Source organism: Formosa algae, assembly GCF_001439665.1.
Lineage (GTDB): Bacteria > Bacteroidota > Bacteroidia > Flavobacteriales > Flavobacteriaceae > Formosa > Formosa algae.
This window is the reverse complement of the sequence record NZ_LMAK01000011.1, coordinates 173,015-230,685: the sequence shown is the minus strand read 5'-3', so window position 1 is coordinate 230,685 and position 57,671 is coordinate 173,015. Positions and strand designations below refer to the sequence as shown.

The following is a 57,671-nucleotide window of genomic DNA, read 5'->3' as shown; positions in this document are numbered from 1 at the left end:
GTGTTTCTATTTTTTGTTCCACTTTTTTCATTCAGTTACTTCTTTGACTTGTTTTTTAAGTCTTCAATTCCATTAAACTTTCTAAAATTCAAATCCTTTCCTAGTGATTTTAATTCGGCTGTCAATTCTATGATTAATTCCAATGGTTCAGTTTCAAAACCAAACAGGTTCTGGTCAAACTGCGTTCCGATTAATAGTCCGTCATTTGCCATTCCAATACACCAGTTCTCCATAAATTCAGAAAGTGAAATTTCAGTCACTTTATATTTTTTCCATTCGTCTTTAGCACAAGATTTAGCTCTTACCTTTTCTGCCCAAAAGCATATCATTCCAATTGGATTTCCATCGTTGTCCTCAATTTGAGTTGAATTAGATGTGGCGAATCCATTTTCACTTTTCAAACCGTAAACTAATTCCGTTTCGGATACAGTTTTTATGAATTTTAGATGTCGGTTTTTCAGTGTTGTTGAATCTTGGAACATAGTTTGTTTAGCTTGCAGGTAACTAGTTATATACTAAACAATGGTTACGTATATCATATAAATACACGGGATAAACCAATGTTTGTATTGTCTTTATAAATTTACAGATTATAAATTAATGAGACCGTTTTTATTTAAAAATTCTGACTTAATAATCCGTTAGAGTTTGTGTGGCTTGTAGTAATCTGCTTTAATGCAATATCCAAAGGGCTTTTTATATGTAATAAATCCTTTTTAGTGACATGAGTGTAAATCATGGTGGTTTCTGGTCGGCTGTGGCCTAACAATTCTTGTATGTATCTTATATCTATACCTTGTTCTAACAAATGTGTGGCATAACTGTGGCGTAACGTATGTGGTGTTACGCGTTTTGTGATTTTTGCTTTAGCACAGCTGCGTTTTAAAAACGCTCTTATACTTTCAGCTCTGTATTGTGGTAAATTCTGGCCTTCAAAGAGGTATTGTTTAGGCTGGTAAGTAAATATATAGTTAAGTAATAACGGCACACAAGATTCTGCTAAAATAATATACCTGTCTTTTCTACCTTTTCCTTGTTTAACTACTAATTGTCTGCGATCAATATCTATTGCATTTCGTTGTAAATTTATAAGCTCGCCTATACGTAATCCACAGGAATAAATAAGCGCTATTATAGTTCGGTGTTTTAAGTTCTCAGTACATCTTATTAGATCTAATATCTGAGATTGAGATAATACATTAGGTAATAACCGGTCTTTTTTAGGGCTAAATAAATTCAATTCATTAATCTGGCAATTAGGATAGAAATTCTTAAAATGTTTAATGCCGCTTACCAATTGCCTATGGGTACTTATAGCATAATTTTTAGGAGCCATAACTTGTTCTATAAATAGCTCTATAACCCGATTATTTAATTCTTCTATAGGTTTGCCATCATGAAATTCTATTACATCGGCAAGTAAAATGAGATAACTATTAACTGTGCTTTCACTATACCGTTTGCCCCTTAAGTAATTCCTGTAATCTTTTAAAATTGTACGGTGGGCTTCACAAATATGGCGTACGCGTTTTATGTGTTTTGTTCTGTGTACAATACTAAAATCTACTGCACTATCATTAATTATAGCATAACCATCTAAAGTGTCATGAATTAATGTTAAAGCATCGCTATCATAGTCCATGTACCAGCATCTTAGCGAGACACTCCAACGTGTTTTTGGTAATAATTTTACGCGCTGTATTAGCACGTCATTATATCCGAATCTAATGAGTAATCGATGTGCATTTTTATAGAATTTTGTCGAGATTATAACTTTAGGTAGTGCCATTCTAATATGATTTAATAATTGGTAAAACATTGTAAATTAATGTTTTATTTTGTCAATTAAAATAAAATGGAAAGTAAAGTTGTAAATTAAATAAAGCTTAGATAACTACATCACCATCAAAATAGAAGTGGGGTTTAGAGTGATTTATGAAGCCCTATTTTAGATGAATATGAAAATCCGAATTAATAGAATGATGCTTTATCTTTTGTAGTAAAAAACTCAAAAGCCCGAACTTCTGCATAAGAATGTTTAGAATCTTTTAACGGAAAAGCACAGTGTCCGCCATATTCAGGAGTTTCTAAATATACATATTTGCTGTGTTTAGATCGAGAAATAGGATAACAACGTTCGCCTAAAAACGGATCGTTTAAAGCATTAAGTATTAAAACAGGAGTGGTTATATGTTTTAAGCTGAATTCTGGAGATACGCGCTTATAATAGTCTTCTTTATCTAAAAAACCATGCATTGGCGCTGTAAAATAATCGTCTATTTCATCAAAACTATAGAGCACGTTTATTTTATCGGTATTGGCGAGTTCTGGAAACTGAACTACTTTTTGTTTCAACTTATTTACAATCTCTTTTTTAAAATTATTTAAATAGATTTTGTTAAATCCTACATTTAAAGCATTAGAACATGTTTTTATATGTGTAGGAGCAGATACGGCTACAGCTGCTTTAATACGCGGATCCGGTGTAAGTTTTCCTAAATAATTTAAAACCTGTGCGCCACCCATAGAATAGCCAATAAGATATAGGGTTTCTATGCCTTGTGTAAAGGCGAATTGAATCACCGCATCTAAGTCGTCTATAGAGGCATGATGATACATTTTTGGTAAACGATTCATGTGTCCGCCGCAGGTTCTATTATTCCAAGCAAACACAGAAAAATGACGTTCCGTAAAATAATTAGCACAACTATTGTTGTAGGTGCGTCTGGAATCGCCTTCTAAACCATGACATAAAATCACGCCTTTTTTTCTGTCTTTCAAGATATAATCTACATTTAAGAAATCGCCATCACTTAATTCTAAATTCTCTGAAAGATAATCGGGCGGCGATACATGCTTGATTTTTGCTGCATAAATGGTAGAAAAATGTGGGTTTTTATGGATTAAACTCGGGGCTTGATATTTGGATTTTGGTATTAAAGGCATGTGTTACGCTCTGGGCAAATTATTCTAATTTTAATCAAATAGGTTGTAATGATACTGCTTATTTACCAAATAATTCGGTTAAAACAACATGTCGATATTCAAATATTTCTTCTAATTTCTTTTCAATCATTATACCGTTTGCAATATTTCCAAGAATGCCAAAAGGTGGTTGGTATGTCACAATATCTTTCATTAACGTTCCGTTTGGTGTCGCTTCTAAAAAATGCTGGTGATGCCAAATATTATACGGACCAACACGTTGCTCATCTACAAAATAATGTCGGTCTTTAACATGTGTAATCTCTGTAACCCAAGTGGTTTTTATACCCAAAACAGGGGAGACTTTGTAGTGAATAATCATACCTTCATACATGGCATCGGGTAAATCTTCAGACACAATATCAAAACCCATATAATCAGGAGTTATGGTTTTAAGATTTTTCGGATTGGAAATAAAATCCCAAAGGGTTTCTATAGGTTGATTAAAAGATTGTTCTCGTTTAAATTGATATACTCCCATGTATAAATTGTTTAAAAAAGCACAGTATATGTCTTGTCGTTTACATACACTGTGCTTTACTGTGTCTAAATTAAATTATTATAGATATGAAAATTACTAAATTTTTAGACATTTAAGTATAGCTTTAACTTGAATTTGACACAAAAGGTTTTTTAACGTGAAGTTTCTTTTAGATACTCGGAATTTTATAGCGGACTCCAAAATAGAATTCTCGCCCTCGTGTTGGCCCCCAATCCGAACTGGTATCAAAATAAGGTCCGAAGGAATCTTCCTAACTTATAATTGGCTGATCTTGTCTAAAATTAAATATGTTTTCGCAACCCGTATACAATTCAACAGATTTTAAATTGTAGGTAAATTGAGTGTTTACAATGGCATAATCTTTAGAATAATCTGGTCGCTGATAAGCTACTGGATTACTTTGAGTATCTGGTAAGCGTTGCTCGCCATACCAATGAAAACTAAGGTCTAATCTAAACAAGTTAGAAAGCGGTTTATAGCCTAAATTACTCACAATTTTATGTTTCGGATTAAAGGGTAAAACGTCTTTTTTGCCATCAATTTCTCGATATACATCTAAATGACTATAACCTGTTTTAAACTCTAATTGCGACCAAAAATTTAAATACTACAGTTTTATTTTGAAAGGTCTAAAACACAAATTTAGTTATATCAGAAAACAGCAATTTGCTAGATTATTATAGATTTTAAAACGTATTTAAGGTGTTTATAAGTTCAGAAAATAAAGGACGAGCGTTTACCTGAGGATAGAAACAATCTGAGATTAAACTTTCCCATGTTTCTTTCAACCTCTTATCTATGCTGTTTTCAGGAACAAGATTTAAAATGTCTTCTAACAAACATCCAAAAGCACGCACTTCTATAAGTTCAATATTATGTGTTTTATGGGATTGTTTGTTATAAAAGGTAGCCGCTCCAAAATCTCCTAATAGACATTGTGCAGTATTATTAATCAGAATATTATGTGCATATAAATCGCCATGATTAATGCCTTTACTATGTAATTGCGCACTTACAGAGGCCATTTGTTTGGCTATATTTAGTAAGTTTGCAGTACTAAAAGTCACGCCTTCGTTAAATACATCTCGCGTACAAGATTGCATGCTTGGCGGGTTTCCTAAATTAATAAAAGACGGATCTATAAGCTTCATTATTAATCCGCTTTTAGATTCCGGATGATTTTTAATTTTTCCTAACACAGGAATTAAACTATCGTGAGCTCCAGCAGCTATAGAAACAGCCATTTCATCGTCTGGTAATCCATCACTAGTTACATCGCCTTTAAAAATTTTAAGTGCGATATCGGTTTGTTTTAGTTTCCAATTCGCTTTATAAATTAGTCCAGAAGCCCCTTCGCCTAAGAGCTCATTTATATTAAAATCGTTCCAAGTATACGATTCTATATCGGTGTTTATGTTTGCCTGATGCGAACATGGATTTCCGCCAAAAGCCACCCAAGATAATTTTGGTAATTCAAATAACCAGTCAGGAATAGACGTGAAGCGATTTGCAGAAATTCTTAAAAGTTCTAAGTTTTTGCAATTAGACATCTCGACGGGCAAAGCTTCAATATGGTTTCCTGCTAAAGCACATTTTTGTAGTAAGTTACATTGCCCTAAACTTTTTGGTAAAGTATTAATTTTATTATCGGTTAAAATCAGCCAATTTAATTTTGGTGGAAAGTTGTGTTCTGCAACGGTATGAATCTGATTAGATTTAAACCCAATCATGTTTAAATTTGGACAGTGTCCTAAAACGGTAGGATATTCGGTAAATGCATTACGTGCAAAAAATATAATTTTTAACTGTTTAAGTTGCGCAATACTTTCTGGTAAAGACGATAGTTGATTGTCTGATAAATCTAAAACCTCTAAAGTATCTGCTAATGCTAATATTTCTTCAGGAAAAGTTGTTAATCCACAAGCTAATTTTAGGCGTTTACTTCCTATTAAGGCTCCCGATTTTAAATCTTCTAAAGTATGCGTCATGTTAAAAATATTAAGCTGCAAACTTAACTTTTATTATGGGTTTACTATAACGAAAAAAGGAAAGTTTATGTGGTTAAGCATAAGACGTAGAATTGAATTATTAGATGGGGATTTCGTTTATAGATATTTTCAACAGCGGATAAATCATCTCAGTTTAGTAAGTTTTCTCAAATAATTTGTAAGGTTTTCTTTATAAATTCTACTATTCCATTTAATTTCACTTCCAAATAAAAACAACAATGAGAAAAATTTTAGCAGTAAGTTTAATTTCAATTTCCACTTTGATATCTTGTAAAGACGAAAAGAAAACGGTGTCTTCAGCAGTAAAACAAGAGACCTCAGAGCAAATAGTTCCGGAAAAAACACCAGAATTTAAAAACAAAGCTCATGAGTTGGTGTATAACATGACTCAGAAAGTTGGAGATTATGGTGAACTCATGCGTAAAAAAGATGTGGTGTATACATATACCTATCAAACTCCCGATGGAAAAACAGATATTACAACAGAAAAATATATGTTTAATGGCGAGTTATCTTACGGGATGTATACCAAGCATGAAAGATCGTTGGCAGATATGGAAGGTACGTTAGAACAAGGATACGACGGGACCGAATATTGGTTAAAACATGAGAGTAAAGTGGTAAACGATTCTGCAGCTTTAAAACGTGTGGCGTTTAACAGACCAACAAATTTTTATTGGTTTACAATGATGCAGAAATTAATGGATCCGGGATTAAACTACGATTATATTAAAGCACAAACAGTAGGTGATGCAAACTATGATGTGGTAAAAGTAACTTTCGATTCTGAAGATGGGAAACCTAAAGATATTTATCAATTATACATCAATACAGATACAAAATTAGTCGACCAGTTTTTGTTTACAGTAATGGATTTTGGAAAGTCAGATCCGTTGTTAATGGAGTTAGAATATGAAGAAATTGACGGATTATTAATTCCAACAAAAAGAAGATATAAAGCGTCTAATTGGGATGCAGAAGTGACAGATAAACCATGGATTAATGTGACTTGGACGGACATAAAGTTTAATAATGGTTTAGAAAAAGCAGACTTCGTTAAATAAAATCTTAATTTTAATTCACTTCCTTATTAAAACCAGAATGATATGAAAAAAGCAGTATTTTTCGATATGAATGAAACCTTATTAAACCTTAGCTTATTGAAGTCTGAGTTTGATAAATATTTTGATGATGCTTATGTGGTTAAATATTGGTTTACAAAATTATTGCATAGTTCTACAGTGATGGGCACTATGGATACATATAAAAATTTCGGTGAATTGGCCGATGCAGGTTTAGAGAATCTGTTTTTTGAAAACGATAAACCTTTAACGTCAGAAACTAAAGCTCAGATTTTAGGTGCTTTTAAAAAGCTACCTGCTTATAATGATGTAATTCCGGCAGTAGAACTCTTAAAAGCACATGATATTCGGGTCATTGCTGTTTCTAATTCTTCTTTAGAGATGATTAAAGAGCAGTTAACGAATGCAGAAATTATAGATTATTTTGATTCGTATTATTCTGTAGATGCGGTTAAAAAATATAAGCCTTTTAAAGATATTTATCATTATGTTGCTCAACAAGAAGGGCTTCAGGTTCATGAAATTGCTATGGTTGCCACGCACGATTGGGATTTATTCGGCGCTAAAAAAGCAGGATTAAGCACGGCTTATATCAAAAGAAAGACAGAAATTTATAATCCGTATTACTTACAACCCGATCTTATAAGTTCCGATTTAAAAGATCTTATACAGCAGTTAATTCAGGCTAATTAAGGACGGTATAATAATTAGTTTAAATAAATTTATATAAAAAAAGAACAGTATGGTAAAAGCATGCTGTTCTTTTTCTATTTTTAGACATTAGGTTTTAATGTAAATAAGATGAAAATGATTGAGTATCTATATATCGGAATGTTGTGCGTTGCAACACTGCTATTGTTTTTTGCTTTTAAACATTATAACGCTACCAAAACTTTACAATTAGATGGTGTTCGAACTAAAGCAACCGTAGTCGATTTAATAGAAATACGAGGCGATGATAGCTATACTTATAAACCGGTTTTCGAATACACTAACCGTAATAATGCTGTCGTTCGGTTTAATAGCAGTGTAAGTTCTAGTCCGCCAGCCTATAAGGTGGGAGAATCTGTAATGATAATCTACGAAAAACATGGGGACGAGAGAAAAATAGTCTCGTTTTGGGGCTTATACAGATGGACCATTATTCTAATGTGTATTGCTGTACCCTTATTAATTATTGGAGGTGGTTATATGCTATATTCCAAAGGTTAAGTTTGTAAACCGTAGTTAAATTCATCTTTAAAAACCAGTTATAATTTTCTTTATTTTATTCGCTTTGATTTTACGTAAAAAATAAATAATAAAATACGGTTTTATATTTTTTTTTTTGATTGATATGAATTTTTAATTCGCTACTTTTATTTTAAGGAACAGATTCTGTTTGAGTAAGATAAACGTAAAATTGTAAGTGTTAATGACTGTAGAAAAAAAATTAAATTGGGCCATATTAGTCACCGGTTGGGGACGTAATGCCAAAGATACTATTGAAGCTTTTAAGAACAATAAATTAAAGCAATCTAACATTAGTTTAGTTGTGTACGAGGAAGAACCTTGTGGCGCAAAAGACCTTGCAGAATCTTACCAAATTGAAACGATTAAAATTCTTAAATCAGATTTTAAAAATATAGTAGCATATCAGGCTTTTGTAATCCAAGAAATTAAGAAACGAGATATCGATTATATCTTTATGCTTAATTATAAATACATTATAAAAGATGAGATGCTTAAAGCGTTTCCAAACAGGATACTAAATATACATCCGTCTTTATTTCCTAGTTTTTTAGGCACTAAAACAGCGATTCAAGACGCTTTAGATTATGGTGTAAAAGTGACAGGGATAACCACTCATATTATCGATGAAAAGATAGATGAAGGTACCATATTAAGACAACACCCAATTAAAGTAAAAGCAAATGATACTTTTGATTCGTTATACCCAAAATTCGCTAAAGCAGGACAGAAAATAATTTTAAAAACGATTAAAACAATTGAAAACAAACACTTTAAAAACTAAATGAAACACCAAAACTTTTGGTGTCTAATCTATAGTCTACATATTTTAGAAGAATCCAAGTCACTCACAAGGTATTATTATCCTTTTTATAATTAACGATATGGTCTTTAATTCATTAGAGTTTTTTATTTTTTTACCTGTGGTTTTTATCTTGTATTGGTTTGTGTTTAAAAACCATTTAAAAGCACAGAATGTACTTCTTTTAATCGCTAGCTACGTGTTTTATGGTATGTGGGATTGGAGGTTTTTGTCGTTAATTCTATTAAGTACTTGTGTAGATTATGGTGTTGGATTAAAAATAGATGCGACCACTGTAGCAAAGCAACGTAAACGCTGGTTATGGGTAAGTGTTATTTTTAATATTGGTCTTTTAGGATGTTTTAAATATTACAACTTTTTTGTAGACTCCTGGATCGATATGTTTAGCGTATTCGGGTACGAATTAAAAAGTACCTGGATGTTACATGTTGTGTTACCTGTTGGTATTTCTTTTTACACGTTTCAGACCATGTCGTATTCGTTTGACGTGTATTATAAAAAATTAAAACCGACTTCAGATTTTTTGTCCTTTGCAGCTTTTGTAAGCTTTTTTCCGCAGTTAGTAGCAGGACCTATAGAACGGGCTTCAAATTTAATGTCTCAAATTTTTAATAAGAGAACCTTTAACTACAATCAAATGGTTTCAGGGTTAAAGTTAATACTTTGGGGCTTGTTTAAAAAGATTGTAATCGCAGATGCAATCGGACCCATTGTCGATGATATTTTTGCTAATTATAATTCACATTCTGCATCAACGTTAATCTTAGGTGTTACCTTGTTTAGTTTCCAAGTGTATGGTGATTTTAGTGGCTATTCAGATATTGCGATAGGTACTTCAAAGCTTTTCGGTATTGAACTAATGTCGAATTTTAAATTCCCGAATTTTTCTAGAAATGTAGCCGAATATTGGCAACGTTGGCACATTTCACTTTCCACTTGGTTTAGACATTATATATATATTCCGTTAGGAGGTTCTAGAGGCAGTACACTTAAATCGATAAGAAATATCTGCATCATCTTTCTAGTCAGTGGATTTTGGCATGGTGCTAATTGGACGTTTATTTTTTGGGGCGGTTTTCATGCCTTGGCATTTATTCCGGTGTTTTTATTAGGGCGAAACGCAGTATATAAAGACACTGTAATTGCACAGAATAGCATATTCCCATCATTTACTGAACTGGGGCAGGTGCTATTAACATTTGTTATAGTCACGTTTTCTAGAATATTTTTTAGATCAGCATCCATTACCGAAGCCTTTGGTTTTATACATAGATTATGCACTAATTTCACCTACGAAACCTATTTGCATCCTTTGGGATATAGAATGATGGATTACTATATTCTCATCATATTATTTGTGGTTTACGAGTATATTATTAGAAAAGACGAGCGGTCTCCGTTCTTGTTTACATCTAAAGTGGTACGCTTTATTATGTATACGATTGTTGTTTTGGCGATGCTATTGTTTTACGATAGTAATGTAGATAGATCCTTTATTTATTTTCAATTTTAAGACAATGAAAAAGTTATTTATAAATATGTTGCTTTACGCCGTCCTAATTGCATTGTGCTTAGAAGTTGTGATTAGGTTGTTGCATTTAACTAAAGATTATCCTGTGCGCTATGTCGATGAATTTGGCGTAGAAAAATGGGTGCCTAATCAGCGTGGTTTTGCGGTGACAGGAATAAGACGACAGCATTTTTCTGAATATCATATTAATAATTCAGGCTACAATTCGTATCGTGAATTTCATCCAACTCCAGATCAAGTAGAAATAGCATTGGTTGGAGATTCTTTTATTGAAGGCTTTCATCAGCAGTATACAAATTCAATAGGAAAGAAAATAGAACAGCGTTTAAAAGATGTCGAAGTGTACGAATATGGCTATGCAGGTTACGATTTTGCAGACCAATTGCATATGATTAATACCTACAAAGAGACATTCGATTTAGTAGACTATGTGGTTTTAGGTTTAAAATTTGAAAACGATTTAACTAGAAGCTCATATACCGTTGTTCAAGACAGAATGAAATTAGAGACACCCTTGTATAAAACCTTGCGACAAAGTAAGTTGTTGGTGTATTTGCAAAACGTTGGTACTTTTGATGCGGCTAAAAGTTTACTGTCTAAAATTACGTCTGTAAACAATAATAATAAGGCTATTTCAAAACGTAGTTCAGAAACAGAATTACAAGATCAATATATTATAAATTTTAAAAGGTTAGTCCATACTTATGGGTACGATAAACAACGCTTTACTCTATTGTTAGATGCAGCACAAACACCACCAATTTTTCTTAAATATTTAGAAGATAATGGATTTAGATATTTAGATTTTTCTGAACCATTACAAGCTTCTAAAACCCCAACAAACTTAATTTATGATATGCATTGGAACAATCATGGGAGAACGTTAATTGCTGAGTTGGTAGCAGATTTTGTCGCTGAAAATATAGAAAAATAAAAAAAGTACATATCAATTAATTTATTATGTTTAGTCGCTAAAAACAAACACTTTAAAATGTTTATTTGTGAATGAATTTAGAGCATAACTACAGGTTTAAATAATACAAATATGAAACTAACGGCTTCTGAAATTAAAAATGATTTTGATTTCGATGAATATTTAAAAATAGTAAATAGCTTCGATTTTGTAAATCCGTTTTATAGAATTTGGGCGGGTAATATTGATGACGTTATAGACGAAAGATTATTTTACTTTACTCTAAAAGATGAGCATAATAAAACACTAATGGTGATGCCGTTTCTATTTATTAAAATTCCAAGTGTAGTGGATGGTGTAACGTATTATGATGTAAAATCGCCTTATGGTTATAGCGGACCTATTTTTAATGACGATGTTACAGATGATGTATTTATTAGTTTTTGGACTTTAGTTGACGCTTGGTATAAAGAACATCATGTGGTGTCTGAATTTTTGAGATTCAGTTTAAACGGAAATTATAAATGCTATTCTGGACATTTAATTCCAACATTAACCAATGTTAAAGGCGAGATTGTTTCTGAAGATTTACAATGGAATAATTTTAAGTCTAAAGTAAGAAACAACTACAGAAAAGGAGTCTCAGAAAACTTAAATATAGTGTTTGTTCAAGACGCTTCCGATCAAGAAAGTATTGCAGTTTTTCACAATATTTATATCCGTACCATGCAACGTATTAACGCGAGTATAGAATACCATTACGCGTTAAGTTATTTTCAAAACATCATTGAACTCAGTAAAAACGATTTCTTATTAGCAATTGTGTATAAAGATGATGTGGCTATTTCTGCAGAATTAATATTAATTTCGGGTGATACACTTTTTTCATATTTAGGCGGTACTTTGTCAGAATATTTTAATTTAAGACCTAACGATTTCTTGAAAATTGCCGTAATACAATGGGCCAGAGCTCACGAGTATAAATATTACATTTTAGGAGGAGGACGTAAAGACGGTGATGATTTATATCATTATAAAAAAACATTCTTTCCTAAAGATCCAGATGAGATGTATTTTACCGGTAGAAAAATTACAAATCATCAGATTTATCAAAAATTAAATGTGCTGTTAGGTACTGCAGATAGCGGAGAAAATTACTTTCCGAGTTATAGACATGGTATGAAATAGTGCAAGACTAATAAACATTTATAGCATTAGTTTCAGCTGTAAACTTGTCTTTACATTAATGTCTCATATCTATATGAAAACCTTGTGTCATAAAATTAAAAATGCTCTCTGGATCTATAACAGACCATATGAGAGGTATAAAAAAGAGTAGAGCTAATCCAAATGTATAGGCTTGATTGCTTTTAGTACCAATTAATTTAGTAGCTAAAAAGATAAGACCATAATAGCCCATTAAAATCCCAAAAATGAAACTGAAAAGTATCATTAATCCACCCATAATCAGTGAAATAATTAATAATATAAACAATACTATACATAGAATTTTAGACGCTTGTTTTATATAATTCATATGTCAGTTGCACTAATTTTTTAGATGTCTTTTCGTTATTAAGAAGGGATACGTATTGGGCTTAAATGTAGTTAAGTTTTAAATGTAAAACGTAATGTGTTCTAAGCTTTATTGCAGCGTTTAAATTGTATTTTTTGAATGCCTTCTGCTGAATTAAATTGTTTTTCCTCCATAAAACCTAAAGATTTATATAAGTGCGTCGCTGGTGTATTTAATAGGGCAGTTTCTACAATTGTACAAGCAGATGGATGTGTCTCTAGTACATGGTTTACTAATTGCTTAGCAATACCGCATCTAAAGTATTTTGGATTAACCACTAAACTATGTATGTCTGTAAGTTCTTCAGAAACTTGAATTTCTATAATTCCAGCCAAAGCATTATTTTCAAAAAAACCATAAAAAAGAGAGGAACTATTATTATAGTCATCAATGGTGCGTTTTAATGGTGGAAAATCTTTACAGCCTATGCGCTCGGCTTCCACGGTATACGACAATTGAAAAAGGATATGTATTTTTATAGATTCTTCTAATTGTTTACAATCTAGTTGTTTTATCATTATGTTATTAATTGATGTGTTTTATCTAGAAAAATAATTTTCTATGACTTCTAATTTAACCTTAGATACGCCTTGATCTATTAAATCTATTTCTTCTGCTGCGGCACGAGATAAATCTATAATTCTACGTTTAGTATATGGTCCGCGATCATTAATTACAACAACTACAGACTTGTCGTTACTCAGATTAGTGACTCTAACTAAGGTGTTAAAAGGAAGGGTAAGATGGGCTGCTGTTAATGCTTCTTTATTATAAAGAGAGCCACTTGCTGTAGGTGCACCTTGTAATGAATCACTATAATAAGAGGCTTTCCCTGTACTGGTAGTTTGCGCCATGCTTATATGGCTAACAACTACAATACAAAATATAGTAAGTATATTGGAAAACGCATTCATAGGTTTAGAGTTTTATGTGCATCTCGATAATTAATGGTCACCTTTATCTTTAATTTTTAAAGGTTCAACTTTCCCATCAAAGGTAATGCTATTTCTGTTACTACTATACACCACTAAAGATGCTGAATCTGGACTATAAACGGTTAGTGTAATTTTAAAATTTTCAGAATCATTTGTAATCGCATATTTTACAATGCCTCTGTGTTTTTTTTCGTTGTAGGTTAAAGAATATTCTTTATAAGGTCCGTTAAATGTTATACCACCATCGCCACCATAAGAAGCCATCTGAGCAACACCAAAGTATGGCATGTCTGCTTCTGTAATAGAATCGTTCACTTTTAAAAAGTTAGGATTTCCAATTAAACTAATACGTTTACCACCTTGTGTTGTAGCCCAATCGGCATCAAAAGTGAATTTAGAAGATTCTAGTAGTTTCTTTATGGCAATAAACTCTTGTTCTTGTTTTTCTTTTTTTAGAGCTTTCTTTTCAGCTTTAGTTTGAGAGAATGTTAAATTAATACTGAAAACTAAAACTATTAATAATATAACATGCTTTTTCATGATCTATAAGATTTTAGATGAATATAACAAATTATATACCAAACTGAAAATCACACATTCAGACTTCATGTTGAAGGCTATTTATTATCGTTTTCTTAAAAAGGATTTAAGCCATAATCCAGACTTTTTAAGGGTGCGCTTTTGAGTTTTAAAATCGTTATAAATAATTCCAAATCTAGGCTTTGTGCCTTCTGCCCATTCAAAATTATCGATAAGCGTCCAAATAAAATAACCTTTTATAGGCATTTTATTTTCTATAGCTTTAAGTGTATATTTAAAGGTCTTTTTAAAATAATTTATACGTGCTTTATCTTGAATTTTTCCATCGATTAATTCATCTTCAAAGCACTGACCAGACTCGGTGATATATATATCTTTTACGCCTGAATATTGATTGAATTGCTCTAACATCTTATATAACCCTTTCGGATATATTTCCAAATTCATAGCATTTGTCTTAACATCTCGTTTTTCGGCAGGAACTTCGGCGGCGAAAAGAATAGGAGGGAGCAAGCTGAATTTTGCTACAATTTTAAAATAATATTGTACGCCAATAAAATCGAAATCGAATGCTAGTAAATCTTCATCGCCAGGCTGATAATATTTTTCAATACGATTTAAACCCGGAATTGCAGCTGTAGGATAACCTAAGCCTAAACTGGGTTCTATAAAAAAACGATTTAATAAGGCGTCTATTCTTTGGGCGGCATTTTTATGCATCACCCGACGGTTTAAGGGGCGCACATACGAGCACGAAAAAGTAGTGCCAATATTAGCGTGTTCTACATTTTGTCTTACTATTCGGCCTCCTAATGACTGGCATAAAGCTGCGTTATGAGCTGCTGGTAAAAAGTTTTTCAAACCTTTTTTTCTTGGCGCATGCATGCCCATAAAATAGCCAAGACCAATAAAACTCATGGGTTCGTTTAAAATAATCCATGTTTTAACTTTTAGACCGTATGTTTTTGTACAAAAGTCAACATAAGTCTCAAACCATGTTAAGATGTCTCGATTTGTCCATCCGCCTAGATCTTGTAATGCCTGTGGTAAATCCCAATGGTATAAAGTCACCCAAGGTTCTATTCCTACGTCTAAAGCATAATTTATAACATCGTGATAAAAAGCAACACCTTCAGGATTTATCTCTCCGGTACCTTGTGGAAAAATGCGAGACCAAGATAAAGAGAACCGAAAGCAATCTAAATGCAATGCTTTGACTTGGTCAATATCTGCTTTGTAATTGGTGTAAAAGTCTGTGGCTGTATTCCCTGTTCCTTTTTTAAATGCTGGTCTGTTAGTAAACGTGTCCCAAATTGAAGGCCCTTTACCGTGGGTATTATAGGCGCCTTCATTCTGGTAAGAAGATATGGTAACGCCCCATTTAAAATGCTTAGGAAATTGTTTTGATTTCACGAGTTATAGAGTCCTTTTATTAAACTATGAGATGGCAAATTTTTATGTTTAAAAATAGACTTTAATGTGTCGATCTACACACCTTAAACTTTAAGAATAGATTAAGTTTTACACTATTGGTCTTCGGTATTATATTCATAAATTTGAATAATCTAACTCATAATTTTAAACTTATATGAGTTAAATCTCAATGCAATTTTCAGACATAACTTTTAAAATACACTGTGCAGATAATGAGTAATGTAGATTTAAAAACAATAAAATTTTCGGTATTAGATTTAGTGCCGATTACACAAGGTCATACCCAACAAAAAGCGATGCAGAATGCTTTAAATTTAGCACAACATGTTGAAGCTTTAGGGTATACACGGTATTGGATATCTGAACACCATAACATGGATAGTTTAGTGAGTTCTGCAACTGTTATTTTATTGGGTTATGTAGCTCAGGGAACTTCAAGCATACGTGTTGGCTCAGGTGGAATTATGCTTCCTAATCACGCTCCTTTAGTGGTCGCAGAACAATTTGGTACGTTGGACACATTATATCCAGGTCGTATAGATTTAGGATTAGGGCGCGCACCAGGTACAGATCAGCGTACAGCTATGGCATTAAGACGTGATAGACAAGAGAGTGTTCAGGATTTCCCGAATAATATACAAGAATTACAAGCGTATTTTACCAATGAGGATTTGGGTGAGCCTGTTAGAGCTATTCCTGGAGAAGGTTTAGAAATACCAATATATTTACTAGGTTCTAGTACGTTTAGTGCAGATTTGGCAGCTAAAAAAGGATTACCTTATGCTTTTGCCAGTCATTTTGCACCGGCTCAATTGTTTGATGCACTTCATATTTATAATAATACGTTTCAGCCTTCAACAACTAATAGCAAACCTTATAGTATGGCTTGTATTAATGTGATTGCTGCAGAAACCGATGACGACGCCCAAGAGTTAGCAACAAGTTTGTTTCAGTTAGCTTTAGGAATTATAACCAACGTACGCCGACCTTTACAACCGCCAGTAAAATCTATGAACGGTGTATGGAATGAGCAACAACAAGCCATGATCATGAATATGTTACATTATACTTTTATAGGATCTAAGGCGACTATTGAAAAAGAAATTTCTGAATTTGTTGCAAAAACACAAGTGCAAGAACTCATTGTGGTGTCTCATATCTATGATCATGAAGCGCGTAAAAAATCTTATGAAATATTAAGTGACGTGTTTAAGTCCTAATTTTATAATACGGCATGTTCTATTGTGCTGTATATTGAAGATGCTTTAGTGTTTTTCCAACCAACGTTTTTATACCAACACATTTAAAACTGAGGTTTAAATACAAGCGCTCAGCTTTAAGATTGTGCGTTTCAACCAATAGGCCTAACGTTTTATGTTCATCATGTGCAAAAATCTCTATAATGTGTTTTAAAAGCTTAATGCCAATACCTTGTCCGCGATGACTCTCTAATACGGCAAAAGAATCAATATATAGTTCTCCTGCATTAGTCTCATCCTCAGGATTAAATTTTTTATTATAATGCGTAAGTATATAGTTTTGAATAGGTAAACGATACGTGTGTAATAGTGATCCATCATAACAATTTATAGCGGCAACTATTTGATTCTGATCTTCTATTACCATACAGTTCTGATAGGAGTATTGATTATCTTCTAAAGCTGTAAAGTGTTCTAAAAACGCCAAAGCTTGAACCGAATCAGTGACTCCTATACATTCAAAAATAAAGTCTTCCATAGCTAATAATAGAAGTGAAGCGATGGCTTTAGTATCAGATAAAGTAGCAGGTCTCGTATACATGCGATTAATCTATACGTGTAAGGTTTAAATCGTGAAAATCGAAACTAAAATCGATATTAGGCGAGATGCCTTTCATTTTTATTTGCATGGCTTTACCTTCTTCATTTAAGTTAAACGTCGCGAAAGCATCGCAAGGCATTCCCGTAAATTCCCATTTCACAGCAAAAGTAGTGGCTTTATAAAAATACATTTGTCCGTTCAATTTAGGCGAACGTTTACAGGTAAACCAAAGTGCTCCATCCTTTTCAGTTATGCTTATATCTCCAAACCAAGGATCGTTGTAGGTGCCGATGTAATTTTTGAAATCAATTTTGGTCTTTTTATTGGCTTCTACAGTGTCCCAAACCGCTTTAGTAACTGCATCTCCATCTTTTTCCTGACTTTTACTATAGGCTGTAAGTTCTGTTACCCAATCTTTTTTATCGATGTCTAAATACATATCTAGAATGGTTTCTGGAACGGCATAAAACGCATAACCTCCAGGATCTGTATTGGTTAATACCACAATACCTAAATTAAGTTCCGGCACTAATATGGTGCGTGATAACATACCTGTTAAACCGCCTGTATGCTGCACAATAATTTTACCTTTTACATCAGAGATTTCCCAACCTAAACCATATGCTGAAAAATGATTTCCTGTACGTTCGTCTGCATATAAATTATAACCGGTTATGGTTAGTGGCGACCACATTTGCTTTTGCACCTTTTCAGAAAATAAAGTTTTAGATAAACTATCGCCATATTTTCCTTTATAAAGTTGTAGTAGCATCCATTTACTTAAATCGTTAACACCTGCATTAATTCCGCCAGCAGCACCAACTAAATTGCCACCATCATAAGCAGGAACTTCTACAATTTTGTTATTATAAGAACTATGTGGTAGGGCAACATTTCCATGTGCAGGAATACGGTTAATAAGTGGTTTAGCCGTTTTCATACCTAAAGGATCGAAAATTCGTGTCTGAATAAAGTCGGCCCAAGTCGAGCCACTTATTCTGTAAATAACTTCCCCAGCAACGATATACAAAAGGTTGTCGTAATCGTAATGTGTACGGAATGCAGATGTTGGAGTTTGGTGTTGAAAGCTTTTTAAAACATCGTCTATAGTAAAATCGCCTCCATCTGGAAAAATCATTAAATCGCCAGCGCCTAATCCCAATCCGCTACGGTGTGTTAGTAAATCGGTAATAGTAAAATTAGCAGTTACATAATCATCGTACATTTTAAACTCCGGAATATAATCAACAACTTTGTCATCCCAGGATAATTTACCTTCATCGACTAAAATAGCCAATGCAGCACTTGTAAATGCTTTAGAGTTCGACGCAATAGAAAATAAAGTATTCTCATCTACTTTGTCTTTAGAATTAATAGATTTTAAACCATAACCTTTAGAATGGATCACCTTTCCGTCTTTAACAATGGCAATAGCCATCCCTACAGAGTTATTTAATCCCATAGTTTTTGCAACTAGAGCGTCGATTTCTGCAGAACTTACGTCTTGTGAAAATCCAGAAACCTGAATTAGTAATACAAGAACAAAAATATAAATGTGTTTAAATTGTATCATATAAAATAAGTGTGACGAATAGAATTAATGGTTCAGAATTTAAATGTAAGCAAAAATATTTCAGTAGTAATTTTACTGAATTTGGCAACCAATACATTTAGAAGATGTGTAAATATGATATTCTTAGTAAAAAATGATAGAAGACATTTTTTTTAATAATCGTGATAATGAAACTTAAAATAAGTGATAATTGTGTAAAGAAAATTGACATTTCTGCGTTTTTCTAAAATGACTAAAAATTTTCAAACGTTTGAAAAATAGACCGTATAAGTTCTTGTTAAACAATCAATTATGAGTTTAGTACTAAAAGGTCTTTTTTATTAACGAAAATTCACGAAAACTACCTTTTTAATATGTATTAACAACGGTTTAATGCTTTTTATTAGATTGTTTTGAATTCGATTAAAACCTAGCAATTGTCATGTTTTAACTCTTGCTTTGTGGTGAACTTTGGGATATAGAATAAATTATATACATAAATAAATTAATTCAGTATGAAAGTAGCAGAGTTAAAAAACACAGACCTTCAAGCAGAAGGATTTCAAAATGGAGATTGGAATACATCAATAAATGTACGTGATTTTGTGTACAAAAATATTACACCATACCATGGTACGCACGAGTTCCTTATTGGACCAAGCGAACGTACTAAAAAACTTTGGGATGTATGTAAAGATGCAACAAAAATAGAACGCGCTAACAACGGTGTACATTCTGTAGATACGGATATTGTTTCTGGTATTGCAAACTTTGAAGCAGGATATATAGATAAAGAAAACGAAACTATTGTAGGGTTACAAACAGATGGTTTGTTAAAACGTGCAATGAAACCTTTTGGAGGATATAAAGTAGTTCAAAAAGCATTAGAAGAAATAGGTTTAAAACCAGCTAATGCCGTAAACGAATTATTCTCTAAATATGTAAAAACACATAACGATGGTGTGTTTGATGCGTATAACGCAGAAATTAGAAAATTTAGATCTTTAGGGTTTTTAACAGGGTTACCAGACAACTATGCACGTGGAAGAATTATAGGAGATTACAGAAGAATTGCATTGTATGGTATTAACAGTTTAATTGATGCTAAAAAACAAGATTTAGCACACATTAAAGGCCCAATGACAGATGCTGTTATTCGCTTAAGAGAAGAAGTGTCTGAGCAACTTAAAGCTTTAAAAGATATGATTGCTATGGGTAATGCTTATGGTCTTGACTTAAGCCGCCCAGCACAAAATGCACAAGAAGCAGTACAATGGACATACATGGCTTACTTAGCTGCAGTAAAAGAACAAGATGGTGCTGCAATGTCTTTAGGTAATGTGTCTACATTCTTAGATATTTTTATTCAAAGAGATCTAGACAATGAAGTTATTGGAGAAATTGAAGCTCAAGAATATATCGACCAATTCGTAATGAAATTACGTATGGTACGTCACTTAAGAATGTCTGCTTACGACGAAATTTTTGCAGGAGATCCAACATGGGTTACAGAAGCAATTGGTGGTATGTTTAAAGACGGACGTACTAAAGTAACTAAAACGGCTTTCCGTTTCTTACATACGTTGTACAACCTAGGACCATCACCAGAACCAAATATTACTGTATTATGGTCACCTTCATTACCAGAAAATTTCAGAAAATATTGTGCTAAAGTTGCTATTGATACATCTTCAATTCAATTCGAAAACGATGATTTAATGCGTGAGTTAAGAGGATCTGACGATTACGGAATCGCTTGTTGTGTATCTTACCAAGAAATCGGAAAACAAATCCAATTCTTCGGTGCACGTACTAACTTAGCAAAAACATTACTTTTAGCTGTAAATGCTGGGCGTTGCGAAATTACTGGTAAACAAATGGTAAAAGGTATTGAAGCAGATAACGATGAGTATTTAGACTTCGATAAAGTGATGGCTAATTTTAAATTGGCAATGACAGAAGTTGCACGAGTGTATAACGACTCTATGAATATTATTCACTACATGCACGATAAATATTACTACGAAAAAGGTCAGATGGCTTTAATAGATACTAATCCAGCTATTAATATCGCTTATGGTATTGCAGGTTTATCTATCGTAGCAGATTCATTATCAGCAATTAAATATGCTAAAGTTAAACCAATTAGAAATGAAGAAGGATTAACTGTAAGTTTCGAAATTGAAGGTGAATTCCCTAAATATGGAAACGATGATGATCGTGTAGATATTTTTGCTCACAATGCTGTTGAAGACTTTAACAATGAATTAAAAAAATTAGCAGTTTACAAAAATGCAGAACCAACAATGTCTGTGTTAACCATTACGTCTAACGTAGTATATGGTAAAAAGACTGGAGCAACTCCAGACGGAAGAGCTAAAGGTGTACCATTTGCACCAGGAGCAAATCCAATGCACGGACGTGATACTAACGGGGCAATAGCTTCATTAAATTCTGTTGCTAAAATAGACTATAAAGATTCACAAGATGGTGTATCTAATACCTTCTCTATCGTACCTAAATCTCTTGGTGCAACAAACGAAGAACGTATAGATAACTTAGTGGCTACTTTAACAGGATATTTTCAACATGGTGCACAACATTTAAATGTAAATGTTTTAGATAAAGACACTTTATTAGATGCTATGGAACACCCAGAAAATCACCCACAATTAACAATACGTGTTTCTGGATACGCTGTTAACTTTATAAGATTAACAAGAGAACAACAATTAGAAGTTATTTCTCGTTCGTTCCACGAATCTATGTAATAGAACTCTGTTTATTTAACTTGAAGAGGTATTCAAAATATAACACACTAGTTTTTACTATTTCCATATCGTAATCTCCTTATTTATTTAGTGTTACTTTTATTTTTGAATGCCTCTTATTTTTTTAATTAAAAATTGAATAATTATTAAAACAACAGACAACATATTAAACGTACATTCTATAGAATCTTTTGGGACACATGATGGTCCAGGCATCCGTATGGTTGTGTTTTTACAAGGCTGTAAATTAAGATGTCAGTATTGCCATAATCCAGATACTATAGATACTCAAGGTGGTACAGAGTATAATATTGAAGATTTAGTACAACGCGCTCTTAGAATGAAATCTTATTTTGGAGATAAAGGCGGTGTAACTGTTTCTGGCGGCGAACCCCTTTTGCAAGCGAAGAGCTTAATTCCTTTTTTTAAACGCTTAAAAGAAGAAGGTATACATACTAATATTGATACCAACGGACGATTATTGAATCATCCTACAACAGAATTATTAGATAAGTATGCCGATTTAGTAATGCTAGATATTAAGCACATGAATGAAGAAGGGTTCCAGAAATTGGCTGGAGCAAAAAATAAAGAAACCACATTTAACTTTGCGAAATACAGAGAAGATTCTGGAAAAAAAATGTGGCTACGTTATGTACTAATACCAGAAATAACCAATACCCCTGAGTTACTTCATCAATTGGGAAACTATTTTAAAGATTACAAAACTATCGAAAAAATAGAACTTCAACCTTACCATAAATTAGGCATCCATAAATGGGAAGCGTTAGGTTGGGACTATGAGTTAAAAGATGCTCGAGAAAATACCCAAGAAGAAATTGATGCTGCAGTAGCCATTTTAAATCAATATTTTAAAGACGTAAAAGCGAATTAAACCTCGTTTTTAATTCAGATTTCCCAAGTATTATGAATTCACCTAAAGAAGGTATAAAAATAGTAAATGAAATTGCTCTTAATAAAGAAGGGTATAAAGTTAGTAAAACATTAATACTCGCTTTTTTAGCCGGTGCTTATGTTGCTTTTGGCGGATTATTAGCCATTATAATCTCTGGAGGTTCTCCAGGTTTAGCAGCTCATAATCCGGGTTTAGCCCGATTTTTATTTGGTGCTGCATTTCCACTAGGACTTATTTTAGTGGTTTTAGTAGGGGCGGAGTTGTTTACTGGTAATAATGCCTATTTTATACCAAACATTTTAACAAAAAGGCAGAAAGCATATGCCATGTTTAAAAACTGGGGCTTGGTGTATATTGGTAATTTTATAGGCGCTATTTTTATAGCGTATGTAATTACTCATTTAACACATCTTGTACATAGCGAACCTTATATTAATATGGTGCATAGTATTGCCAATGGTAAGACCAGTCATACTTTCTTAGTTACTTTTATAAAAGGAATAGGAGCCAACTGGTTAGTTTGCTTAGCGCTTTGGCAAGGTATTGCAGCTAAGAATACTATTGGAAAAATTGTTGCTATTTGGTTACCTGTTATGGCTTTTGTTACTATGGGATTTGAGCACAGTATTGCAAATATGTATTTTATACCATTGTCTATTTTTGAAGGCGCAGATATTACTTGGAGCACATTTATATTTAAAAATCTAATTCCTGCAACATTGGGAAACATTGTTGGTGGTGCTTTATTTGTTGGTTTACCATACGGATATTTGTTTGGTAAAACAGAAGGTTAATACTGTCTAAAATTATACAAATACTAATGTACATAAATGAGTTTTAAAATTTGTATTAAAACCTTTACAATAGCATAGTAATTTTGTTTTTTATTATAATTAAGCCTTCTAAATTACGATAACCTAATATTTAGGGTTTTATTTTAATAAATAGTTAAAATTTTATCAAAAAAAACATTAATAAACTAAAAATTAATCTTAACTTTGTAAATACTTAGATAATAAGCTCTTACAAACAAACAACTAAAAATTTAGCCAAGCCTCGATATCTCTATATTGAGGTTTATTTTTTACTAGAATTTTGGTCGTATTAGTCTTTAAATTATACTTATTGTAAGAGTTTGACTAAAAAAACAAACCCCAAGGTCTAAGCTTAGGGTTTATTTATATATTATAATGCTGCAATACGCTGTTGAAGTAGCGGTTGCCATGTGTTTATGAGTTCTAGCTCTCCACTTAATTGAATATTAGTATCCTCATCATAGAATTCGAATTGAGATTCTGTTGTTGTTTTATCCTTTGGGATAAACTCTAACTTTAATGTTTCAATAATTTGTGAATTACTTTTAGCATTAGTGTTTTTACAAAATTTTAAAATTCTACAAGCTTTATAATCCGATAAGTCTAAACAGTTTTCTGTAATCTTATCATTTGTTTTTTTATAGAATAGCACCATGTTTTTGGTCTCGTCTAAACCAATAATAAAATCGGCTCCAACTTCGTGTTTAGTAATTGTAGCATTATGTGTTTCAGCTATAGTTTTTAAAGCCTTTAACATTGCGTTCTTTTTCTTTCTACTATTTTGAGTTGTAATTATAAATGGTGAAGCGCAGATAATTATAAAAACTACGCTAAGAATTAGTGTTCCGGTATTCATTGTATTGTATTTAAATTATATCATAATAAATGTAGATTATGTACTTAAACATAATCTTAGTGTTGTTAATCGGACGCGTGAAGTCACACGAAATTAAAACATGATATTACCAGAAATAATGAAACGGAAAAATAGAATCGTGCTTACGATAATTAACCAAAGTATTGGTTTGATACGCTGTGTATTGCGATATTTGTGCACTTACAAGGCGTTCGTTTAATTTTGGAAACCAACCGTGATTAAATACAGGAGTTTTAGAGAACTCTGCAGCAGGAGGTCCAAATGAGATACCAATATTTTCAGGTTCTGATGTTAAACTGAATAGGGATTTGGTTACCGAAGATATATCCTGATGTTTTTCAGAAGGATCTGTTAGCGGTGTGAAAGTTTTAGGCAGCGGTTGTGCTACACCGTAAAGTGCAATACAATATATAAGCGTTAATAATATACCGCTAGAATATGTAACTAATTTTTTCACAAGACAAATGTACTTTTTTCACCTAGATGAAAAATGGCTTTAACATTATATTATATAAAATGGTTTGATAGAGTTACTGTCTTAAATAACGATTACGTTTTTAGTTAAGCGAATCAACTCAAAAAGCATCAGATTGCTATTATTTTGCTGTATAATTCAGAATATAATAATTATTGATATACGATAGATTAAGCCTATTAGTTTAAAACCCTTTTCTAAGGGGAATAGTTTAATTTTGTGGTTTTAGTAATAGTAACATTTTTATATGAATTTTACCACTTTCAATTCCTTTAAAAGTAGAAATTTTAGATTGTTCTTTATGGGGCAATCGGTATCACTCTTAGGGACTTGGATGCAAAAAACGGCTGTGAGTTGGGTAATTTATAGTTTAACGCAGTCAAAATTTATGTTAGGTGTTGCTGTTTTTGCTACGCTATTTCCTACGGCATTAGTGTCTCTTTATGGCGGCGTGGTTGCAGATCGTTATAACAGACACAAAGTGTTATTAATCACTCAAGTGGTATCTTTAATCCAAGCTGTGCTATTAACGGTTTCAATTATTTTCTTTAAAGATCATGCGGTTTGGACTATCATTATTTTGAGCGCTGTTTTAGGTGTGATTAATGGTTTTGATGTGCCAGCACGACAATCTCTAGTTCGGGAAATGGTAGATAATAAAGACGACCTTCCCAATGCATTGGCCTTAAATTCGTCTATGGTGAATTTATCAAAATTAATAGGGCCAGCATTAGCCGGATTTATCTTAGAATCTTTTGGAGACGATGTGTGTTTTGGTTTAAATGCTGTGAGTTTTATACCTGTAATTGGATCGTTATTATTAATGAAATTGCCAAAAAGTGAAATTACACCTAATGCAGATCGGAATATCAAATCGGAGTTTAAAGATGCTTTTTCTTATATCTTAAAAACACCAGAAATTCATTCCATTCTTATTTTTACAGGATTAATGAGTTTGTTTGTCTTATCGTACACCACTTTAACACCCGCTTTTGCAAAAGATGTTTTTAATGGCTCGGCGTCTACTTTAGGTGTGATTGATGGAGTTATTGGTTTCGGAGCTTTCATTGGAGCCATTTTCTTAGCATCATTAAAAACGGGAACAGATTTAAGTAAAATATTAGCCATTAATTCTCTAATTTTCGGAGTAGGATTAGTGTTGTTTGCTGAAACAAATGTGTATTATTTAGCCTTAATATTTGCTGCCATTGGTGCCTTTGGAATGATGTCTATACGTACCATAACCAATACCATTATTCAAGTTAATGTACCCAATCATTTTAGAGGTCGTGTTATTAGTATTTACATTATGTCATTAACCGGATTGTTACCAATAGGGAGTTTAGCTATTGGTAGTATATCGCATTATATAGGTGTACAATCTACAGTGCTAATACAAGGTGTTTTAGCTATAATTATTACTTTATTCTATGGCAGATATCTGAAAAAAGTAAAACTGAAAAAGAAAGCTTTAGCCATTTTAGAACAACAACCGGAACAAGGTTATGGTGTGAAATAATATAATTATGGTTTTATGGCTTTTAAGGCATAAAGCATAGGGATGTTAGCTTCTAAATGTTGTATTCTGTATTGTTTCGGACTCACCTCAACAGTATGATTAAAACAATCGTAAGGCGAGTAATCAAATTCTTCAAACGCACGCAATTGTAAATTATTCCTAAGTAGTGAACCAAGAACTTCTCCTAAACTATGGTTCCAAGTAATTGACTGATTTGTGATATTGGCCGTTCTATCTGCATAGGTGCCAGCTTCTGTTTCAACAATAGCATCCGACTTGAAATAGCGGTAGATTATGTTGTTAAAATCGTCATCGAACATCCAAACCACAGGATGAAATTCAACAAATACAAACTCGCCCTTTGGTTTTAAATATTTAGAAATCAATTGTGCCCATTGCTCTAAATCGGGTAACCAACCAATGGTACCGTAACTGGTATATACGATATCAAAAGTATCATCTAAATGATTGGGTAAATCGTACAAATCGCAACACAAAAATGAAGCATCTAATTGAAGTTGCTCCGCTAATTGGTTGGCGTTTTTAATCGCGACATCAGATATGTCAACTCCAGTGACTTGTGCTCCTAAACGTGCTAAAGACAGGGAATCTTGTCCAAAATGACATTGTAAATGCAATATCTTTTTGCCTTTAACATCGCCTAATAAATCCAACTCTATAGCATTTAAAGAGGAGTTTCCGTTTACAAAGCTTTCAACATCGTAGAAATCTGAAGTTAAATGTGCTTCCGTTTTGGCATTCCAGGTGGCTTTGTTTACAGCTTTATAATCGTGTTCAGAATTCATAGTCAGGTTGTGTATCTAATTGATAGCATGAACAAAATACATATAATTTTTTAACTGCAGTTTATTTGAATGAGAATGAATGCTTTATTTTGAAATTTCAGATTTAAATCCTTCAATTAAACTTCGGGAGACAAATACATTATCTTTGCTGAAATTTTTGCACTATTTTGAAAGATATATTACTGATAACTCCACCATTTACCCAATTAAATACACCATATCCAGCAACGGCATATTTAAAAGGATTTCTAAATACAAAAGCCATTTCTTCATATCAAATGGACTTGGGGATTGAAGTGATTATAGAATTATTTTCAAAAAATGCATTTACCATGTTATTCGATTTCGCTTACGAGAATGACACCATTCAGAGTGAAAACGGTCAGCGTATATATGCCCTAAAAGACGATTATATAAAGGTATTAGAACCTGTAGTCCGTTTTTTACAAGGAAAAAACACAACATTAGCGCGACAAATTTGTACCGATAATTTTCTACCACGAGCTTCCAGATTCGATAATTTAGAAGATTTAAATTGGGCGTTCGGAAATATGGGCATGCAAGACAAAGCCAAACATTTGGCAACTTTGTTTCTTGAAGATTTATCTGATTTTATTATTGAATGTATCGACGATAATTTTGGATTTAGTCGCTATGCAGAACGTTTAGGGATGAGTGCCAATTCGTTTGATGAATTGTATGAAAACCTGCAACAAGACCTCACGTTTATAGACGATATTAGCTTACAAATTCTAGAAAACAAGTTAGAAGACGTGCAACCAAAAATTGTGTGTCTATCTGTGCCATTTCCAGGGAATTTATATAGTGCGTTTCGTTGTGCACAGTTTATCAAGCGTAATTATCCAGATATTGTTGTGGAAATGGGAGGCGGATTCCCAAACACAGAATTACGTTCGTTAAAAGATGTTCGTGTGTTTGAGTTTTTTGATTTTATAACCTTAGACGATGGCGAATTACCTGTAGAATTATTGCACGATTTAGTGGTCAATAATAAAGATATAGAAACCTTCAAATTTAAACGTACGCTGTTGTTAGAACACGATGCAGTCGTGTATAAGAATGATAGTCCGCTTTCAGATTACAAACAGAGTGCAGTGGGAACACCAGATTATTCAGATTTACTGTTGAGTGATTATATTTCAGTGATTGAAATAGCAAATCCCATGCATAGTTTATGGAGTGATGGACGTTGGAACAAACTCACCATGGCACATGGATGCTATTGGGGAAAATGCACGTTTTGCGATATTTCTTTAGATTATATAAAAATTTACGAACCCATTGCAGCTAAGACTTTAGTCGATCGCATGGAGGAACTTATTGAACAAACCGGCGACACCGGATTTCATTTTGTAGATGAAGCCGCACCGCCTTCATTAATGAAAGCCTTAGCTTTAGAAATATTAAAACGAGATTTAACCCTAACATGGTGGGCAAATATTAGGTTCGAAAAAAACTTTACTCAAGATTTATGTGTGCTTTTAAAAGCATCGGGGTGTATTGCAGTGTCTGGCGGATTAGAAGTGGCTTCAGATCGGTTATTGAAACTTATCGATAAAGGCGTAACTGTGGAACAGGTGGCACAAGTGACTCGTAATCTTACCGAAAGTAACATTATGGTGCATTCATATTTAATGTATGGGTATCCGACACAAACCGAGCAGGAAACAGTAGATAGTTTAGAGATGGTTCGTCAGTTATTCGAAGTAGGCGTGTTACAGTCAGGATTTTGGCATCAGTTTGCATTAACAGCGCATAGTCCAATTGGATTAAATCCCGCAGAGTTTGGAGTTACACCACATTATAACGACATTACCTTTGCCAATAACGATGTCGCGTTTTCGGATGTAACAGGCATCGATCATTCCAAATTTAGTAACGGACTAAAAACCTCATTATTCAATTATATGCACGGTATTGGTTTTGATTTACCGCTTCAGGATTGGTTCGATTTTAAGGTTCCCGATACGACGATAGATTCAGAATGTATTTATAATGCGTTACAAATCGAACCGAATTTTAGTGTAAAACCTACGGCAAAAATTGTTTGGTTAGGAAAAACACCATTTGTAGAAGAAGTCTATAAAACTAAAAAAGGAACTACGTATACCAGTTTAAAAATGACATTTTACGATAAAACAGCTGCGTTCCAAATTACAACACCTTTAGAAGAAGGTGAGTGGCTATTGCAAACTTTAGAAAAACTGTCTCCTAGAAGCGCATCTATAAAATCGTTTAATATGCTGAAAAAAGATTTTGAATCTCAATTTGAAAATTTTGAATTGTTTTGGTTTTCAAAACCCATAAATACATTAAAAGAACATGGTTTATTGGTATTGTAGTTCTTTAAAGTTTAGACGTTGCATTTTGCAATCCTATTGCATACAATAATTTGTATATTTGAATCAATGAAATATTTAGCCGTCATATTATCTGTTTACTTTTTAGCATTAAACTTTGCGCCTTGCGAAGATGATGCTTCTGTGTGCGATAATGATACAACCGAAATTTCACAACATTCAGATTCAGATCACAATCATGGCACTTCAGACGATTGTTCGCCATTTTGTCAATGTCACTGTTGCCATATTCACGTAACTCAGTTTACACCTGTAGAGATTAGTTTTTTAGTACCTGATATTTCTACAGAATTGTTTCTTCATTTCGATAGTCTAGGTCAAGACGTTAATCAAACCATTTTACAACCGCCTCGGGCATAATGTGTCCTGTTTTTACAGGGTATAACACCAATTCTCATTTGAAATTACTATAAAATAAAATAATGATTTTTTTCTATAAATGAAGAAGAAAAAAAACATAGCCTTAGTTACGGTTTCTTTTTATTCTGGTTCTTTTCAATAAGAAATGGTATTAGTACATAATTCTTAAATAATTTTAAGAATACGTTTTAATTTATAATCACATTATAACCCATTTTCTATGATTAATAAAATCATTGATTTCTCAATCCATAATAAATTTATTATTGGTTTGCTCACGCTTACCATAATTGGAGCAGGGATTTGGAGCTTGACAAAAGTGCCCATAGATGCCGTTCCCGATATTACAAATAATCAAGTTCAAGTCATTACGCAAGCGCCCAATTTAGGGACAGAAGACATTGAACAATTTGTAACCTATCCCGTAGAAGTTGCCATGAGTAACTTGCCTAATGTTCATGAAATTCGATCCGTATCACGTTTTGGTTTATCGGTCGTGACTATTGTTTTCGACGATGATATGGGCACGTATTTACCAAGACAACTAGTCTCTGAAAAACTCTCTGAAGTTAAAGACGATATTCCCGAAGGTTTTGGCACACCAACCATGGGACCAATTACTACTGGTCTCGGTGAAATCTATCAATATACCTTAAAGGTAAAACCAGATTTTAAAGATCAATATTCTATTTCCGATTTGCGAACCATGCAAGATTGGATTGTTCAACGTCAAATGGCTATGGTACCCGGCGTTGTAGAAGTAAATGCCATTGGCGGAAAAATTAAACAGTATGAAGTGGCTGTAAATCCGTCAGAATTAAATGCCATTGGATTATCTATTACCGATATTTTTGAAGCTTTAGAAGCCAATAATCAGAATACAGGTGGTGCATATATCGAGAAAAATCATCAAGCTAATTTTATTAGAGGTGAAGGTTTAATCCGCAGTTTAGATGATATTAAAAATATTGTGGTGTCTCATGAACAAGGGATGCCGGTCACTATTGGTTCTATAGCTGAAGTAAAATTTGGTTCAGCCATTCGTTACGGTGCACTTACGCAAGATGGCGAAGGCGAAGTGGTTGGCGGATTAGTAATGATGTTAAAAGGAGCAAGTTCTAATGAAGTCATTCGAGACGTTAAAGCCCGTATGCAACTCATTCAGAAATCGCTTCCTGAAGGCGTCGAAATCCAACCACTATTAGACCGTAGTGTATTGATAGAGAAAACAACATCTACTGTGAGTTTTAATTTAGTTGAAGGTGCGTTAATTGTCATTTTTGTACTGATTTTCTTATTAGGAAACTGGAGAGGCGGCATTATAGTGGCGTCCACCATTCCGTTATCATTATTATTTGCTTTTATACTTATGTATGTCTTCGATGTTTGGGCAAATCTTATGAGTTTAGGCGCAATAGACTTCGGAATTATAGTTGATGGAGCGGTGATTATTGTAGAAGCCGCTGTATTTATATTTGCCTCTCAAGTACTAAAGAAAGGAAAAGACACGCAGGAAAATCGAAATCAGATTGCTTCTAAAGCCTCTAAGAAAATGATGAATGCGGCGTTCTTCGGTCAGCTTATTATTCTTATTGTATTTCTACCCATTCTTGCTTTAGAAGGCATTGAAGGGAAGATGTTTAAACCTATGGCGTTGACGTTCATTTTTGCCATGATCGGTGCCATGATTTTGTGTTTAACCTATGTGCCTATGATGTCGGCTTTAGTGCTTCGTGCACCAAAATATGATAAATTATCTTATGGCGATAAATTTGTGCATTGGGTAGAACGTAAATACCAACCGCTATTAGATTCAGCCTTGCGAAAAGGTAAATGGATAGTAGGTGTAAGTGTGTTACTTTTTGCTGTCACGGTGTTTATGTTTACCAAAATGGGAGGTGAATTTATTCCGCAGTTAGATGAAGGCGATATTGCCTTTCATGCCATTTTAAAACCAGGAAGTTCATTAACAGAAACTGTAGAAACCACCACTAAAATTGAACAAATTGTAAAAGCAAAATTTCCGGAAGTCGATAAAGTAGTGAGTCGTATTGGTGTGGCCGAAATTCCTACGGATCCGATGCCAATGGACTTGGCCGATGTTATTGTTATTCTTAAACCTAAAAGCGAATGGGTTTCGGCAAGTTCTAAAGACGAATTGATAGAAAAAATGAAGGAAGCAGTGCAAATACTTCCCGGTGTAAATTATGAATTTACGCAACCTATGGAAATGCGTTTTAATGAATTGTTAGAAGGTGTTCGCGAAGATATCGCCATTAAGTTATACGGAGAAGACATTTATGTGCTTGCCGAAAAAGCTGAAGAAGTTACTCAGCTCATAAAAGGGATTGAAGGTATTGGTGATATGAAAGCTGAAGCTACAACCGGTTTACCACAAATGACGATTACCTATAACCGACAAAAATTGGCACAATACGGATTACAAATAAATAACCTGAATCAGATGGTGCAATCGGCCTTTGCAGGTGGTAAAGCTGGAGTGATTTTTGAAGGTGAAAAGCGCTTTGATGTTGTGGTGCGTTTACAAGAACAAAACCGAACAGATATTACAGATGTTCAGAATCTGTTTATCAAATTACCCGATGGTTCACAAATACCGTTAAAGGAAGTGGCAGAGGTATCGTATAAATCGGGACCAATGCAAATTAGTCGAGATAATACCAATCGTAGAACGTATGTTGGTGTCAATGTCCGCGGACGTGATGTAAAATCTTTGGTGACAGAAATTCAGGCGAAGTTGGATGCCGATTTAAAATTACCACCAGGATATTTTATTCGTTATGGTGGAGCGTTCGAGAATTTAGAACGTGCCAGTTCCCGATTACAAACTGTAGTTCCAATCGCATTATTATTGATTTTTGTGCTCATATATTTTGCATTAAAATCATTTCCGCAAACGCTCATGATTTACATCGCCATTCCCATGGCAACTATTGGAGGCGTATTTGCGCTTTGGATACGAGATATCCCATTTAGTATTTCGGCTGGTGTCGGATTTATAGTACTCTTTGGTGTCGCCGTTTTAAACGGATTGGTCATGATTAGTGGCTTAAACGAGCTGAAAGACGAAGGCGTTGTCAATCTTAAAGACCGGATTTTTGAGGGGACAAAACGAAGAATCCGTCCAATCATGCTTACTGCTTTTACAGATGTTCTAGGGTTTTTACCTATGGCCATTTCTTCATCTGCTGGAGCAGAAGTACAGCGTCCCTTAGCAACCGTAGTTATTGGTGGTTTATTGACTTCAACTTTATTAACGTTATTCATATTGCCAATTCTATATCATTGGGTAGAAACACGTCAGGATAAAATTACGTTAAAGCGCGCCATGGGACCTTCAATTGCATTTTTTGTGTTGTGTTTCGGGATACCGCAATTCGGATTTTCACAACAGTTACCACATCAAGGGCAAGAGATTTCATTAGAAGATGCTGTACACTTGTCTAAAACACAATATCCGTTATTAAAGCAAAAGGCCTTAGCTATAGATAAAGAAGAGGCAATTAAGCAATCGGCTTTCGATTTAGGAACCACAAAACTTTATACGGGAGGAGAAGAGCTTCGGAATGGAGAAGGTGTGTACACCACAATTAATATGTCTCAGAATGAAATTGATGTATTTGGTATCGGACCTAAAAAGCAGTTACAACAACAGCGAATATTGTTAGCCGAAAGTGCCTATCAATTGTCAGAACTACAGCTGACTCTAGAGGTCAAGAAAGCGTGGGCTAAAGCGTATCAGACTAAAATGGAACTTAATTTGTATTCAGAATTAGATTCTATTTATACCAAGTTTGAACAAGCCGTTGCTTTAAATTATGAAGTAGAAGCGATTTCTAGATTAGAATATGCCGCGGCTAAAAATCAGTTTTACCAGATTCAGAATCATAAAGCAAAAGCATTAAGTGCTTATCGTATTGCATTACAACAATTGAATATATGGTTCGCATCGGATGTGTTTTATACAGTTCCCGATACATTTGATAGGCCAAACGATTTACTGTCGGAATTAGATATTGAAAATCATCCAGCATATCAAGTTGCAGAATTATATGTTAAAGAGTCTGAAGCGCAATTAAAGGCCGCGAAAGCCAATAGTTTACCAAAATTTAATCTGCAAGGTGGTTTGCAAACGGTTGATGGAAACTCGGGGTTTTACAGTTTTCAAGGAGGAATATCGATTCCCTTTTTATCCGGTAGCAATCGCGCCGATATTAAAACAGCTAAAATAGATAAGGACATTGCAGAATCTAATGTGTTATTAAGACAAGCGCAAGTGAAATCTGAATATGCTCAAGCGTTAGAACAGTATCAGCAATGGTCCAAATCGTGGCTGTTTTACAAGTCTAAAGTGTTGCCTTTGGCCAAACAACAACGTCAAGGTGCATTATTAGCTTATAAAGAAGGCGCTGTAGATTATAGTGGATTTTCTCAACTCATAAAAGAAGCGATTCAATCGGAATTAGATGCCCAAGAGGCGCTTTTAAATTACTTCAATAGTTTATTTGAATTACAATATTTTAATCAGAATTAAGATGAAAAAAATTATATATATCAGTGTCATTACACTTTTTACCAGTCTGTTAAGTTGCGGATCTAAAGATTCTAATACATCCAATACACAAGATACTCACGAGGCTTCAGAAACCCAACACGACGATCATGGGGAACATGAAGAGGAAGAAGGTGTGCATTTAAAAGCATCACAATTTAAAGCCCTACAGATGAAAGTCGATACGTTGTCGCATCGGTTAATGAGTGGTTATGTGGAAGCGAACGGAACTTTAGATGTGCCACCACAAAACGAAGCTTCAATTACAACTATTGTTGGCGCGAATATTGCAACTATTGAAGTTATAGAAGGAGACGAGGTAAGCAAAGGACAAGTAGTTGCTTATTTAACACATCCCAATATTATCAAAATGCAAACCGATTATTTAAATGCGTTTAGTAACAGTAACTATTTGAAAAAGGATTTTGAACGTCAACAAAAATTATACGATGCAGGCGTTGGATCTGGAGCTAATTTTCAAAAAGCTGAAGCTGAATACGAAGCGTCTAAAGCCTTGGTAAACGGCTTAGGTGCACAGTTACAATTATTACATTTAAATCCGAAGAGCATTCAGAATGGTACCATTTTTCAACGTGTGGGCTTACGGACACCAATCGCTGGTTTCGTTCAGAAAGTGAATGTGAAAACAGGACAATATGTAGCTCCAGAAACAGAAGTTTTCGAAATTGTAAATACACATCATGTGCATGCCGATTTAATGGTTTTTGAAAAAGATGTGCATCAGGTTAAAACGGGGCAACAAGTAAGATTTACGGTACAATCATTTCCTGAAGACGAATTAATTGCCGAAATTTATTCCGTAAGTAAAACCTTTGAATCCAATCCGAAAGCCGTTCATATACACGCCGAAATTAAGAATGAAAAAGGGCATTTAATTCCAGGAATGTACATTAAAGGTAAAATTCAGATAGATGAAACAGAATCTTTAGCGATTCCAGAACAAGCTATTTATAAGGAAGGTGATCGCTTTTATGTGTTTAGAGCCACACAAGAAGCAGAAGAATGGACATTTGAACCTTTAGAAGTTATTCCTGGAGCTAAAGATGGCGATTGGCAAGCCATTACCTTTTTAGAAACGCAGAATCAAACCGTACAATTTGCTTTTAATAATGCTTATTATTTAAGTGCAGAATTAAAGAAAGCGAGTGCAGGACATCATCATTAACATATGCAAGGAGTAGAAACATTTTTAGAATCTAAAAGTATTCGTGTCACCGCGATGCGCATACTTATTTATAATTTTTTATCAGATAAAGACGTTGCTGTTACCCTGAGTGATATCGAGAATGCATTCGATAAAGCAGACAGAACAACGCTTTATCGCACCATAAAGACGTTTGAAGATAAAGAGATTGTCCATCAAATAGACGATGGAACAGGAGTCACTAAATATGCCTTATGCGAACCCAACTGCCATTGCGATTTAGAAACCGATTTACATCTTCATTTTCATTGTACCGAATGTGGTGCTACAATTTGTTTAACCGATCATAAAATTCCGAAAATTAAAGTCCCAAAGGGATTTGTTGCCGAACATGTTAATTTAGTGGTTAAAGGAACTTGTGATAAATGTAATTGCGATTAATGCACTTCCATTGCATGGATATAATGGTCACCTTTGAAGTATTATTAGTTCATATTAAAACAATTTAAAGATGAGTGACGTACATACAGAAACAGAACAAGGACATTGTTGTGGTAGCGCACACTGTCATACCCAAGAAGAGTCTTCTTCAAATAATATATACTTGCCCGCTATAATTAGTTTTGCTTTATTAATTATCGGGCTTGCGCTGGATTATTACGAGCTTCCATTTTTTAAGGACTATATTCGATTAATTTGGTTTTTAGGAGCGTATATTCCAGTTGGTTTACCTGTATTGAAGGCGAGCTGGAGCAGTATAAGAGCGGGCGAATTTTTCACTGAATTCTTTTTAATGAGTATTGCCACATTAGGTGCATTTGCTTTGGGTGAGTATCCAGAAGGTGTCACTGTGATGTTGTTTTACACTATTGGTGAATTATTTCAGGATGTCGCGGTGACTAAAGCCAGAGGGAATATTAAAGCCTTGTTAGATGTGCGTCCTAAAGAAGCGTTTGTATATCGGGACTCAAAGTATATTTCAGCTAATCCTGAACAAGTTGGCATAGGAGAAAGGATACAAGTCCGCGTAGGCGAAAAAATCCCTTTGGATGGTATCTTGCTTTCTAATAATGCATCCTTAAATACAGCCGCACTAACGGGAGAAAGTAAACCAGATCGCATGGCTAAAGGTGATCATGTTTATGCAGGTAGCATTAATTTAGAAGGCGTTATTGAAGTTGAGGTGACTAAAATTTTCAAAGACAGTTCTATTGCTAGAATTCTAGAATTGGTTCAGAATGCAACGGCTAGAAAGTCTAAAACGGAATTATTCATCCGGAAATTTGCTAAAGTGTATACGCCAATCGTGGTGTACTTGGCGATAGGAATTACGGTATTGCCATACTTCTTTGTATCGGATTATGTGTTTGGCGATTGGCTCTATCGTGCGTTAATTTTCTTGGTAATTTCTTGTCCGTGTGCGTTGGTGATTTCTATTCCACTAGGGTATTTTGGCGGGCTAGGAGCCGCGTCTAAACACGGGATTTTATTTAAAGGTGCTTCATTTCTCGATACGATTAGTAAGGTGAATGCTGTGGTTATGGATAAAACGGGAACATTAACTCAAGGCGTTTTTCAAATTAAAACCATTAAAACGTTTCAAATAGAAGAACATGAATTTATGAGCTATGTGATGGCAATAGAAACCAAATCGACGCATCCCATAGCAAAAGCCATTTTAGATTATAAAATTGAACAGGTTCAGGAGGCTGTAGATGTTAAAGAAATTGCAGGACAAGGTTTAAGCGGTACTGTTCATGGAACACCTGTTTTGGTAGGAAATGCTAAATTGATGCAAGCTCATAATATTCAAATTCCATCAGAAACGCAAGTTATTGTTGAAACGGTGGTGTTTGTAGCTATTAATGCACAGTTTTCAGGGTATATTGTGATTGCTGATGCTTTAAAAGAAGATGCAAAAGATGCCATAACTAAATTACATGAGGCTGGTATTCGGGATATTGTAATGCTGTCGGGAGATAAAGAAAGTATCACACAACAGGTGGCATCAGAATTAAATATTAAAACCGCTAAAGGTGGTTTATTACCAGAGGACAAACTAAATGAAGTCGAAAATATGAAGCAGAATCCCAAATATAAAGTGGCTTTTGTGGGAGATGGGATTAATGATGCTCCTGTTTTAGCGACTAGTGATGTTGGGATTGCGATGGGCGGATTGGGAAGTGATGTGGCTATAGAAACTGCTGATGTGATTATTCAAACTGATCAGCCTTCAAAAATTGCACAAGCGATAAAAATAGGACGTTCTACGCGAGCCATCGTTTGGCAAAATATAGTTTTAGCTTTTGGTATTAAAATCGTTGTATTGATTCTTGGCGCAGGCGGATTAGCAACCATGTGGGAAGCGGTATTTGCAGATGTTGGAGTGGCTTTACTCGCTATTTTAAATGCGGTAAGGTTGCAACATATGCATTGGGATTAATTATTTTCATCATATAAATCATTATACGCTCCAGAATCTCTTTTTGGAGCGTTTTTTCTTTTAAACCAAGTATCAAAAACGATCTCTTAAAAGTCAGATTTGGAGTTATAAGCATCATAAATCTATAATAAAATTATGCATGCATAATAAAATTCAATTATATTTGTTAGAACCGATGTTCTAATATTATGCAAACAAAACTAACAGAGTTACTTCAGATTACACATCCTATAATTCAGGCACCCATGTTTTTAGTTTCAAATGTGGCCATGGTTAAAGCAGGCATGGAAAGTGGTGTCGCAGGTTGTATTCCGGCATTAAACTACAGAACTTTAGATGAATTAAAACAAGCCATACAAGAGTTAAAAGTAGCTAAAGTTAAGGGTGGTGCCTTCGGTTTTAATTTGATAGTCAATAAATCGAACATCAAATATAAAGATCAGTTAAACGTGCTTTGTGAAGCCGGTTGCGATTTTATAATTACCTCTTTAGGAAGTCCAGAGGAAACCATTAAAAAAGCGCACGACGTAGGTATTAAAGTATTCTGTGATGTAACCGATTTAAAGTTTGCTAATAAAGTGGAAGATCTTGGTGCAGATGCCATAATTGCGGTTAACAATCAAGCTGGTGGACATCGCGGTGGGTTATCGCCAGAAACCTTACTAGCAGAGTTAACTAAGCATTGTAATATTCCAGTAATTTCGGCAGGAGGTGTGGGACGAAAAGCAGATGTAGATCGTATGCTTCAATTAGGTGCCGAAGGCGTATCTGTAGGGAGTCCGTTTATCGCCTCTATAGAAGCAGGTGTCACAGACGAATATAAACAAGCTTGTGTAGATTACGGTGCCAAAGATATCGTAATGACGGAACGTATTTCAGGAACACCATGTACGGTAATTAATACACCATACGTTCAGAAAACAGGAACGAGTCAGCCTTGGTACGAAAAGCTTCTAAACAAAAACAAAAGCCTAAAAAAATGGGTGAAGATGATGCGGTTTGCTATAGGTATGAAAGCGACAGAAAAAGCGGCCAAAGAAGTAACGTATAAAACGGTTTGGGTAGCTGGACCAAGTATAGAGTATACAACGTCGGTGCTACCAGTAAAAGATATTGTTTCTAAACTCGTACATTAGTTTATTCAGCTTCAAAATCTTTAAAAACGGTAGCTTTCAAAGCATCCCATTCTGTGTTTAAAATACCATAAATGCATGTGTTTCGTTTGTATCCGTTTAGTAAATAGATATTCTGTCTTAGAATACCTTCTAAAGAACCACCAACATACTCAATGGCTTTTCTAGACCGTATATTGCGTTCATCTGCTTTAAATTCTACTTTTTCGAACTTTAAATTTTCAAAAGCATACTTCAGCATCAAATATTTCATGTGTTTATTTAGTCCAGTGCCTTGGAATTCGTATCCAATCCATGTTGCGCCAATATCTAATACTTTATTTTTACTATCTATATTCATAAAACGCGTACAACCGGCATATGCATTTTTAGATTTGTCGAATACCAGAAAAGGAATACAGGTTTTATGGTAATAGCCATCGACAGCAGTTTGTACATAAGCTCTTAATGCTTCTGGATTAGATATATGAGAAGGCGAATATTGAACCAAATCTTTCTGACTTGCAATGTCGGTAACATACTTATAATTACTTAATCCTAAAAGGGTGAGTTTTACACGACTATCTTCTAATTGTTGAATGTTCATAAGCGGGATGAATTTATCTGCAACACGTTTTGTACTTTTGTAGTTCTAAATATACGTTTTATATGAAACCAACAAAAGAAGATGTGCTAAAACGAGCCAATGCCGCTTGTAAAAACACACTAATGGAAACGTTGCAAATTGAAATTGTTGATTATACAGAGGACACATTGGTCGCTAAGATGCCAGTAAATTCCAGAGTATATCAGCCAGATGGTGTGTTACATGGTGGTGCAACGGCTGCTTTAGCAGAAAGTGTTGGTAGTTTTGCATCTCATATATTTTTAGATACGAATGCATTTTTTGTCCGTGGTATTGAAATTACGGCCAATCATTTAAAAAGTGTGACGTCCGGATATGTCTATGCTAAAGCTTCATTTATCCATAAAGGCAGAACCACACAGCTTATTGATATTCGAGTAACAGACGACGATGATAATTTAATTTCACTTTGTAAATTATCAACTATTACCTTACCTAAAAAGTAGTCCATGCATCAAGATGATTTTTTTGAAAGTCTAAACGCTCAGTTTCAAGACGCTTTACCTTTTGTCGCGTATAGGAAACCTAATGAAGATCGTGTAAATGCAGTGTTTCAAAATGACGATGTGTTATATGAAACAAAAGATTTGTCTGAAGCAGGATTTGTTTTTGCGCCTTTCGATGATTCTTCAAAAATGATTTTAATGCCTTTAGATCAGGCAGAGGTTGGATATTGTGATCATTTTGAAGGAGAAGAGCTATTAACAGATACTTCTAAATTTTCATCTTCTTCAGATCAGAAAGTAGAATATATAAATACGATAGAACAAGCGATAGCTACGATAAAAGATTCTGATTTAAAAAAAGTGGTGCTATCCAGACCAGATTATATGACGAATGAAAATTTTCAGGTTTTCGAGGTGTTTAAACGCTTACTATCTACCTATAAAACCGCTTTTGTGTATTGTTGGTATCATCCTAAAATCGGACTTTGGTTAGGGGCAACACCTGAAACCCTTTTGAAAATTGAAGGACAACGCTTGTCGACCATGGCATTGGCAGGAACGCAAGTCTATAAGGGAACCACAGATGTAAGTTGGGGAACCAAAGAAGAACAGGAACAGCAATTTGTAACCGATTATATTGTGTCTAATTTAGAAGCTGAGGTAGAACAAATTTCTACTTCTGAACGACGGACGGTAAGAGCTGGGGGTTTATTGCATTTGCAAACTCAAATTTCGGCACGCTTAGGGAAGGAGCATTCAGGCTTATTAAAAATTGTACGGGCATTACATCCAACCCCTGCGGTTTGCGGTTTACCAAAAGCAGAAGCGAAAGCATTTATTTTGAATCATGAAACGTATAACCGTGAGTTTTATTCCGGATTTATGGGTGAGTTGCATTTTAAAAAGCGACAGACACGAAATACAAATCGAAGAAATGTTGAAAATAACGTCTATGCAACGGTAAAATCGGTTACCAATTTATACGTGAATTTGCGTTGTATGCAAGTGTTACCAAATAAAGTGGCGTTGTATGTTGGTGGTGGCATTACAAAAGATTCTAATCCCGAAGCAGAATGGGAGGAAACAGTTAGTAAAACATCAACCATGAAAAACATACTCTAATCATTTTATTTGAGTTCGGCTTTTCGTATTTTTGAAGTGCTAAGTTTTTAGAATGATATACCCTAAGATTCCGCTTGCCCAAACAGTGATTCAGCTGTGCAAAGCCAAAAATATAAAACATATAGTGCTTTCTCCAGGGAGTAGAAATGCGCCATTAACTATTGGATTTACACACGATCCGTTTTTTAAATGCTATAGTGTTGTAGACGAGCGTTGTGCTGCATTCTTTGCTTTAGGAATTGCCCAGCAAATACAAGCGCCTGTAGCTGTGGCTTGTACCTCTGGTAGTGCAGTATTAAATTATTATCCAGCCATTTCTGAAGCCTTTTACAGTAATATTCCGTTAGTGGTTTTATCTGCAGATCGTCCAGAGCATATGATTGGCATAGGAGATGGGCAAACCATCAATCAGCCCAATGTATTTAAAAACCATATTCTGTATTCGGCTAATTTAAAATTAGATAAAACGATTAAAGAAGATCGTGTGTTAGCGGGTGTGTTAAAAACCATAGAACATAAGTTAGAAGATATGTTGCATCTTCAGAAAGATGTTCAGCAAATTAATGAAACAGAAATAAATACAGCTTTAAATATAGCCTTGACTGAATCGGGGCCTGTACATATTAATATTCCGTTTAACGAACCCTTATACGACCGCGTAGAGACTTTAACAGTCTCACCAAAGGTTATTGAACCTGAAGAGAAAACTTTAGAATTAGATTTTGAAACTATTGAATTTTGTGCAAACGATTGGGACATTGCAGAACGCAAATTGATTCTTGTTGGGGTAAACGGACCCAATGACATTGAACAAAAATTTTTAGATGTTTTAGCTGAAGATGATAGTGTGGTGGTATTTACAGAAACAACATCTAATTTACATCATGAGCGTTTTTTTCCAGGCATAGATAAAATGATTACGCCTTTAACAGCAGATGAATTTAAAGCATTGCAGCCAGATATTTTATTAACCTTTGGTGGCCTTATTGTATCTAAACGCATAAAAGCTTTTTTAAGACAATACAAACCAAAACAGCATTGGCATGTAGGTTTACAAAAAGCAAACAACACCTTTTTTAGTTTAAGTAAAGCGATTAAAATAACTCCAAATCAGTTTTTTAGACAATTATTAAATCGCACTACAGTTATAGATAGTGGTTATAATGCCTATTGGGATAAAATACAGTTATTACGAAATGTAAGACACGAAGCTTATGTTAAAGATAGTGTGTATAGTGATTTTAAAGTTTTCGATATCTTGCTGAAAACATTACGAAAAGACTCCGTTTTACAATTAGGAAACAGTTCTACAATTCGCTATGCTCAGTTGTTTCATTTACCAAATGATGTTGAGGTGTTTTGCAATCGTGGGACTAGCGGTATTGACGGAAGTACATCTACAGCTATTGGTTGTGCAGTGGCAAATAGCAAACCTACAACACTTATTTCTGGAGATTTAAGTTTCTTCTATGATAGTAATGCGTTGTGGAATAATTATATTCCATCAAGTTTTAGAATTATTGTTATAAATAACGAAGGTGGTGGTATTTTTAGAATTTTACCTGGACATAAAAACACTGAAAATTTTGATTATTATTTTGAAACAAAACACCTTTTAACAGCTAAGCAATTATCTGAAATGTATGGGTTTAAATATCAATCAGCATCAAATGAAAATGAATTAATATCAGAATTAAGTGCGTTTTATGAAAACTCTACATCACCTAAAGTATTGGAGATTTTTACGCCTTCAACGATAAATGATACTGTTTTAATTGATTATTTTAAGGCTTTAAAATAATTGCAATCGGCAACTTTAACTTTTAGTAAATACAACAACTAATATTATTACCTTTGCGGCATGATACAATTAGGAGAATACAACACATTAACCATTTTACGCGATACCGAACCGGGATTGTTTTTAGGAGACGACGAGAATAACGACGTTTTATTACCAAACCGTTATGTTCCTGAATCTTTTGAGATAGGGGACGATATTGAAGTTTTTGTGTATTTAGATAATGAAGAACGCATTATTGCGACTACCGATAAACCTTATATTAAAAAAGGTGATTTTGCCTTATTACGATGTAATCAAACTAACGATTATGGAGCTTTCTTAGACTGGGGATTAGTAAAAGAATTATTTTGCCCGTTTAAAGAACAAGCTTTTAAAATGAAAAAAGGTGGCTGGTATTTAGTGTATTGTTACGAGGATGAGGTCAGTAATCGTTTGGTGGCATCAAGTAAAACCAATCATTTCTTAAGCAATAAAGAATTAACTGTTGCTCCTTTTGATGAAGTTGACTTAATTGTGTCACATCCTTCAGACATTGGAATGAATGTTATCGTTAATAAAGTACACACAGGACTTATTTTTAAAGACGATATTTTCCAAGATTTAAGTGTTGGCGATAGACTTAAAGGTATAGTTAAAAAAGTGCGCCCAGATAATAAGTTAGATATTATGTTGGGGAAAATTGGGTATAGAAGTATTGAGCCTAATGCCGATTTAATTATGAAAGAATTAGAAGATAATAGTGGTTACCTTAATTTAACCGATAAATCTGCTCCTGAAGCTATTAAAGAGACGTTACAAATGAGTAAGAAGAACTTTAAAAAAGCTGTTGGAACACTTTATAAAAAGCGCTTAATCGAAATTAAAGACGATGGTATTTATCTTGTTTAGATATTACAATACATAAAATAAAAAAGCCTCAAACTATATAGTTTGAGGCTTTTTTATGGATTTAAGTCTTAAATTATAGACTCAAATCCTTTTTTATAGATCTAGATAAGGCATCTTTGTGCACCATGATAGAAATGGTTTTAAGCTTAAAATAGGCTTCACTCATGTAGATATATCCATCGTTAGATACTTTGTCTGAATTTCCTCCCCAAGAGTTTTTTACTTTATAATAAGAATTTCCTTTTTGGTCTTCAACCAAACCTACAATATGCATTAAGTGATCGTCTGTAGTGTCAAAGTTTTCAAATTCTTTTTGGCGGTATTCTGGAGTTACTTTTAATTCTTTTTCAATTGATTTTAAAGCAGCATCGTAATCTTTTTCATCTTTTGGCATTACAGCAACCCCGTATTTAGAAGAGAATGTTTTTTCACTAACATCGCAATCTAATTCAACAGTAAATCCTTTTTTTAGTGCATCATTCGTAATATCTACTAAATCATCTAATTCAACATTATAAAAACGTCCATTAGAAAAATTATCAGGAATGTCTAAAATAAAGGATGTATTGTAAGGTTGGTGTGTAAAAGATGTAATGGTTACATAATTGCTCGCTTTTAATCCTGTCATGGCAAGAAAAGATTGTGGTGTATACGACACGCCTTCGTAAGTAAAGTTTGTTTTTACCTCTCCTAATTCTTTGTCTAATACTTTAGAAACGTCAGCTTTCCAATCACCATCATATGTTTTCGGATTTTTAATATAAGCATCTAAAATGGTTTTTAATTCGTCTACAATTTCAGAGTGATCATGTTTAGTTTCGCGTTTTAATAAACCTGTATAAGCTTCATTTGGGACTAATCCGTAAGCTTCCATACTGTTTATAACGTCATGTGCTAATCCACCTTCACTAAATTGTGCTTTACCTTGACGCATCACATAGTTCCACGATTTTAAAGGGTAGGTTTGTCTTACATTATACATTTCAGACAAATCTATATGCTTACTTGTTGTTCTTAAAATTTCACTTTCTAAAAATGAAGAGGTTGAGAAACTCCAACAAGTTCCGGTATTACCTTGACTTAAAACATCTAAAGCACCTAAATCTATTTTGGTTTCAAATTTGTAAGCCTGAGCAAACGATACAGACGTAAATGCAACGAGTAATAAGAAAATACTATATTTTTTCATTATGAAGTATGGGTTTATTTAAAATGATTTATTTTTGGCTAAAATAAGAAAAATGGAACAAGCAAATTGGGTAACTGTCAAAGAATACGAAGACATTACTTATAAAAAATGTAATGGTGTTGCTCGTATAGCATTTAACAGACCAGATATTAGAAATGCGTTTAGACCAAAAACGACGAGTGAATTATATGAAGCATTCTACGATGCTAATGAAGATGTAAACATTGGAGTCGTATTATTATCGGCAGAAGGCCCATCGTCTAAAGATGGTGTCTATTCGTTTTGCAGTGGTGGCGATCAGAACGCTAGAGGAAAACAAGGCTATGTTGGAGAAGATGGTTATCACCGTTTAAATATATTAGAAGTACAACGATTAATTCGCTTTATGCCTAAAGTGGTTATTGCTGTGGTTCCTGGTTGGGCTGTTGGTGGCGGACATTCGTTACACGTGATTTGTGATTTAACGTTAGCGAGTAAAGAACACGCTATTTTTAAACAAACCGATGCCGATGTTACCAGTTTTGATGCTGGTTATGGTTCTGCCTATTTAGCTAAAATGGTGGGACAGAAAAAAGCAAGAGAAATTTTCTTTTTAGGACGTAATTATAACGCTCAAGAAGCTTACGAAATGGGTATGGTAAACGCTGTTATTCCACATGCAGAATTAGAAGCAACGGCTTACGAATGGGCACAAGAAATTTTAGCAAAGTCGCCTACATCTATCAAAATGTTGAAATTCGCTATGAATTTAACAGATGATGGTATGGTTGGACAACAAGTATTTGCGGGTGAAGTGACGCGTTTAGCTTATATGACAGATGAGGCTAAAGAAGGTAGAAATGCATTTTTAGAAAAACGTGCGCCTAACTTCGAGAAAAAATGGATTCCATAATAGATACATATGAGTAATTTTTCAAAATGGATTTCGGCCATGCGTTTAAGAACCTTGCCGTTATCTATTTCAGGTATTATTGTGGGTGGATGTTTAGCTGCTTACGATGGATTTTTTAATGGGCTAATTTTTGCTTTGGCAATCCTGACTACACTGAGTTTACAAATTCTATCTAATCTGGCAAACGATTATGGAGATGGTGTAAAAGGAACCGATAACGCAGATCGTATTGGGCCTATGCGAGCTTTACAAAGTGGTGATATTACTGCCTCACAAATGCTTTTGGCAATTAAGATAAATGTTCTAATTACTCTGGTGTTTGCGATTTCTTTAATTGGGGTGTCTTTCGGAGCAGAAAATTTTTTAATGTCTATTTTTTTCCTTGTTTTGGGAGTGGCTTGTGTAGTCGCAGCGATAAAATATACCGTTGGAAATTCTGCCTATGGTTATAGAGGTTTAGGTGATATATTTGTATTTTTGTTTTTTGGATTAGTCAGTGTTATAGGGTCTTATGTGTTGTTTGTCAAGCAAATAGATTATATTACATTTTTACCAGCAATCGCTATTGGAATGTTAAGTTCTGGAGTCTTGAACTTAAATAATATGCGGGATATTTTATCGGATGCTAAATCTAATAAAAATACACTTGTTGTAAAACTAGGCGCAGAAAAAGCTAAACATTATCATTATGCTTTGGTTGGAGGCGCTATGTTAATTACAGCAATTTTTGCTATAATATATTATACATCACCTAAAAATTTAATTTTTGTAATCGTATATATTCCGCTAATAAAACATCTAATAACAGTGTACAAAAATGATGTGCCAAGAGATTTAGATCCAGAATTAAAGAAACTAGCACTGAGTACTTTTTTTCTTTCGGTATTGTTAGGATTAGGTTTTATTATATAAAAAAAACACCTCCATATACTGTTAAATATAGTTAAGTTGAAAACTTATAAGATATGTGCATTATAATATTTTGTATCTTTATATAAGTTGATATTTTATCAATAGTAAGCTTAAATTAGCTTTATTTTTGGGGACTGAGAAACTCAGACATATTATTTAATCTGTCTGAGTTTTTTTTGTAAATTAATTTAGAAATTATTGACATATGAAAATTACATTTTACGGACATGCAAGTTTAGGAATAGAAGTAAATGATATATCAATTTTGGTAGATCCGTTTATTTCGCCTAACGAAAAAGCATCTCACATTAACATTGAAACACTTAATGCAGATTATATTTTATTAACACATGCACATGAAGATCACGTTGCAGATGTAGAGGCCATTGCCAAGCGTACTAACGCTGTAATTGTATCGAATGCAGAAATTGTTACCTACTACGCAAACAAAGGTTTTGAAGGTCACCCGATGAATCACGGTGGAAAATGGGATTTTGAATTTGGTACCGTTAAATACGTCAATGCAATTCATTCGTCAAGTTTTGCAGATGGTTCTTATGGAGGTAATCCTGGTGGTTTTGTTATAGAAGGCGAACGTAAAAATATTTATATAGCCGGAGATACTGCTTTAACTTTTGATATGAAGTTAATTCCGATGCAAACCAAATTAGATTTAGCCATTTTTCCTATTGGAGATAATTTTACAATGAATGTAGACGATGCTATTATTGCTAGCGATTTTGTAGGTTGCGATAAAGTTATGGGTTATCATTTCGATACGTTTGGATATATTGAAATAGATCATGAAGAAGCAAAACGCAAGTTTTTCGATAAAGACAAAGATCTCATGCTACTTGATATAGGAGAAAGTATAGAACTTTAAGTTTTAAACCATATACCGTAAAGCCTTAAATTATATAGTTAAGTATATTTTAAGGCTTTTTTATGAGTTTTTCACACGCTTTGGTTACCCGATTTGAAAAAATAATTGAGTATTTTTGATCTTATGATTGTAGCAACTTATCACAAGTACATTTTAGAATTTAAAAACCCTAGCGGAACCTCTAGAGGAGTACTTACTACCAAAGAAACTTGGTTTATTCATTTAGAAGTAGATGGAAAGAAAGGCATTGGAGAAACAGGCGTGTTCAGAGGCTTGTCTATAGATGATAGACCAGATTACGAAGAGAAACTACAATGGGCTTGCCATAATATAAACTTGGGCTTAGAGGTGTTATTAAAAGAATTGATTGCATTTCCTAGTATCCAATTCGGATTAGAAATGGCATTTAAATCCTTGGCAGGAGTAACACCATTTACTTTATTTCCCTCAAAATTTACTTCAGGAGAAGAAGCCATTCCTATAAATGGATTGATTTGGATGGGAAGTGAAAGCTTCATGAAAGCTCAAATAAAAGATAAGCTTAAAGGCGGTTTTAATTGTATTAAAATGAAAATTGGAGCTATAGATTTTCAGACAGAAGTAGACTTATTAAAATCGATTAGGAATGAATTCTCTGCTTCAGAAATAGAATTACGTGTCGATGCCAATGGTGCATTTCATCCAGATGAAGCTTTAGAAAAATTAAAAGTATTATCAGATTTCGATTTACATTCTATAGAACAACCTATTAAAGCTGGTCAAATAGAAGCAATGTCGGGTTTATGCGAGGTTACGCCTTTACCAATAGCTTTAGACGAAGAGTTAATAGGTGTTTTTAAAGACGAAGATAAAAAAGCACTTTTAGAACAAATTAATCCGCAATACATCATATTAAAACCCAGTTTAGTAGGTGGATTTCAAGGCAGTGATTCTTGGATTTCATTAGCAACACATCAAAATATTGGCTGGTGGATAACGAGTGCTTTAGAAAGTAATATAGGTTTAAATGCTATTGCCCAGTATACATATACATTACAAAGCACATTGCCGCAAGGATTAGGTACTGGAGGGCTTTTTACTAACAATTTTGATTCGCCTTTAGAAGTGAAAAATGGAATTTTACAATATGATATTAACACCAATTGGAATTATAATTTATAAATAAAACATGTATATAAGTCAAGCATATAAAGGATTAACAGATTGGTGGAGATATATAATTGGAGTTATACTAGCCTTGGTGGGGGTTATGGTGTTTTCTTTGCCACACATTATTGCTATTAGCCTAAAAACACTGCAAGGAGCTGTTGATTTAACAAGAATGCAAGACACCAATTATGTCATGGGCTTATTCGATTCTAATTTGAATTTAATATTTATCATGTTGCCATTTTTAGGCGGTCTATTGTGTTTGTTTCTAGCGGTAAAACTCATTCATAAATTACCATTAATTACTTTTACAACTACACGAAAATCAATAGATTGGAAGCGTGTTGGGTTTTCGTTTTTACTTTGGGGATGTATTTCCTCTCTATTCATTATTATCGATTACAACATGTCTCCAGAAAATTATATTATTAATTTTCAATTGAATAATTTCCTAATTCTTTTAGTCATTGCCATCATATTAATTCCTATTCAAACTAGTTTTGAAGAATATATGTTTAGAGGTTATTTAATGCAGGGGATAGGAGTTATTTCTAAAACGAGATTATTACCTTTAATACTTACATCTTTAATTTTTGGAGGTTTGCACATAGCAAATCCTGAGGTAGAACAGTTGGGCTATACCATAATGGTATATTATATTGGAACAGGTCTGTTTTTAGGGATACTGACTTTAATGGACGATGGGATGGAATTATCTTTAGGGTTTCATGCCGCTAATAATTTCTTCACCGCTTTATTGGTGACATCAGATTGGAGTGCGCTTCAAACCTATTCGGTTTTTAAAGATATTTCAGAACCCGGAAAAGCAAGTTTTATAGAAATTTTTCTTCCCGTGTTTGTCGTTTTTCCAATTTTACTTTTTATCTTTTCAAAGAAATACAAATGGACAGATTGGAAAGCGAAATTAACAGGACAAGTTAATATGCCCATTCCAGAACCTGTTCTTGAAGGTGTCTTTAAAGAAGACCAAAAATAAAATTTAAAAACAATAATTAATTTACTATATAATACTATTTATCATGATAACAGAAGTAAAGACCAAGATACCAACATATGATAAAATTCATCTAAAATTTAAACTAAACGGACGTTATTACGATTCTGAATCTTTAGGGGAAGTTGCTTATTGTTTCATTAAAGAAGGGGAACCTCACCAAAAGACGTTAGGCGATTTTTTACAGGCTTGGTTAGATAATAATGATTATGTAGAAGTGCAAACTTCAGGATCTATTGGTATACCTAAAAAGATTAAGATAAAGAAACAAGCCATGGTAAATTCTGCTATCGCGACAGGTAATGCGTTTAATTTACGTCCAGGAGATAGTTTGTTACATTGTTTACCATTTAATTTTATTGCAGGACGAATGATGTTGGTTCGTGCTATGATTTTAGGTTTAGAATTAGATGTTGTGCCGCCCAAAATAACTCCGGTTTTTGATTTAGATAAAACGTATGATTTCGCTGCGATGATTCCGTTGCAAGCCCAGAATTCACTTTCAAAACTACAACATTTTAAGGCTTTAATTATTGGTGGAGCAGCATCGCCTCATCAATTATTGGAAGATATTCAAGATATAGACACCCAATGTTACTCAACATATGGAATGACAGAAACGGTAAGCCATATTGCTTATAGAGCTTTAAATGGTCCTAATAAATCAGATTTTTATAAAGCCATGCCTAATGTAAAGGTCTCTACTAATGCACAAGATTGTTTAGTGCTAGAAGCCGATTATTTATTTGATGGTGCTTTAGAAACTAATGATGTTGCAGTGATGCATTCTGAAAATGAATTTAAATTAATTGGTAGAATTGATAATGTGATTAACTCTGGAGGTTTAAAGTTATTTGCTGAACAAATTGAAAAGCATTTAACAGGCGGAATCTCTGAACGCTTCTTTGTGGCTGGACAAGCAGATGAAAAGCTTGGAGAACGCTTAGTTTTAGTGATTGAAGGTGAAGAGAAAACCATTGATCCAATTATATTTAAAGATCTTAAAAAGAACGAAATTCCTAAAGACATTCTTTTTGTAAAGAAATTTATTGAAACTCCTAACAGAAAAATACAACGTAAAAAAACATTAGAATTACTTAAATAAGCTATTATTTTATAAAAGTTAAAGCCGCTAATTCACAAACGTTATGTGTGAATTAGCGGCTTTTTTAATGCGTTGTTGTTCTGCTTATTTTTTGACAAAAGCTACACGTCTATTATTAGCTTTTTCTTCTGGAGTTCTATTAGTATTTAAAGGCTGAGATTCTCCTTTACCAATAACATTTAATCTATCTGCAGCGATACCTTGACTTACAATTGCTTCTTTAACCGCATTGGCTCTGTTTTTAGATAAGGTTAAGTTACTGGCATCTGTACCATCGCTATCTGTATGTCCAATAATATCAAATTCCCAATCTGTATTTTCTTGTAAAATATTCACTATTTGATTGATAATTCCTTGAGAGCTCCCTTTTATTGTAGATTTACCACTATCAAAAATAATTCCATTTGTTACATATTCTCCATCTGCAACAATTCTATTGTACATTTCTCCGCCACCATGTGCAATTCTAATGTTTTTTACGGCTAAATAAGGGTGTTGGGTTTTGTTCTTAGAGTAACACATTAAACCAATAGCAAGTATGCTAGGTTTAAGATCAAATTTAGGAATATTAGATACACGCTTAGAATCGTAATACATTTTAAATTTTCCTTTATAATAAGATATCGAAATGTGGTGCCACGCACTTTGAGTCCCTATAGAAATACTTTCCATTTTAAAATTGGTACTAGCTGCCCAACCTTCTATTCTTGCTGCTTTTTTTATTTCAATTTCGGCATCATGTACCCTAAAATTATCAGTAAAATGTAAATCATGTCTCATGTACCAAATTTGTTCTTCTTCAAGATTTGGGATCATAATATCGTATTCAATAGTGAATTCTTCACCCAAATACTCTTCAGAGTTAAATAGTGGTGTAATGATATTAGAATTTTCGGCAACTAATATTATGGCCTTTTCACCATTAATTTTTACCACTTCGGCACCACCTTTAACTAAGTCCCAACGCGATGGAAATTCACCAATTTGCTCAGAGCTTAAGTCGTCGTAAAATATTACATCTTCACCAGGGACATAGCGAAAGTTTCTCCAAACTTCAGGGCTATCCATACTCGTGTTTTCATTACTATCATTTTCAACTGTAGTTTCTTGTTCAGTGTCACTTTGTTCTACGTTTCCATCATCTTCATCCTCAGAAGGTGTATCACCATTAATTGTTTTATCAACCTCTTTTACAATAGCATCTTCTGCTTTTTGTTTCAGTTTTTTCCATAATTGGGCGTGACTTGTTTCTGTAAAAGCAAAAATCATTAGAACCGCAAGCAATAAGTTCGTAGTTTTTTTCATAATAAATTTATAATAGTTGTTGTTGAATTCGTGTAGGTTTTGATGTTGTATATTAGTTTAAACCTGAATGACACCTAAATTAAAAGGCTTTTCTATAGGTGCATGGTTGGCTGCTTCAATTCCCATAGAAATCCAAGTTCTTGTATCTAACGGATCAATAATACCATCTGTCCACAGTCTAGAAGCTGCATAATACGGAGATACCTGATTGTCGTATCTCGATTTTATTTGATTAAATAATTCCGCTTCCTTTTCAGGGGTTATGGTTTCTCCTTTAGCTTTTAAAGATGCTGTTTCTATTTGTAGTAGTACTTTAGCGGCAGAATTCCCACTCATTACAGCAAGTTCTGCACTTGGCCAAGAGACAATTAATCTCGGGTCGTATGCCTTACCACACATGGCATAATTTCCTGCGCCATAACTGTTTCCAATTATAATGGTAAATTTAGGCACCACAGAATTACTTACTGCATTTACCATTTTTGCACCGTCTTTTATAATGCCACCATGTTCAGATTTAGAACCTACCATAAATCCGGTAACATCTTGTAAGAATACAAGTGGTATTTTTTTCTGATTACAATTGGCTATAAAACGCGTAGCTTTATCTGCGCTGTCGTTATAAATAACACCGCCAAATTGCATTTCGCCTTGTTTTGTTTTCACTAATTGCCTTTGATTTGCAACGATACCAACGGCCCAACCATCAATTCTGGCATAGGCTGTTATAATGGTTTTTCCGTAGCCTTCTTTATATTCTTCAAAAACAGAATCGTCTACCAAACGCGAAATGATCGCTTTCATGTCGTATTGATCTGATCGGCTTTTTGGAAGAATGCCATATATATCTTTTGGATTGTCTTTTGGTTTTAAAGCTTCAGCACGATTAAAACCAGCTGTGTCGTAATCTCCAATTTTATCGATTATAAACTTAATTTTATCTAAAGCATCTTTGTCGTCTTTAGCCTTATAATCGGTTACACCACTTATTTCGCAATGCGTTGAAGCGCCTCCTAAGGTTTCATTATCTATAGATTCTCCAATGGCAGCTTTGACCAAATAACTACCTGCAAGAAAAATGCTTGCTGTTTTATCTACAATTAAGGCTTCATCACTCATAATTGGTAAGTAAGCACCTCCAGCAACACAACTTCCCATAACTGCTGAAATTTGAGTAATACCCATACTACTCATAATGGCGTTATTTCTAAAAATACGTCCGAAGTGTTCTTTGTCTGGAAATATTTCATCTTGAAGTGGTAAATACACTCCTGCGCTATCTACTAAATATATAATAGGTAATTTGTTTTCTATAGAAATCTCTTGAGCACGTAAGTTCTTTTTCCCTGTAATTGGAAACCAAGCTCCGGCTTTAACTGTCGCATCATTAGCCACAACTATGCATTGTTTTCCGCTAACGTATCCTATTTTTACAACTACACCACCAGAAGGACATCCGCCATGTTCTGCGTACATATCTTCTCCTGCAAAATTTCCGATTTCAATACTCTTAGATTTAGAATCTAATAAATAATCTATACGTTCTCTAGCTGTAAGTTTGCCTTTACTATGTAATTTTTCAATACGTTTTAAGCCGCCTCCAAGACTGACTTTGGCAAAGCGCCTTTTTAATTCTGATACTAAAAGTTTATTGTGATCTTCGTTTTTATTGAAGTTGATATCCATGTAAAAATCAATTTGCAGCTAAAGTACGAAAGTTTAAAATTATCTGCTAAAATTAATTATTTCGTTATTATATAACATGGAAATATATACCTAGGAAAATATATGTAATTTATTGTATATTTGTATTCAATTTAAATCTAACACGATGAAGAGACTTAAAACCATTTATTACGTTGCGACAGGGTTATTAACCATAATACTCTTGTTTTCTGTAAACATGTATATATTTAAACATGACGATGTTGCAAAAATGTTTACCAATTTTGGTTATCCAAGCTATATTATTTATCCGTATGCAACAGCTAAACTAATAGGGCTATTTGTGATCTGGTATCCTGGTTTTAAAACCTTAAAAGAGTGGGCATATGCTGGTTTTTTCTTTGCATTTGTCTTAGCTTTTTTTGCTCATGTTATGATTAATGATGGCGGACAAATGACGGCTTTAATAGCTTTAATTTTACTAGGTATATCTTATATTTTTAATAAAAAAACACAATTATAAATGAAACATATTATTGCTTTTGCCGGAAGTAACAGTAAACAATCTATAAATAAACAATTGGCAGCTTATGCTGCTGGTTTAGTTTTAGACACAGAATATACTGTTTTAGATTTAAATGATTTTGAAGTTCCTCTTTATAGTGTAGATGCGGAATTAGAAAATGGTTTACCAGATCAGGCCGTAAGATTGGTTGAAATGATTAAGAAAGCAGATGGACTTATTATATCGTTAGCAGAACATAACGGCGCATATACAGCTGTATTTAAAAATATGTTTGATTGGATGTCTAGAATAGAACCTAAAACATTTCAAAACAAACCCATGCTTTTAATGGCAACATCGCCTGGGGCTAGGGGTGGTCTTTCTGTGTTAGATATGGCTAAGGATAGATTTCCGCGTCATGATGCTCAGATTGTTTCTACATTTTCTTTACCCTCTTTTTATGAAAATTTTTCTGAAGGAAAACTATCCAACCCAGAATTAGAGGCTCAATTATTAGAAGACATAAAGCTTTTTAAAACTGCTCTATAAAATCAATAGGATATTAAATATTAATTATGGGAGATTTTTCTAAAGATATAAACTCTACGTTTCCAAATAATAAAGTGAAAGCTATGCTGAATGTGATTTACACAGCAAATTGGATTAGCAGTCGGCAGAATACATTTTTTAAACCTTTTAATATTTCATCGCAACAATATAATGTCTTAAGAATATTAAAAGGAGCAAAAGCACCATTAAAAGTACAAACCATTAAAGAGCGTATGGTAGAACGGTCTCCTAACGCAACCCGTTTAATGGATAAGTTATATGCTAAAGGCTTAATAGATCGTATTCCATGTCCGACAGATAGACGTGTTGTATTTATAAAAATTACGACCAATGGATTACAATTATTAGACAATGTAAATAAAGCCAATAGAGCCGATATATTTAAAAACCTAACAGAAGAAGAAGCCGTTCAGCTGAGTGATTTGTTAGACAAGATCCGTTGAATTACTAATGTTAATAATTTTGAAAAGATAGTCTTATGAAAACGATATTACATAGAGCAGATACACGCGGTTTTGCAAATCATGGCTGGTTACAAGCTAATCATTCATTTAGTTTTGCAAATTGGTATGATAAAGACCGCATGAATTTTGGAGCTTTACGTGTATTAAATGACGATGTTATTGCTCCAAAAATGGGGTTTGGTACACATCCACATAAAAACATGGAAATTATAACCATTCCTTTAAGTGGTGAATTAAAACATAGAGACTCTATGGGCAACCAATGGGAATCTGTACAGGCAGGAGAAGTACAAGTTATGAGTGCTGGACATGGTGTAGAACATTCAGAAATTAACGGATCGCAAGAATCGCATTTAAATTTGTTTCAAATCTGGATTATTCCTAATGCAGAAAATGTAGAACCACGTTACGATCAGAAAACATTTGAGGCATCTAAACGGAGAAACTTTTTACAGCCTTTAGTATCTTCTATAACTAATGGAATAGAGAGCACGTTAAAAATTCATCAAGATGCCATTATCTCGAGAGTAGATTTAGATGCAAACACACCGTTTCAATACACTTTAAAGCATAAAGATTATGGTGTATATGTAATGGTTATTCAGGGCGAACTAAAAATAGAAACACTAACATTACATACTCGAGATGCTATAGGAATTAGTAATGTTAAGCACTTTTATATGTCATCTTTAAGTGAAACGAGTCTATTATTCATCGAAGTTCCCATGGAAATATAATATTTGAGGTGTAAAAACTTGGTTTTTAGTGGTTGTATATCTCCTTTATATATACGTTAATCTAATTATCGAATATTTGGACGTTTCAAAGTTTAAATTTTAAGGGGATTATGTCTTTGTATAAATTTGATCTACTAATATCCCCATGTTATGAAATTACTTAAAACTATTTTATTTACTTTTTTAGTTGCGACTTCTTTTGCAACATATTCACAAACAACAGAATTAACAGAATTAAGCGATACATCTGAACTGATAGATGTTGAAGAACTGGATTCTACAAATGTAAGCTTCTGGATTGTTGGTTTAGGATTTAATGCCGTAGACGATTCAGGAAATGTATTTAAAGGTGTTTTTGATACTGATGAAGGTTGGAACGCTGTACCTTATCCGTCGCGTATAAGTGTTGGAAGATATTTTAAAAGCGGATTTGGTTTAGAAGGAATCTTCACTTATAATAAATATAAGAAAGGTAAGATTGTAGATAATTTTCCTCTTGAAGACGATGTAGATTATTTCGCTTTCGATACAAGATTAAGTTACGATCTTAATAAAATTGTAGGAGAAACTGGTTGGTTTGATCCTTATGCAGGTGTAGGTTTAGGATTTACAAATGCGAATAGCAATTCTCGAGGGACCTATAATGCTATAGTTGGATTCAGAATTTGGTTTAGTGATCGATTTGGTATGGATGTGAATTCTACAGGAAAATGGGGAATGAATCAGAACTTCAGAAACCACAAACAACATGCTATTGGAGTAGTATATAGATTTGATGTTGATAAAGAATTGACTAAAAAAGATCAAGAAAAATTAGATTTACAAGAAGAATTACTTGCAGAACAAGCGAGAGTTGAAGATTCTATAGCAAATGTAAATAAAGCCAATGCAGAGGCCGCTTTATTAGCAGAACAGTTAGCTAAACAACAAGCAGAGGCCGCAGAAAAAGAGCGTTTAGCTAAATTAGAACAAGAAAAACTAGAAGCTAAGAATAAAATTCAGGCAGAAATAGACGAATTAGAAAATATATACTTTGCATTTGATTCTTCTCGCTTAACATCTACATCTAAAGGTATTCTTGATGAATTGTTGGCCATCTTAAATACATATCCAGAATTAACTTTAGAAATTACGTCGCATACAGATTCTAGAGGTTCTACGGAGTATAATCAATCACTCTCTGAGAAACGATTAGAAAGTACATTAGACTATTTATCTGAAAATGGTATAGACAGTAATAGAATTACAG

Annotated in this window: 54 protein-coding genes (2 of these 54 running past the window's edge); 34 read left to right on the top strand and 20 right to left on the bottom strand. The window is 33.7% G+C overall.

Going from position 1 to position 57,671, the window contains the following annotated elements; translation table 11 throughout:
• From AST99_RS04610 to AST99_RS04580, 7 genes are all read right to left on the bottom strand, one after another.
• Positions 1 to 31 carry the 5' end (the start) of a hypothetical protein gene (locus tag AST99_RS04610; protein ID WP_057779649.1) on the bottom strand. Its footprint begins 350 nt before the window's first position, so the window shows 31 of its 381 coding nt (coding positions 1–31); the start codon lies at positions 29 to 31; the stop codon falls past the left edge of the window.
• A 4-nt stretch (positions 32 to 35) separates the two neighbouring features.
• A complete protein-coding gene (locus AST99_RS04605; RefSeq protein WP_057779647.1) occupies positions 36 to 482 on the bottom strand; it encodes a DUF2750 domain-containing protein in 447 nt (148 codons plus the stop codon).
• A gap of 134 nt (positions 483 to 616) precedes the next feature.
• Positions 617 to 1,789 carry a tyrosine-type recombinase/integrase gene (locus AST99_RS04600; RefSeq protein WP_057779645.1) on the bottom strand — a complete coding sequence of 391 codons (1,173 nt, stop codon included), beginning with the start codon at positions 1,787 to 1,789 and terminating at the stop codon, positions 617 to 619.
• A gap of 182 nt (positions 1,790 to 1,971) precedes the next feature.
• Positions 1,972 to 2,946: a YheT family hydrolase gene (locus tag AST99_RS04595; RefSeq protein ID WP_057779644.1), complete on the bottom strand. Its 975-nt coding sequence runs from the start codon at positions 2,944 to 2,946 to the stop codon at positions 1,972 to 1,974.
• Positions 2,947 to 3,004: 58 nt separating this feature from the next.
• Positions 3,005 to 3,466 carry an SRPBCC family protein gene (locus tag AST99_RS04590; RefSeq protein ID WP_057779642.1) on the bottom strand — a complete coding sequence of 154 codons (462 nt, stop codon included), beginning with the start codon at positions 3,464 to 3,466 and terminating at the stop codon, positions 3,005 to 3,007.
• Positions 3,467 to 3,737: 271 nt separating this feature from the next.
• Positions 3,738 to 3,980: a TonB-dependent receptor gene (locus AST99_RS04585; protein WP_057779639.1), complete on the bottom strand. Its 243-nt coding sequence runs from the start codon at positions 3,978 to 3,980 to the stop codon at positions 3,738 to 3,740.
• A gap of 193 nt (positions 3,981 to 4,173) precedes the next feature.
• Positions 4,174 to 5,475 carry a leucine-rich repeat-containing protein kinase family protein gene (locus AST99_RS04580; RefSeq protein WP_057779638.1) on the bottom strand — a complete coding sequence of 434 codons (1,302 nt, stop codon included), beginning with the start codon at positions 5,473 to 5,475 and terminating at the stop codon, positions 4,174 to 4,176.
• A gap of 239 nt (positions 5,476 to 5,714) precedes the next feature.
• On the opposite strand from AST99_RS04580, the gene AST99_RS04575 reads away from it, so the two are divergent.
• The 7 genes from AST99_RS04575 (at position 5,715) to AST99_RS04545 (ending at position 12,263) form a co-directional block, all read left to right on the top strand.
• On the top strand, positions 5,715 to 6,560 hold the full coding sequence (locus AST99_RS04575) for a DUF6503 family protein (RefSeq protein ID WP_057779637.1): 846 nt from the start codon (positions 5,715 to 5,717) through the stop codon (positions 6,558 to 6,560).
• Positions 6,561 to 6,602: 42 nt separating this feature from the next.
• The gene (locus tag AST99_RS04570; protein ID WP_057779635.1) at positions 6,603 to 7,271 is read left to right on the top strand and encodes a haloacid dehalogenase type II; all 669 of its coding nucleotides are present in this window, start codon (positions 6,603 to 6,605) and stop codon (positions 7,269 to 7,271) included.
• 114 nt (positions 7,272 to 7,385) lie between these two features.
• Positions 7,386 to 7,790 carry a DUF3592 domain-containing protein gene (locus AST99_RS04565; RefSeq protein WP_198151404.1) on the top strand — a complete coding sequence of 135 codons (405 nt, stop codon included), beginning with the start codon at positions 7,386 to 7,388 and terminating at the stop codon, positions 7,788 to 7,790.
• Between the two features lie 202 nt (positions 7,791 to 7,992).
• Positions 7,993 to 8,592 (top strand): formyltransferase family protein, encoded by a 600-nt coding sequence (locus tag AST99_RS04560; RefSeq protein WP_057779631.1) that lies wholly within the window; start codon positions 7,993 to 7,995, stop codon positions 8,590 to 8,592.
• A gap of 100 nt (positions 8,593 to 8,692) precedes the next feature.
• On the top strand, positions 8,693 to 10,144 hold the full coding sequence (locus AST99_RS04555; RefSeq protein WP_057779629.1) for an MBOAT family O-acyltransferase: 1,452 nt from the start codon (positions 8,693 to 8,695) through the stop codon (positions 10,142 to 10,144).
• A gap of 4 nt (positions 10,145 to 10,148) precedes the next feature.
• On the top strand, positions 10,149 to 11,096 hold the full coding sequence (locus AST99_RS04550; RefSeq protein ID WP_057779627.1) for a hypothetical protein: 948 nt from the start codon (positions 10,149 to 10,151) through the stop codon (positions 11,094 to 11,096).
• Positions 11,097 to 11,207: 111 nt separating this feature from the next.
• The gene (locus tag AST99_RS04545) at positions 11,208 to 12,263 is read left to right on the top strand and encodes a GNAT family N-acetyltransferase (RefSeq protein WP_057779625.1); all 1,056 of its coding nucleotides are present in this window, start codon (positions 11,208 to 11,210) and stop codon (positions 12,261 to 12,263) included.
• A gap of 450 nt (positions 12,264 to 12,713) precedes the next feature.
• Here the strand turns inward: AST99_RS04545 and AST99_RS04535 are convergent, their stop codons facing one another.
• The 4 genes from AST99_RS04535 to AST99_RS04520 all read right to left on the bottom strand — a co-directional run bounded on the left by AST99_RS04535 (position 12,714) and on the right by AST99_RS04520 (position 15,539).
• Positions 12,714 to 13,169, bottom strand: a complete 456-nt coding sequence (locus AST99_RS04535) for a GNAT family N-acetyltransferase (RefSeq protein ID WP_057779622.1) — start codon at positions 13,167 to 13,169, stop codon at positions 12,714 to 12,716.
• 21 nt (positions 13,170 to 13,190) lie between these two features.
• Positions 13,191 to 13,505, bottom strand: a complete 315-nt coding sequence (locus AST99_RS04530; protein ID WP_057779620.1) for a septal ring lytic transglycosylase RlpA family protein — start codon at positions 13,503 to 13,505, stop codon at positions 13,191 to 13,193.
• A 90-nt stretch (positions 13,506 to 13,595) separates the two neighbouring features.
• The gene (locus tag AST99_RS04525) at positions 13,596 to 14,126 is read right to left on the bottom strand and encodes a DUF4251 domain-containing protein (protein ID WP_057779618.1); all 531 of its coding nucleotides are present in this window, start codon (positions 14,124 to 14,126) and stop codon (positions 13,596 to 13,598) included.
• A gap of 84 nt (positions 14,127 to 14,210) precedes the next feature.
• Positions 14,211 to 15,539 (bottom strand): glycoside hydrolase family 1 protein, encoded by a 1,329-nt coding sequence (locus AST99_RS04520; protein WP_057779617.1) that lies wholly within the window; start codon positions 15,537 to 15,539, stop codon positions 14,211 to 14,213.
• A gap of 233 nt (positions 15,540 to 15,772) precedes the next feature.
• On the opposite strand from AST99_RS04520, the gene AST99_RS04515 reads away from it, so the two are divergent.
• Entirely contained in the window at positions 15,773 to 16,780 is a 1,008-nt protein-coding gene (locus AST99_RS04515) for an LLM class flavin-dependent oxidoreductase (protein ID WP_057779615.1), read from the top strand.
• A 19-nt stretch (positions 16,781 to 16,799) separates the two neighbouring features.
• Here the strand turns inward: AST99_RS04515 and AST99_RS04510 are convergent, their stop codons facing one another.
• The gene (locus AST99_RS04510) at positions 16,800 to 17,360 is read right to left on the bottom strand and encodes a GNAT family N-acetyltransferase (protein WP_057779613.1); all 561 of its coding nucleotides are present in this window, start codon (positions 17,358 to 17,360) and stop codon (positions 16,800 to 16,802) included.
• 4 nt (positions 17,361 to 17,364) lie between these two features.
• On the bottom strand, positions 17,365 to 18,933 hold the full coding sequence (locus AST99_RS04505; protein ID WP_057779611.1) for a serine hydrolase: 1,569 nt from the start codon (positions 18,931 to 18,933) through the stop codon (positions 17,365 to 17,367).
• Between the two features lie 494 nt (positions 18,934 to 19,427).
• Between AST99_RS04505 and pflB the strand changes: the two genes are divergently transcribed.
• From pflB to AST99_RS04490, 3 genes are all read left to right on the top strand, one after another.
• Positions 19,428 to 21,683 (top strand): formate C-acetyltransferase, encoded by a 2,256-nt coding sequence (pflB, locus tag AST99_RS04500; RefSeq protein ID WP_057779610.1) that lies wholly within the window; start codon positions 19,428 to 19,430, stop codon positions 21,681 to 21,683.
• Positions 21,684 to 21,822: 139 nt separating this feature from the next.
• The gene (pflA, locus tag AST99_RS04495; protein WP_307414999.1) at positions 21,823 to 22,578 is read left to right on the top strand and encodes a pyruvate formate-lyase-activating protein; all 756 of its coding nucleotides are present in this window, start codon (positions 21,823 to 21,825) and stop codon (positions 22,576 to 22,578) included.
• 32 nt (positions 22,579 to 22,610) lie between these two features.
• Positions 22,611 to 23,393, top strand: coding sequence for a formate/nitrite transporter family protein (locus AST99_RS04490; protein ID WP_057779606.1), 783 nt, complete (start codon positions 22,611 to 22,613; stop codon positions 23,391 to 23,393).
• A 391-nt stretch (positions 23,394 to 23,784) separates the two neighbouring features.
• On the opposite strand, the gene AST99_RS04485 is transcribed toward AST99_RS04490, so the two are convergent.
• Both AST99_RS04485 and AST99_RS04480 read right to left on the bottom strand, forming a co-directional pair.
• Positions 23,785 to 24,270, bottom strand: a complete 486-nt coding sequence (locus AST99_RS04485) for a hypothetical protein (protein ID WP_057779604.1) — start codon at positions 24,268 to 24,270, stop codon at positions 23,785 to 23,787.
• A gap of 106 nt (positions 24,271 to 24,376) precedes the next feature.
• Complete coding sequence (locus tag AST99_RS04480; protein ID WP_057779602.1) at positions 24,377 to 24,748, bottom strand: hypothetical protein; 372 nt, start codon at positions 24,746 to 24,748, stop codon at positions 24,377 to 24,379.
• A gap of 265 nt (positions 24,749 to 25,013) precedes the next feature.
• Between AST99_RS04480 and AST99_RS04475 the strand changes: the two genes are divergently transcribed.
• A complete protein-coding gene (locus AST99_RS04475; protein WP_057779600.1) occupies positions 25,014 to 26,285 on the top strand; it encodes an MFS transporter in 1,272 nt (423 codons plus the stop codon).
• Between the two features lie 5 nt (positions 26,286 to 26,290).
• On the opposite strand, the gene AST99_RS04470 is transcribed toward AST99_RS04475, so the two are convergent.
• The gene (locus AST99_RS04470; RefSeq protein ID WP_057779598.1) at positions 26,291 to 27,091 is read right to left on the bottom strand and encodes a class I SAM-dependent methyltransferase; all 801 of its coding nucleotides are present in this window, start codon (positions 27,089 to 27,091) and stop codon (positions 26,291 to 26,293) included.
• A gap of 167 nt (positions 27,092 to 27,258) precedes the next feature.
• Between AST99_RS04470 and AST99_RS04465 the strand changes: the two genes are divergently transcribed.
• The 7 genes from AST99_RS04465 to AST99_RS04435 all read left to right on the top strand — a co-directional run bounded on the left by AST99_RS04465 (position 27,259) and on the right by AST99_RS04435 (position 39,149).
• Positions 27,259 to 29,454, top strand: a complete 2,196-nt coding sequence (locus tag AST99_RS04465) for a B12-binding domain-containing radical SAM protein (RefSeq protein WP_057779596.1) — start codon at positions 27,259 to 27,261, stop codon at positions 29,452 to 29,454.
• Between the two features lie 66 nt (positions 29,455 to 29,520).
• Entirely contained in the window at positions 29,521 to 29,832 is a 312-nt protein-coding gene (locus tag AST99_RS04460; protein ID WP_057779594.1) for a DUF6660 family protein, read from the top strand.
• Positions 29,833 to 30,052: 220 nt separating this feature from the next.
• Positions 30,053 to 34,387 carry a CusA/CzcA family heavy metal efflux RND transporter gene (locus tag AST99_RS04455; RefSeq protein ID WP_057779592.1) on the top strand — a complete coding sequence of 1,445 codons (4,335 nt, stop codon included), beginning with the start codon at positions 30,053 to 30,055 and terminating at the stop codon, positions 34,385 to 34,387.
• A 1-nt stretch (position 34,388) separates the two neighbouring features.
• Complete coding sequence (locus tag AST99_RS04450) at positions 34,389 to 35,591, top strand: efflux RND transporter periplasmic adaptor subunit (protein WP_057779590.1); 1,203 nt, start codon at positions 34,389 to 34,391, stop codon at positions 35,589 to 35,591.
• 3 nt (positions 35,592 to 35,594) lie between these two features.
• Positions 35,595 to 36,011 carry a Fur family transcriptional regulator gene (locus AST99_RS04445; protein ID WP_057779589.1) on the top strand — a complete coding sequence of 139 codons (417 nt, stop codon included), beginning with the start codon at positions 35,595 to 35,597 and terminating at the stop codon, positions 36,009 to 36,011.
• Between the two features lie 70 nt (positions 36,012 to 36,081).
• Positions 36,082 to 38,013 carry a heavy metal translocating P-type ATPase gene (locus tag AST99_RS04440; protein WP_057779587.1) on the top strand — a complete coding sequence of 644 codons (1,932 nt, stop codon included), beginning with the start codon at positions 36,082 to 36,084 and terminating at the stop codon, positions 38,011 to 38,013.
• A gap of 188 nt (positions 38,014 to 38,201) precedes the next feature.
• Entirely contained in the window at positions 38,202 to 39,149 is a 948-nt protein-coding gene (locus tag AST99_RS04435) for an NAD(P)H-dependent flavin oxidoreductase (RefSeq protein WP_057779586.1), read from the top strand.
• 1 nt (position 39,150) lies between these two features.
• On the opposite strand, the gene AST99_RS04430 is transcribed toward AST99_RS04435, so the two are convergent.
• Complete coding sequence (locus tag AST99_RS04430; protein WP_057779584.1) at positions 39,151 to 39,732, bottom strand: GNAT family N-acetyltransferase; 582 nt, start codon at positions 39,730 to 39,732, stop codon at positions 39,151 to 39,153.
• A gap of 62 nt (positions 39,733 to 39,794) precedes the next feature.
• On the opposite strand from AST99_RS04430, the gene AST99_RS04425 reads away from it, so the two are divergent.
• Genes AST99_RS04425 through AST99_RS04410 form a run of 4 tightly spaced genes read left to right on the top strand, consistent with a single transcriptional unit; the run spans position 39,795 to position 44,031 of the window.
• Positions 39,795 to 40,217, top strand: a complete 423-nt coding sequence (locus AST99_RS04425; protein ID WP_057779582.1) for a PaaI family thioesterase — start codon at positions 39,795 to 39,797, stop codon at positions 40,215 to 40,217.
• A 3-nt stretch (positions 40,218 to 40,220) separates the two neighbouring features.
• Entirely contained in the window at positions 40,221 to 41,339 is a 1,119-nt protein-coding gene (locus tag AST99_RS04420; protein ID WP_057779580.1) for a chorismate-binding protein, read from the top strand.
• A gap of 52 nt (positions 41,340 to 41,391) precedes the next feature.
• Complete coding sequence (gene menD / locus AST99_RS04415) at positions 41,392 to 43,140, top strand: 2-succinyl-5-enolpyruvyl-6-hydroxy-3-cyclohexene-1-carboxylate synthase (RefSeq protein WP_057779578.1); 1,749 nt, start codon at positions 41,392 to 41,394, stop codon at positions 43,138 to 43,140.
• A 60-nt stretch (positions 43,141 to 43,200) separates the two neighbouring features.
• Complete coding sequence (locus AST99_RS04410; RefSeq protein WP_057779575.1) at positions 43,201 to 44,031, top strand: CvfB family protein; 831 nt, start codon at positions 43,201 to 43,203, stop codon at positions 44,029 to 44,031.
• Positions 44,032 to 44,104: 73 nt separating this feature from the next.
• Here AST99_RS04410 and AST99_RS04405 read toward each other — a convergent pair whose 3' ends face one another.
• The gene (locus AST99_RS04405; protein ID WP_057779573.1) at positions 44,105 to 45,220 is read right to left on the bottom strand and encodes a C1 family peptidase; all 1,116 of its coding nucleotides are present in this window, start codon (positions 45,218 to 45,220) and stop codon (positions 44,105 to 44,107) included.
• Between the two features lie 52 nt (positions 45,221 to 45,272).
• Here AST99_RS04405 and AST99_RS04400 point away from each other — a divergent pair, with 52 nt between their 5' ends.
• The 6 genes from AST99_RS04400 (at position 45,273) to AST99_RS04375 (ending at position 51,176) form a co-directional block, all read left to right on the top strand.
• Entirely contained in the window at positions 45,273 to 46,112 is an 840-nt protein-coding gene (locus AST99_RS04400; RefSeq protein ID WP_057779571.1) for a 1,4-dihydroxy-2-naphthoyl-CoA synthase, read from the top strand.
• Positions 46,113 to 46,121: 9 nt separating this feature from the next.
• Positions 46,122 to 47,024, top strand: a complete 903-nt coding sequence (menA, locus tag AST99_RS04395; RefSeq protein ID WP_057779567.1) for a 1,4-dihydroxy-2-naphthoate octaprenyltransferase — start codon at positions 46,122 to 46,124, stop codon at positions 47,022 to 47,024.
• 205 nt (positions 47,025 to 47,229) lie between these two features.
• Positions 47,230 to 47,907: a metal-dependent hydrolase gene (locus AST99_RS04390; protein WP_057779565.1), complete on the top strand. Its 678-nt coding sequence runs from the start codon at positions 47,230 to 47,232 to the stop codon at positions 47,905 to 47,907.
• Positions 47,908 to 48,030: 123 nt separating this feature from the next.
• Complete coding sequence (locus tag AST99_RS04385) at positions 48,031 to 49,068, top strand: o-succinylbenzoate synthase (protein ID WP_057779562.1); 1,038 nt, start codon at positions 48,031 to 48,033, stop codon at positions 49,066 to 49,068.
• Between the two features lie 7 nt (positions 49,069 to 49,075).
• Positions 49,076 to 50,053 carry a CPBP family intramembrane glutamic endopeptidase gene (locus AST99_RS04380; RefSeq protein ID WP_057779559.1) on the top strand — a complete coding sequence of 326 codons (978 nt, stop codon included), beginning with the start codon at positions 49,076 to 49,078 and terminating at the stop codon, positions 50,051 to 50,053.
• A 43-nt stretch (positions 50,054 to 50,096) separates the two neighbouring features.
• Complete coding sequence (locus tag AST99_RS04375) at positions 50,097 to 51,176, top strand: AMP-binding protein (protein WP_057779557.1); 1,080 nt, start codon at positions 50,097 to 50,099, stop codon at positions 51,174 to 51,176.
• A gap of 84 nt (positions 51,177 to 51,260) precedes the next feature.
• Here the strand turns inward: AST99_RS04375 and AST99_RS04370 are convergent, their stop codons facing one another.
• The gene (locus tag AST99_RS04370) at positions 51,261 to 52,481 is read right to left on the bottom strand and encodes an OmpA family protein (RefSeq protein ID WP_057779553.1); all 1,221 of its coding nucleotides are present in this window, start codon (positions 52,479 to 52,481) and stop codon (positions 51,261 to 51,263) included.
• 57 nt (positions 52,482 to 52,538) lie between these two features.
• Entirely contained in the window at positions 52,539 to 54,167 is a 1,629-nt protein-coding gene (locus tag AST99_RS04365) for an acyl-CoA carboxylase subunit beta (RefSeq protein ID WP_057779551.1), read from the bottom strand.
• Positions 54,168 to 54,312: 145 nt separating this feature from the next.
• Here AST99_RS04365 and AST99_RS04360 point away from each other — a divergent pair, with 145 nt between their 5' ends.
• The 5 genes from AST99_RS04360 to AST99_RS04340 all read left to right on the top strand — a co-directional run.
• Positions 54,313 to 54,669 carry a DoxX family protein gene (locus AST99_RS04360; protein ID WP_057779548.1) on the top strand — a complete coding sequence of 119 codons (357 nt, stop codon included), beginning with the start codon at positions 54,313 to 54,315 and terminating at the stop codon, positions 54,667 to 54,669.
• Positions 54,670 to 55,200: an NADPH-dependent FMN reductase gene (locus tag AST99_RS04355; RefSeq protein WP_057779546.1), complete on the top strand. Its 531-nt coding sequence runs from the start codon at positions 54,670 to 54,672 to the stop codon at positions 55,198 to 55,200. It begins immediately after the preceding gene.
• A 26-nt stretch (positions 55,201 to 55,226) separates the two neighbouring features.
• Complete coding sequence (locus AST99_RS04350) at positions 55,227 to 55,664, top strand: MarR family winged helix-turn-helix transcriptional regulator (protein ID WP_057779541.1); 438 nt, start codon at positions 55,227 to 55,229, stop codon at positions 55,662 to 55,664.
• A 35-nt stretch (positions 55,665 to 55,699) separates the two neighbouring features.
• Positions 55,700 to 56,422 (top strand): pirin family protein, encoded by a 723-nt coding sequence (locus tag AST99_RS04345; protein WP_057779539.1) that lies wholly within the window; start codon positions 55,700 to 55,702, stop codon positions 56,420 to 56,422.
• A gap of 150 nt (positions 56,423 to 56,572) precedes the next feature.
• A protein-coding gene (locus tag AST99_RS04340; RefSeq protein WP_057779535.1) for an OmpA family protein crosses the window boundary here: on the top strand, positions 56,573 to 57,671 show its 5' portion. The gene runs 113 nt beyond the window's last position; the window shows 1,099 of its 1,212 coding nt (coding positions 1–1,099); it begins with the start codon at positions 56,573 to 56,575; its stop codon lies beyond the right edge, outside the window.

Bases quoted from the DNA above. Each gene is read 5' to 3' on its own strand.
- AST99_RS04605 (WP_057779647.1), bottom strand. From the start codon at position 482: ATGTTCCAAGATTCAACAACACTGAAAAACCGACATCTAAAATTCATA.
- AST99_RS04600 (WP_057779645.1), bottom strand. From the start codon at position 1,789: ATGGCACTACCTAAAGTTATAATCTCGACAAAATTCTATAAAAATGCA.
- AST99_RS04595 (WP_057779644.1), bottom strand. From the start codon at position 2,946: ATGCCTTTAATACCAAAATCCAAATATCAAGCCCCGAGTTTAATCCAT.
- AST99_RS04590 (WP_057779642.1), bottom strand. From the start codon at position 3,466: ATGGGAGTATATCAATTTAAACGAGAACAATCTTTTAATCAACCTATA.
- AST99_RS04580 (WP_057779638.1), bottom strand. From the start codon at position 5,475: ATGACGCATACTTTAGAAGATTTAAAATCGGGAGCCTTAATAGGAAGT.
- AST99_RS04575 (WP_057779637.1), top strand. From the start codon at position 5,715: ATGAGAAAAATTTTAGCAGTAAGTTTAATTTCAATTTCCACTTTGATA.
- AST99_RS04570 (WP_057779635.1), top strand. From the start codon at position 6,603: ATGAAAAAAGCAGTATTTTTCGATATGAATGAAACCTTATTAAACCTT.
- AST99_RS04565 (WP_198151404.1), top strand. From the start codon at position 7,386: ATGATTGAGTATCTATATATCGGAATGTTGTGCGTTGCAACACTGCTA.
- AST99_RS04560 (WP_057779631.1), top strand. From the start codon at position 7,993: ATGACTGTAGAAAAAAAATTAAATTGGGCCATATTAGTCACCGGTTGG.
- AST99_RS04555 (WP_057779629.1), top strand. From the start codon at position 8,693: ATGGTCTTTAATTCATTAGAGTTTTTTATTTTTTTACCTGTGGTTTTT.
- AST99_RS04550 (WP_057779627.1), top strand. From the start codon at position 10,149: ATGAAAAAGTTATTTATAAATATGTTGCTTTACGCCGTCCTAATTGCA.
- AST99_RS04545 (WP_057779625.1), top strand. From the start codon at position 11,208: ATGAAACTAACGGCTTCTGAAATTAAAAATGATTTTGATTTCGATGAA.
- AST99_RS04535 (WP_057779622.1), bottom strand. From the start codon at position 13,169: ATGATAAAACAACTAGATTGTAAACAATTAGAAGAATCTATAAAAATA.
- AST99_RS04530 (WP_057779620.1), bottom strand. From the start codon at position 13,505: ATGGCGCAAACTACCAGTACAGGGAAAGCCTCTTATTATAGTGATTCA.
- AST99_RS04525 (WP_057779618.1), bottom strand. From the start codon at position 14,126: ATGAAAAAGCATGTTATATTATTAATAGTTTTAGTTTTCAGTATTAAT.
- AST99_RS04515 (WP_057779615.1), top strand. From the start codon at position 15,773: ATGAGTAATGTAGATTTAAAAACAATAAAATTTTCGGTATTAGATTTA.
- AST99_RS04510 (WP_057779613.1), bottom strand. From the start codon at position 17,360: ATGTATACGAGACCTGCTACTTTATCTGATACTAAAGCCATCGCTTCA.
- AST99_RS04505 (WP_057779611.1), bottom strand. From the start codon at position 18,933: ATGATACAATTTAAACACATTTATATTTTTGTTCTTGTATTACTAATT.
- pflB (WP_057779610.1), top strand. From the start codon at position 19,428: ATGAAAGTAGCAGAGTTAAAAAACACAGACCTTCAAGCAGAAGGATTT.
- AST99_RS04490 (WP_057779606.1), top strand. From the start codon at position 22,611: ATGAATTCACCTAAAGAAGGTATAAAAATAGTAAATGAAATTGCTCTT.
- AST99_RS04485 (WP_057779604.1), bottom strand. From the start codon at position 24,270: ATGAATACCGGAACACTAATTCTTAGCGTAGTTTTTATAATTATCTGC.
- AST99_RS04475 (WP_057779600.1), top strand. From the start codon at position 25,014: ATGAATTTTACCACTTTCAATTCCTTTAAAAGTAGAAATTTTAGATTG.
- AST99_RS04470 (WP_057779598.1), bottom strand. From the start codon at position 27,091: ATGAATTCTGAACACGATTATAAAGCTGTAAACAAAGCCACCTGGAAT.
- AST99_RS04460 (WP_057779594.1), top strand. From the start codon at position 29,521: ATGAAATATTTAGCCGTCATATTATCTGTTTACTTTTTAGCATTAAAC.
- AST99_RS04455 (WP_057779592.1), top strand. From the start codon at position 30,053: ATGATTAATAAAATCATTGATTTCTCAATCCATAATAAATTTATTATT.
- AST99_RS04450 (WP_057779590.1), top strand. From the start codon at position 34,389: ATGAAAAAAATTATATATATCAGTGTCATTACACTTTTTACCAGTCTG.
- AST99_RS04445 (WP_057779589.1), top strand. From the start codon at position 35,595: ATGCAAGGAGTAGAAACATTTTTAGAATCTAAAAGTATTCGTGTCACC.
- AST99_RS04440 (WP_057779587.1), top strand. From the start codon at position 36,082: ATGAGTGACGTACATACAGAAACAGAACAAGGACATTGTTGTGGTAGC.
- AST99_RS04435 (WP_057779586.1), top strand. From the start codon at position 38,202: ATGCAAACAAAACTAACAGAGTTACTTCAGATTACACATCCTATAATT.
- AST99_RS04430 (WP_057779584.1), bottom strand. From the start codon at position 39,732: ATGAACATTCAACAATTAGAAGATAGTCGTGTAAAACTCACCCTTTTA.
- AST99_RS04425 (WP_057779582.1), top strand. From the start codon at position 39,795: ATGAAACCAACAAAAGAAGATGTGCTAAAACGAGCCAATGCCGCTTGT.
- AST99_RS04420 (WP_057779580.1), top strand. From the start codon at position 40,221: ATGCATCAAGATGATTTTTTTGAAAGTCTAAACGCTCAGTTTCAAGAC.
- menD (WP_057779578.1), top strand. From the start codon at position 41,392: ATGATATACCCTAAGATTCCGCTTGCCCAAACAGTGATTCAGCTGTGC.
- AST99_RS04410 (WP_057779575.1), top strand. From the start codon at position 43,201: ATGATACAATTAGGAGAATACAACACATTAACCATTTTACGCGATACC.
- AST99_RS04405 (WP_057779573.1), bottom strand. From the start codon at position 45,220: ATGAAAAAATATAGTATTTTCTTATTACTCGTTGCATTTACGTCTGTA.
- AST99_RS04400 (WP_057779571.1), top strand. From the start codon at position 45,273: ATGGAACAAGCAAATTGGGTAACTGTCAAAGAATACGAAGACATTACT.
- menA (WP_057779567.1), top strand. From the start codon at position 46,122: ATGAGTAATTTTTCAAAATGGATTTCGGCCATGCGTTTAAGAACCTTG.
- AST99_RS04390 (WP_057779565.1), top strand. From the start codon at position 47,230: ATGAAAATTACATTTTACGGACATGCAAGTTTAGGAATAGAAGTAAAT.
- AST99_RS04385 (WP_057779562.1), top strand. From the start codon at position 48,031: ATGATTGTAGCAACTTATCACAAGTACATTTTAGAATTTAAAAACCCT.
- AST99_RS04380 (WP_057779559.1), top strand. From the start codon at position 49,076: ATGTATATAAGTCAAGCATATAAAGGATTAACAGATTGGTGGAGATAT.
- AST99_RS04375 (WP_057779557.1), top strand. From the start codon at position 50,097: ATGATAACAGAAGTAAAGACCAAGATACCAACATATGATAAAATTCAT.
- AST99_RS04370 (WP_057779553.1), bottom strand. From the start codon at position 52,481: ATGAAAAAAACTACGAACTTATTGCTTGCGGTTCTAATGATTTTTGCT.
- AST99_RS04365 (WP_057779551.1), bottom strand. From the start codon at position 54,167: ATGGATATCAACTTCAATAAAAACGAAGATCACAATAAACTTTTAGTA.
- AST99_RS04360 (WP_057779548.1), top strand. From the start codon at position 54,313: ATGAAGAGACTTAAAACCATTTATTACGTTGCGACAGGGTTATTAACC.
- AST99_RS04355 (WP_057779546.1), top strand. From the start codon at position 54,670: ATGAAACATATTATTGCTTTTGCCGGAAGTAACAGTAAACAATCTATA.
- AST99_RS04350 (WP_057779541.1), top strand. From the start codon at position 55,227: ATGGGAGATTTTTCTAAAGATATAAACTCTACGTTTCCAAATAATAAA.
- AST99_RS04345 (WP_057779539.1), top strand. From the start codon at position 55,700: ATGAAAACGATATTACATAGAGCAGATACACGCGGTTTTGCAAATCAT.